46 protein-coding genes, 4 pseudogenes and 1 other annotated feature (1 of these 51 cut by a window edge) are annotated in these 46,835 nt (G+C 63.7%); of the genes and pseudogenes, 34 read left to right on the plus strand and 16 right to left on the minus strand.

What is annotated here, in order from left to right; translation table 11 throughout:
* Both RSP_RS21185 and RSP_RS21190 read left to right on the plus strand, forming a co-directional pair.
* Nucleotides 1-386 carry the 3' portion of a hypothetical protein gene (locus RSP_RS21185; protein ID WP_227590686.1) on the plus strand. It extends 181 nt beyond the left edge of the window, so only the last 386 of its 567 coding nucleotides appear in the window; its start codon lies off the left edge, out of view; it ends in the stop codon at nt 384-386.
* A 420-nt stretch (nt 387-806) separates the two neighbouring features.
* Nucleotides 807-863, plus strand: a sequence feature (sul1 is cis-regulatory element that is thought to sense ions involved in sulfur or methionine metabolism; They are found in Alphaproteobacteria).
* Between the two features lie 155 nt (nt 864-1,018).
* Entirely contained in the window at nt 1,019-2,146 is a 1,128-nt protein-coding gene (locus RSP_RS21190) for a glycosyltransferase family 4 protein (protein WP_011331462.1), read from the plus strand.
* A gap of 71 nt (nt 2,147-2,217) precedes the next feature.
* Here RSP_RS21190 and RSP_RS22315 read toward each other — a convergent pair whose 3' ends face one another.
* Nucleotides 2,218-2,373, minus strand: coding sequence for a hypothetical protein (locus tag RSP_RS22315; protein WP_011331463.1), 156 nt, complete (start codon nt 2,371-2,373; stop codon nt 2,218-2,220).
* A 237-nt stretch (nt 2,374-2,610) separates the two neighbouring features.
* Nucleotides 2,611-3,780 carry an acyltransferase family protein gene (locus tag RSP_RS21195; RefSeq protein ID WP_050988691.1) on the minus strand — a complete coding sequence of 390 codons (1,170 nt, stop codon included), beginning with the start codon at nt 3,778-3,780 and terminating at the stop codon, nt 2,611-2,613.
* A 418-nt stretch (nt 3,781-4,198) separates the two neighbouring features.
* Here RSP_RS21195 and RSP_RS21200 point away from each other — a divergent pair, with 418 nt between their 5' ends.
* From RSP_RS21200 to arsJ, 3 genes are read left to right on the plus strand one after another with little or no spacing between them, the layout of a single operon-like run.
* Nucleotides 4,199-5,011, plus strand: coding sequence for a metalloregulator ArsR/SmtB family transcription factor (locus RSP_RS21200; RefSeq protein WP_011331465.1), 813 nt, complete (start codon nt 4,199-4,201; stop codon nt 5,009-5,011).
* Entirely contained in the window at nt 5,011-6,018 is a 1,008-nt protein-coding gene (locus RSP_RS21205; RefSeq protein WP_011331466.1) for an ArsJ-associated glyceraldehyde-3-phosphate dehydrogenase, read from the plus strand. The genes RSP_RS21200 and RSP_RS21205 overlap by 1 nt, the downstream gene beginning before the upstream one ends.
* A 43-nt stretch (nt 6,019-6,061) precedes the next feature.
* Nucleotides 6,062-7,300 carry an organoarsenical effux MFS transporter ArsJ gene (gene arsJ, locus RSP_RS21210; protein ID WP_011331467.1) on the plus strand — a complete coding sequence of 413 codons (1,239 nt, stop codon included), beginning with the start codon at nt 6,062-6,064 and terminating at the stop codon, nt 7,298-7,300.
* 406 nt (nt 7,301-7,706) lie between these two features.
* Here the strand turns inward: arsJ and RSP_RS21215 are convergent.
* Nucleotides 7,707-7,958 (minus strand): annotated as a pseudogene (locus RSP_RS21215) (transposase domain-containing protein); the annotation flags it as partial.
* A 258-nt stretch (nt 7,959-8,216) separates the two neighbouring features.
* Between RSP_RS21215 and RSP_RS21220 the strand changes: the two are divergent.
* Nucleotides 8,217-8,561 (plus strand): annotated as a pseudogene (locus RSP_RS21220) (IS110 family transposase); the annotation flags it as partial.
* 1 nt (nt 8,562) lies between these two features.
* Here the strand turns inward: RSP_RS21220 and RSP_RS21225 are convergent.
* From RSP_RS21225 to RSP_RS21240, 4 genes and pseudogenes are all read right to left on the minus strand, one after another.
* Nucleotides 8,563-9,006 (minus strand): annotated as a pseudogene (locus RSP_RS21225) (IS66 family transposase); the annotation flags it as partial.
* Nucleotides 9,007-9,063: 57 nt separating this feature from the next.
* Nucleotides 9,064-9,717 (minus strand): annotated as a pseudogene (locus RSP_RS21230) (transposase); the annotation flags it as partial.
* Between the two features lie 288 nt (nt 9,718-10,005).
* The gene (gene repC, locus RSP_RS21235; protein WP_011331470.1) at nt 10,006-11,223 is read right to left on the minus strand and encodes a replication initiation protein RepC; all 1,218 of its coding nucleotides are present in this window, start codon (nt 11,221-11,223) and stop codon (nt 10,006-10,008) included.
* A 165-nt stretch (nt 11,224-11,388) separates the two neighbouring features.
* Nucleotides 11,389-11,916, minus strand: coding sequence for a hypothetical protein (locus RSP_RS21240; RefSeq protein WP_160384182.1), 528 nt, complete (start codon nt 11,914-11,916; stop codon nt 11,389-11,391).
* 853 nt (nt 11,917-12,769) lie between these two features.
* Between RSP_RS21240 and RSP_RS21245 the strand changes: the two genes are divergently transcribed.
* The 20 genes from RSP_RS21245 to RSP_RS21340 all read left to right on the plus strand — a co-directional run bounded on the left by RSP_RS21245 (nt 12,770) and on the right by RSP_RS21340 (nt 31,254).
* Nucleotides 12,770-13,096 (plus strand): hypothetical protein, encoded by a 327-nt coding sequence (locus RSP_RS21245; RefSeq protein WP_017140546.1) that lies wholly within the window; start codon nt 12,770-12,772, stop codon nt 13,094-13,096.
* 128 nt (nt 13,097-13,224) lie between these two features.
* A complete protein-coding gene (locus tag RSP_RS21250; protein WP_011331471.1) occupies nt 13,225-13,575 on the plus strand; it encodes a hypothetical protein in 351 nt (116 codons plus the stop codon).
* A 66-nt stretch (nt 13,576-13,641) separates the two neighbouring features.
* Nucleotides 13,642-13,932, plus strand: a complete 291-nt coding sequence (gene traL / locus RSP_RS21255; protein ID WP_011331472.1) for a type IV conjugative transfer system protein TraL — start codon at nt 13,642-13,644, stop codon at nt 13,930-13,932.
* Nucleotides 13,896-14,486, plus strand: a complete 591-nt coding sequence (locus RSP_RS21260; protein ID WP_227590687.1) for a type IV conjugative transfer system protein TraE — start codon at nt 13,896-13,898, stop codon at nt 14,484-14,486. The genes traL and RSP_RS21260 overlap by 37 nt, the downstream gene beginning before the upstream one ends.
* Nucleotides 14,483-15,202 carry a type-F conjugative transfer system secretin TraK gene (locus RSP_RS21265; protein WP_011331474.1) on the plus strand — a complete coding sequence of 240 codons (720 nt, stop codon included), beginning with the start codon at nt 14,483-14,485 and terminating at the stop codon, nt 15,200-15,202. The genes RSP_RS21260 and RSP_RS21265 overlap by 4 nt, the downstream gene beginning before the upstream one ends.
* On the plus strand, nt 15,202-16,455 hold the full coding sequence (locus RSP_RS21270) for a TraB/VirB10 family protein (RefSeq protein ID WP_011331475.1): 1,254 nt from the start codon (nt 15,202-15,204) through the stop codon (nt 16,453-16,455). The genes RSP_RS21265 and RSP_RS21270 overlap by 1 nt, the downstream gene beginning before the upstream one ends.
* The gene (locus RSP_RS21275; RefSeq protein WP_011331476.1) at nt 16,452-16,880 is read left to right on the plus strand and encodes a TraV family lipoprotein; all 429 of its coding nucleotides are present in this window, start codon (nt 16,452-16,454) and stop codon (nt 16,878-16,880) included. The genes RSP_RS21270 and RSP_RS21275 overlap by 4 nt, the downstream gene beginning before the upstream one ends.
* Nucleotides 16,877-19,360 (plus strand): TraC family protein, encoded by a 2,484-nt coding sequence (locus RSP_RS21280; protein ID WP_011331477.1) that lies wholly within the window; start codon nt 16,877-16,879, stop codon nt 19,358-19,360. Before RSP_RS21275 ends, RSP_RS21280 begins: the two co-directional genes overlap by 4 nt.
* The gene (locus RSP_RS21285) at nt 19,357-19,674 is read left to right on the plus strand and encodes a hypothetical protein (protein ID WP_011331478.1); all 318 of its coding nucleotides are present in this window, start codon (nt 19,357-19,359) and stop codon (nt 19,672-19,674) included. The genes RSP_RS21280 and RSP_RS21285 overlap by 4 nt, the downstream gene beginning before the upstream one ends.
* Nucleotides 19,652-20,011, plus strand: a complete 360-nt coding sequence (locus RSP_RS21290) for a TrbI F-type domain-containing protein (protein ID WP_011331479.1) — start codon at nt 19,652-19,654, stop codon at nt 20,009-20,011. The genes RSP_RS21285 and RSP_RS21290 overlap by 23 nt, the downstream gene beginning before the upstream one ends.
* Complete coding sequence (locus RSP_RS21295; protein WP_011331480.1) at nt 20,008-20,538, plus strand: S26 family signal peptidase; 531 nt, start codon at nt 20,008-20,010, stop codon at nt 20,536-20,538. Before RSP_RS21290 ends, RSP_RS21295 begins: the two co-directional genes overlap by 4 nt.
* Nucleotides 20,514-21,152: a hypothetical protein gene (locus tag RSP_RS21300; RefSeq protein ID WP_011331481.1), complete on the plus strand. Its 639-nt coding sequence runs from the start codon at nt 20,514-20,516 to the stop codon at nt 21,150-21,152. Before RSP_RS21295 ends, RSP_RS21300 begins: the two co-directional genes overlap by 25 nt.
* Nucleotides 21,149-22,135: a conjugal transfer pilus assembly protein TraU gene (gene traU, locus RSP_RS21305; RefSeq protein ID WP_011331482.1), complete on the plus strand. Its 987-nt coding sequence runs from the start codon at nt 21,149-21,151 to the stop codon at nt 22,133-22,135. The genes RSP_RS21300 and traU overlap by 4 nt, the downstream gene beginning before the upstream one ends.
* Nucleotides 22,096-22,848 carry a type-F conjugative transfer system pilin assembly protein TrbC gene (gene trbC, locus RSP_RS21310; protein ID WP_011331483.1) on the plus strand — a complete coding sequence of 251 codons (753 nt, stop codon included), beginning with the start codon at nt 22,096-22,098 and terminating at the stop codon, nt 22,846-22,848. The genes traU and trbC overlap by 40 nt, the downstream gene beginning before the upstream one ends.
* On the plus strand, nt 22,845-24,953 hold the full coding sequence (locus RSP_RS21315; protein WP_011331484.1) for a conjugal transfer protein TraN: 2,109 nt from the start codon (nt 22,845-22,847) through the stop codon (nt 24,951-24,953). Before trbC ends, RSP_RS21315 begins: the two co-directional genes overlap by 4 nt.
* Nucleotide 24,954: 1 nt before the next feature.
* Nucleotides 24,955-25,353, plus strand: coding sequence for a conjugal transfer protein TraF (traF, locus tag RSP_RS21320; protein WP_011331485.1), 399 nt, complete (start codon nt 24,955-24,957; stop codon nt 25,351-25,353).
* Nucleotides 25,346-26,179 carry a conjugal transfer protein TraF gene (locus RSP_RS21325; protein WP_011331486.1) on the plus strand — a complete coding sequence of 278 codons (834 nt, stop codon included), beginning with the start codon at nt 25,346-25,348 and terminating at the stop codon, nt 26,177-26,179. The genes traF and RSP_RS21325 overlap by 8 nt, the downstream gene beginning before the upstream one ends.
* Before the next feature lie 7 nt (nt 26,180-26,186).
* The gene (locus RSP_RS21330; RefSeq protein ID WP_011331487.1) at nt 26,187-26,432 is read left to right on the plus strand and encodes a hypothetical protein; all 246 of its coding nucleotides are present in this window, start codon (nt 26,187-26,189) and stop codon (nt 26,430-26,432) included.
* Between the two features lie 10 nt (nt 26,433-26,442).
* Nucleotides 26,443-27,840 carry a conjugal transfer protein TraH gene (locus RSP_RS21335; protein ID WP_011331488.1) on the plus strand — a complete coding sequence of 466 codons (1,398 nt, stop codon included), beginning with the start codon at nt 26,443-26,445 and terminating at the stop codon, nt 27,838-27,840.
* A gap of 3 nt (nt 27,841-27,843) precedes the next feature.
* Nucleotides 27,844-31,254, plus strand: coding sequence for a conjugal transfer protein TraG N-terminal domain-containing protein (locus tag RSP_RS21340; RefSeq protein ID WP_011331489.1), 3,411 nt, complete (start codon nt 27,844-27,846; stop codon nt 31,252-31,254).
* Nucleotides 31,255-31,261: 7 nt separating this feature from the next.
* On the opposite strand, the gene RSP_RS21345 is transcribed toward RSP_RS21340, so the two are convergent.
* Nucleotides 31,262-31,594 (minus strand): hypothetical protein, encoded by a 333-nt coding sequence (locus RSP_RS21345; RefSeq protein WP_147176093.1) that lies wholly within the window; start codon nt 31,592-31,594, stop codon nt 31,262-31,264.
* A gap of 500 nt (nt 31,595-32,094) precedes the next feature.
* Here RSP_RS21345 and RSP_RS21350 point away from each other — a divergent pair, with 500 nt between their 5' ends.
* Genes RSP_RS21350 through RSP_RS21360 form a run of 3 tightly spaced genes read left to right on the plus strand, consistent with a single transcriptional unit; the run spans nt 32,095 to nt 37,710 of the window.
* Nucleotides 32,095-32,517 (plus strand): GNAT family N-acetyltransferase, encoded by a 423-nt coding sequence (locus tag RSP_RS21350; RefSeq protein WP_160384180.1) that lies wholly within the window; start codon nt 32,095-32,097, stop codon nt 32,515-32,517.
* On the plus strand, nt 32,514-33,050 hold the full coding sequence (locus tag RSP_RS21355; RefSeq protein ID WP_227590688.1) for a hypothetical protein: 537 nt from the start codon (nt 32,514-32,516) through the stop codon (nt 33,048-33,050). Before RSP_RS21350 ends, RSP_RS21355 begins: the two co-directional genes overlap by 4 nt.
* A 25-nt stretch (nt 33,051-33,075) precedes the next feature.
* Nucleotides 33,076-37,710 (plus strand): calcium-binding protein, encoded by a 4,635-nt coding sequence (locus RSP_RS21360; protein ID WP_011331491.1) that lies wholly within the window; start codon nt 33,076-33,078, stop codon nt 37,708-37,710.
* A 184-nt stretch (nt 37,711-37,894) separates the two neighbouring features.
* Here RSP_RS21360 and RSP_RS21365 read toward each other — a convergent pair whose 3' ends face one another.
* Together RSP_RS21365 and RSP_RS21370 are read right to left on the minus strand one after the other, a co-directional pair.
* Nucleotides 37,895-38,176 carry a helix-turn-helix domain-containing protein gene (locus RSP_RS21365; RefSeq protein WP_030002951.1) on the minus strand — a complete coding sequence of 94 codons (282 nt, stop codon included), beginning with the start codon at nt 38,174-38,176 and terminating at the stop codon, nt 37,895-37,897.
* The gene (locus RSP_RS21370) at nt 38,145-38,417 is read right to left on the minus strand and encodes a BrnT family toxin (RefSeq protein WP_002724939.1); all 273 of its coding nucleotides are present in this window, start codon (nt 38,415-38,417) and stop codon (nt 38,145-38,147) included. Before RSP_RS21370 ends, RSP_RS21365 begins: the two co-directional genes overlap by 32 nt.
* A 178-nt stretch (nt 38,418-38,595) precedes the next feature.
* Here RSP_RS21370 and RSP_RS21375 point away from each other — a divergent pair, with 178 nt between their 5' ends.
* Nucleotides 38,596-39,027 (plus strand): hypothetical protein, encoded by a 432-nt coding sequence (locus tag RSP_RS21375; RefSeq protein ID WP_147176042.1) that lies wholly within the window; start codon nt 38,596-38,598, stop codon nt 39,025-39,027.
* A 256-nt stretch (nt 39,028-39,283) separates the two neighbouring features.
* Here RSP_RS21375 and RSP_RS21380 read toward each other — a convergent pair whose 3' ends face one another.
* The 3 genes from RSP_RS21380 to RSP_RS21390 all read right to left on the minus strand — a co-directional run bounded on the left by RSP_RS21380 (nt 39,284) and on the right by RSP_RS21390 (nt 41,069).
* A complete protein-coding gene (locus RSP_RS21380; RefSeq protein ID WP_011331492.1) occupies nt 39,284-40,069 on the minus strand; it encodes an ImmA/IrrE family metallo-endopeptidase in 786 nt (261 codons plus the stop codon).
* Nucleotides 40,069-40,428 carry a hypothetical protein gene (locus RSP_RS21385; RefSeq protein WP_017208431.1) on the minus strand — a complete coding sequence of 120 codons (360 nt, stop codon included), beginning with the start codon at nt 40,426-40,428 and terminating at the stop codon, nt 40,069-40,071. The genes RSP_RS21380 and RSP_RS21385 overlap by 1 nt, the downstream gene beginning before the upstream one ends.
* A 65-nt stretch (nt 40,429-40,493) precedes the next feature.
* Nucleotides 40,494-41,069 carry an RNA polymerase sigma factor gene (locus tag RSP_RS21390; RefSeq protein ID WP_227590689.1) on the minus strand — a complete coding sequence of 192 codons (576 nt, stop codon included), beginning with the start codon at nt 41,067-41,069 and terminating at the stop codon, nt 40,494-40,496.
* Nucleotides 41,070-41,215: 146 nt separating this feature from the next.
* Between RSP_RS21390 and RSP_RS21395 the strand changes: the two genes are divergently transcribed.
* The 4 genes from RSP_RS21395 to RSP_RS21410 all read left to right on the plus strand — a co-directional run bounded on the left by RSP_RS21395 (nt 41,216) and on the right by RSP_RS21410 (nt 44,490).
* Entirely contained in the window at nt 41,216-41,494 is a 279-nt protein-coding gene (locus tag RSP_RS21395) for a hypothetical protein (RefSeq protein ID WP_011331494.1), read from the plus strand.
* Between the two features lie 104 nt (nt 41,495-41,598).
* A complete protein-coding gene (locus RSP_RS21400; protein ID WP_011331495.1) occupies nt 41,599-42,840 on the plus strand; it encodes a nucleotidyltransferase domain-containing protein in 1,242 nt (413 codons plus the stop codon).
* The gene (locus RSP_RS21405; RefSeq protein WP_011331496.1) at nt 42,837-43,319 is read left to right on the plus strand and encodes a hypothetical protein; all 483 of its coding nucleotides are present in this window, start codon (nt 42,837-42,839) and stop codon (nt 43,317-43,319) included. Before RSP_RS21400 ends, RSP_RS21405 begins: the two co-directional genes overlap by 4 nt.
* The gene (locus RSP_RS21410) at nt 43,300-44,490 is read left to right on the plus strand and encodes an SAVED domain-containing protein (RefSeq protein ID WP_011331497.1); all 1,191 of its coding nucleotides are present in this window, start codon (nt 43,300-43,302) and stop codon (nt 44,488-44,490) included. The genes RSP_RS21405 and RSP_RS21410 overlap by 20 nt, the downstream gene beginning before the upstream one ends.
* Before the next feature lie 222 nt (nt 44,491-44,712).
* Here RSP_RS21410 and RSP_RS21415 read toward each other — a convergent pair whose 3' ends face one another.
* From RSP_RS21415 to RSP_RS21425, 3 genes are all read right to left on the minus strand, one after another.
* Nucleotides 44,713-44,886 carry a hypothetical protein gene (locus tag RSP_RS21415; RefSeq protein ID WP_017140549.1) on the minus strand — a complete coding sequence of 58 codons (174 nt, stop codon included), beginning with the start codon at nt 44,884-44,886 and terminating at the stop codon, nt 44,713-44,715.
* Nucleotides 44,887-45,226: 340 nt separating this feature from the next.
* Nucleotides 45,227-45,784 carry a DUF2726 domain-containing protein gene (locus RSP_RS21420; RefSeq protein ID WP_011331499.1) on the minus strand — a complete coding sequence of 186 codons (558 nt, stop codon included), beginning with the start codon at nt 45,782-45,784 and terminating at the stop codon, nt 45,227-45,229.
* A gap of 1 nt (nt 45,785) precedes the next feature.
* Entirely contained in the window at nt 45,786-46,277 is a 492-nt protein-coding gene (locus RSP_RS21425) for a hypothetical protein (protein ID WP_011331500.1), read from the minus strand.
* Nucleotides 46,278-46,835: the final 558 nt, after the last annotated feature.

Below are 46,835 nucleotides of genomic sequence, written 5' to 3' on the forward strand. Positions count from 1 at the left end.
CTACGGTGCCTCCCGATAGCACGATCCTGCCGCGCTGGCGGGAGGCGGACCACCATCGTCAGGCGGGCACTACGAACGTGCTCGTTTTGGGCGAACGCTATGGCATGGGCTCGTCGCGCGACTGGGCGACCGAGGGGCCGGCGCTTCTTGGCGTGCACGCGGTCCTAGCGGTCGGCTTCGACCGGATCCACCGTGCGAACTTGATCGTCATTGGCATCCCGCCGGTGAAGCTGCCGCCGGGGATCACGCCGGAAGGCCTGGGCCTACGGGGCACGGACGAGATCGAGGTGGTGATGACCTGCCCGATGGTGACGATCCACCGGTGCGATGGACGTGTGGACGCCCTGTGCGTCAGGCTGGCTGCCGAGACATCACTCGTGGCGTAGACGCTGAGCGACGGCGGCCTTCGGCCTCTGGGTCTCCGGCGCAGCATCGCGCGTGGCGGGGCTACCTGACGCCCCGGCTCCGGGCGAATTCCGCGCGAGGCGTGGCATGATGCGGGCGTGCGCGGGGCGGGCCGCGGCCCTGACCGCCCGCGATCCGCTGCTGTTTCCGTCGCGACCGCAGGGGAAGGGATGCCGGGCACCAACGCCGGACGACGCGCGGACCGAAACGAAGCGCCAGTCACGATCCCTGTTGCGTGATATCCGTAGCAGGTTCTGTCTTCCCTTGAGAGGCCGGGCGTACTTTGCAGCGGTAGCCGACCGCCAACCCGGCAGCAACATTCTGATCAGGAACATTTATCAACTTAAGGATTAGTTTTATCCTAGTAAGATCGCCTCGATTGCAGCATGGTCGAGGTCTACCTTGGATCCCGGTTTCATCCCGGGTGGCTATTCCGGCCGCCAATCCGCCGGAGCGACGTTCCCCGATTCCGACCTCCCGATCCGGGCGGCTGCTGGCAAGGAGTGGAAAGAAAGCGATGCCACGCCATACCCGTCAGACGGACGTTCTGCGTCCGCCACAAGTGCTGCCGAGTCAGGCCCCCGCTCAGGACCCCTCACCTCGGGTCGAGCGCATGCGCGTTCTCTTCACGTTGGGCGACCCTTACCTGCCGCAGCGCTCGGGCGGCGCCCAGTCCAGCACAGACCAGCTGGTGCGCGCGCTGCTCGCCGAGGGGCATTCGGCCGCCGTGCTCTCTGGCCTCGAGGGCGGCGGCTGGGTCGAACTTTACAGCCGGCTCCAGCGCCGCGTCCTGCGGCGGCATTATGCGGTCGACCGCGCGCGGGGCTACCCCGTCTTTCGCACCTGGGATCCGCGCGACGCGGGCGAGGTGATCCGCCGCTTCCGCCCGCATGTGGCGGTGGTCCAGAACGACAATACCGGGCGCGCTCTCGCCCTCGCCCGCTCCTTTGAGGCCGAGGGCATCGCGGTCGTCTTCTACTTCCGCAACGTAGACTTCGAAGACATCGGCGGCGATCCGGCCTCGGTGCGATCTGCCGCCTATATCGCCAATTCGCGCTTCACCGCCACTAGTTGCCGGACGGCCTTCGGCATCCGCCCGCGGGTCATCCCGCCCTTGGTCGAATCGGCTCTTTACCGCACGGAAAGCAGCCGCGAGAACGTCACCTTCATCAATCCGGTGCCGGTGAAGGGGCTTGAGATCGCCCTTGGCGTGGCAGGCCACTGCCCCGACATCCCCTTCGTCTTTCAGGAGAGTTGGCCGCTCAGCCCCGAGCGGCGTGCGGCGCTGGAGGCGCGCCTGGCGGATCTGCCTAACGTGCGGCCGCAGGGCCGCACCGCCGACATGAAGGCAGTCTACGGCAAGGCGCGATTTGTCCTCGCCCCGAGCCTCTGGCAGGAGGCGTGGGGACGGGTGGCAACCGAGGCGCAATTCTGCGGCCTGCCCGTTATCGGCTCCAGTCGCGGCGGCCTGCCCGAGGCGATTGGCCCCGGCGGGCTGATCGTGGATGCCGAGGCGCCCCTCGCGGCCTGGGTTGCGGCGGTGCGCAGGCTCTGGGACGATCCGGCGGAGTACGAGCGGCTTGCAATTCAGGCGAGAGCCCATGCAGGGCGCCCCGAGATCCAGGGGCGCCAGCAGCTCGCCGCGTTTCTCGACGTGCTGCGCGCGACGGTCTCGCGCGGCGTGAGCCGGGCAAGCGCGCGGACCGCTCACCTGCTCGCCATGGCGCTTCTGCTCGTGTGACGACGGCGGTCGGCGGCCCTAACAGACGAGAAGATCGAGGAAGACGAGCCGCGGCTGTGTTTCAGTCACGATCACGTTCTGCAAAGCAGGCTGTTGTCGGCCGAGAGTACGACGAGCGTATGCGCCCCCTGCGCCTGCAGGCCGGTCCGGCAGCCGCCGCCTTCGGTATCGCCGGGATTGATCACGCCATGGGTGATCGAGTTGGCCAGCGGCAGGATGTTGAGCACCTTTTAGGCAGTAACCGTCCGCGAGAGCGGCGACCACGGGACGGCGCGGTCCTTCGTAGTAAAACGTGTCGCCCTCGCCCGCCCCAATGAAATGCCCAATTGCGGACTGTAGCGGAAATGCGTGGCAAGCGTGAAATGCTTCCTTGGAATGCGGCGGCCGGGGCGGTCCACTGGCTCATCGGCTCAAGTAACACCAAGGCACTCGTCTCATCCGGCCGGGCGCTCGGCCGGCACTGGTCAGGAACGAGGTCCGCGCCGGAATACCGCCGCAGGCGGCACCGTCGCGGCGGCGAGCCATCGTCGCAGTCCGGTCAGGCGCCGCAGCAGCGGCTCATCCACCGCACTGGTGAACAGCAAGGCGAGAAGTAGCGTCCCGGCGAAATAGCCGAAGGCGAGCGGCAGCTCGGGCGTACCGTGCAGATGCGCCGAGGCCACCACCGTGTAAAGCGGCGGCACATGCACGAGATAAAGGCCGAACGATATCCGTCCGAGAAAGAGCGGCACGGGGGTCGCGAAGATCCGTGCCATTGCGGGCAGTGTCAGCACCGCGTAAAGCAGAAGACCCGCCGCCAGCACCGGGACAAGGCCCCTCGGGCGGCCGACGTGCCATTGTTCGGGGACGTCCGGCAGATCGAGGCGCAGGTGCGCCCCTTCGCCCGGTGAGCCGAGCAGGACCGCCCCCACCAGCGCGGCCAGCGGAACGGCCGACGGCACGGGCAGCAGCACCTCGCGCCGTTGCGCCTCGTAGAGCGCGGCCCCGAGGACGAAGGCGAGGTAGGAGTCGGGCAACCATGCGACAATCGCCAGCCCGGAGGCGGCCAGCATGTAGAGGCGGATCCTGCCCTGCGCTAGGAAATAGAGCAGGAAGATCCCGAGCGAGCCGACAAGCTCGATCTGCATCGTCCAGAGCACGTTGTTGAACCGCGAATAGCCGCGGAGGAAAGTGGCGGCGAGACCATCGGCCACAGCATACCACGCGGGCTTGATCGGCTCCTGATAGGTGAAGTTCAGCCAGCGCGACGGCTCGGCGAGCGTCTGCTGCAGGGCGCGCGCGCTGTCCGGAAAGGCGGTTAGCCAGATCCAAGCCAGCAGGCAGCTTGCCGTCACCGGCAGGGCGAGGCGCAGGTAGCGGGTGACACTGTTCGCGATCAGCGCCTCCCTGCGCCGGTCCGCCGCGGCGGCCATGACGAAGCCCGAGAGGACGAAGAACACGGCCACCGCAAAGCGTCCGTTCCAGAGCATGTGGAGCGGCGTGTCGGCCAGTGCGGTGAGGCTCGTGCCCATCGAGGGCGCAAAGTTCGGATGCATCAGGCAGAGGTAGTGATATAGGACCACGATGACTGCGGCCACGCCCCGGAGACCGTCAAATGCCGCAATCCGGGTCGCCGGCAAAGCCGATACGGCCATGGAAGCCATGAAAATGCTCCGTTGAAAACACTGGTGGGTCGAGGGAGATGATCGGGCGCCAGGAGCGCCCAGACCTCGAAACAGGGTTTAGGTAGAGCCTTTCGGAGCGATGTCCACCGAGTTTGGAGCCGTCACCTGATCAAGGATGAACCGATCCGGTTTGACGCCTCCTTTTGCAGGTGTACTTCTAGGGCCATGAACGGCAGATGCAGTCACAGCAGTGCGGAAACCTGCCGGCGCCGGACATGCCGCCAGGGACCACTGCGCCGACGGGTTTCGATACATCCTCGCCCCGACGCTGCCGTTCACGCCGAGCTGGCGGCAGGGCGTGGGTCCCTTGGCCTGGTTCCCTGCCCGCAGGTCTCGTCACAAAAGCTTCGCTTGACGCGTGCCTGCATTATTCCATAAGTCCCGAATTATGGAATATGAAGCTGCCACCCGTCACTTTGCCGCTCTCGGCCATCCCGGCCGCCTCTCCGTCGTCCGGCTGCTTTTGCGGCATGCGCCGCGGGGTGTACGGCCGACCGAGATCGCGGGGACGCTCGGGATGAAGTCGAACACTCTCTCGCACCATCTGGCCGAACTGGAGGGGGCGGGCCTGATCGGCTCGGCGCGCGAGGGACGCTCGCTGTTCTACACCGTGCGGCTGCCCGAACTGGCGGCGCTGATTGCCTACCTCGGCCAGGACTGCGGCCGGGGGCGCCCCGACCTGATGCCCACGCATCCAACGGAGATCGACATGGACCGCCCCTTCAACGTGCTTTTCATCTGCTCGGGCAATTCCGCCCGCTCGATCTTTGCCGAGGCAATCCTGCGCAGCCTCGGCGGCACCCGCTTCCGCGCCTTCTCGGCGGGGACGCGGCCGAACAGCGTGCTCAACCCCTTCGCGATCGAGGTACTGGAGCGCAACGGGCTCGATACCTCGGGCCTGCGTTCGAAGCATGTCGCGGAGTTCGAGGGGCCGGAGGCTCCGCGGATGGATTTCGTCTTCACCGTCTGCGATCAGGCGGCGTCTGACGAATGCGCGCCCTGGCCGGGGCAGCCGCTGACCGCCCATTGGGGGATGCCCGACCCGGCGAAGGCCGAGGGCACGGATGCCGAGAAGGGCCTTGCCTTCGCCAAGGCCTTCGGCGAGCTGCATCGCCGGATCTCGGCTTTCACCCAGCTGCCCTTCGACCAGCTGGAGCGGCTGGCCCTGCAGCAGCACCTCGACCGGCTGGGAGAGGCCTGATGGCGCGGATCGCGATCAACGGCCTCGGGCGGATGGGGAAACTCTTGCTGCGCGAACTGATCGACCGCGGCATGGGCGACGGGATCATGCTTCTGAACGATGCTGAGGGCGATCCGGCGCAGCACGCGCTGCTGATGGAGTTCGACAGCGTTCACGGCCGCTGGACGACGCCGGTGACGCATGACGCCGAGAGCCTGACGCTCGCCGGCCACCGCATCCCGCTGCGGCGCGAACGGCGGATCGAGGATCTGCCGCTGGGCGAGCTGGGTGTCGATCTGGTGGTTGACTGCACCGGCGTCTTCAAGACCGCCGCGAAAATCGCGCCCTATTTCGAGGCGGTGAAGAAGGTCGTGGTCTCGGCGCCGGTGAAGGATGGCGGGGCGCTGAACCTGGTCTATGGGATCAATCACCAGCTCTACGACGGCAGCCAGCGGCTGGTGACGGCGGCCTCCTGCACGACGAACTGCCTCGCGCCGGTGGTGAAGGTGATCCACGAGAGGTTGGGCATCCGGCATGGCTCGATCACCACGATCCATGACGTGACCAATACCCAAACCATCGTGGACCGGCCGGCGAAGAACATGCGCCGCGCCCGCTCGGCGCTGGCGAACCTGATCCCGACCTCGACCGGCTCGGCCACCGCGATCGGGCTGATCTACCCCGAGCTGAAGGGCCGGCTGAACGGCCATGCGGTGCGGGTGCCGCTGCTGAATGCCTCGCTGACCGACTGCGTCTTCGAGGTCGAGCGCCCGACCACGGCCGAGGAGGTCAACGCCCTCTTCGCCGAAGCCGCTGCCGGGCCGCTGAAAGGCATCCTCGGCTATGAGGAGCGGCCGCTGGTCTCGTCGGATTTCCTGAATGATCCCCGGTCGGCGGTGGTCGATGCGGCCTCGACCATGGTGGTGGGCGGCACGCAGGTGAAGATCTACGCCTGGTATGACAACGAATGGGGCTATGCCTGCCGGATGGCCGACATCACCCGGCTGGTGGCGGAGAGCCTGACATGAGCCGCCCATTCCCCGGCGTCCGGCCTGCCGAGCGGTCCGGATCATGAGCCTCGCCACCTCGTCGGGCCTTCGGGCCTATGCCGCCGTCACCGCCGCCTACTGGGCCTTCATGCTCAGCGACGGCGCGCTGCGGATGCTGGTACTGCTGCATTTCAACGGCCTGGGCTTCTCGCCGGTGCAGCTGGCCTGGCTTTTCCTGCTTTATGAACTTGCCGGGATCGTGACCAACCTGTCGGCTGGCTGGCTGGCCGCGCGGTTCGGGCTGACCTCGACGCTTTACGCAGGCCTCGGGCTGCAGATCGGGGCGCTTGGCGCGCTGGCGATGCTGGACCCGGCGTGGAGCATTCCCGCCTCGGTCGCCTTCGTCATGGCGGTGCAGGGGGTGTCGGGCGTGGCCAAGGATCTGGCCAAGATGTCCTCGAAAAGTGCGGTCAAGGTGCTGGCGCCGGCGGGTGACGGGCTGTTCCGGTGGGTGGCGCTGCTGACGGGATCGAAGAACGCGGTGAAGGGGGCGGGCTTCTTCCTCGGCGCCGCCTTGCTGGCGCTGGCGGGCTTTCAGGCGGCGGTCTGGGGGATGGCGGCGGTGCTGGCGGCGATCCTGCTGGCGGTGGTGCTCTGGATGCCCGAGGGCCTGCCCTGCGGCGTGAAGGGCACGAAATTCGCCTCGGTCTGGTCGCGCGATCCCGCCGTCATCCGGCTGTCGCTGGCGCGGATGTTCCTGTTCGGCGCGCGCGACGTGTGGTTCGTGGTGGGCATCCCGGTCTATTTCCAGTCCGTCCTGTCGGACGGCACCGCCGAGGGCCGGCGCGAGGCCTTCTTCCTGATCGGCGGCTTCATGGCGCTCTGGATCATCGGCTACGGCGCGGTGCAGGGGATGGCGCCCCGGCTGATCCGCGGAGACGCCGCAGCCCAGGCCCGCCGCTGGGCCGGGTGGCTGGTGCCGATCCCCTTCGCGCTCGCGGCGCTGGCACTGGCGGCGGGCGGACCGGCCCTGTGGCTGACGCTGACGCTGGTGGCGGGGCTTCTGCTCTTCGGCTTCGTCTTCGCGGTGAACTCGTCGCTGCACTCCTACCTGATCCTCGCCGTCTCGAAGGCCGAGCGGGTGACGATGGACGTGGGCTTCTACTACATGGCGAACGCCGCGGGTCGCCTGATCGGCACGCTGCTCTCGGGCCTCAGCTACCAGTGGGGCGGCCTGCCGCTCTGCCTTGCCACCGCGGGCGCCATGGCCGCCGGAAGCTGGCTCGCGGCGCGACGGTTCGGGGGAGCGGAACAGGCCTGACGGTTCAACTCCGCCCTGGCGGCAGCAGAGTCGGTGCTGTCGCAGAGGTCGCTCGAGCGTCGCAGACGGTGCACTAGTACGGCCGATATGCAGAAAGCGCGATGTCACACACCGGCCAGTCGAATGCCGTCATCTGCCGGACCTCCATTGCCAAGCGGCTTTGACTTGTGTCGATCGCTCTCCTTGCGATTGGGTTCTTTCGATTTGCGGTTATTGAGGGTTTCTGAGGATGCATGCCACAGCTGCGACGGTCGGCAAGACCGCTCTTCGTGCCGGCGTCTGGCATCATGCTGCGCAGGGCACGACGGGCAGGAAAGACACTGGTCGCTTAGCGTGAAGGCCGCTTCGGGTCAGGCATGCCTGCTGCGACCCAGCGCGCAACGTAAGCATCCAGCATAGGCCGCGGTCATGTAGCGAGTTGGCGCTCCGATGGCTGCCACTTCCACGGCAGAAGGTCCGGCACCCGTGAGACCGTTGTGTTGGGATATCTCGCCAGGACGTCGGCGAGCCAAGCCTGTGGGTCGATGTCGTTCATCTTGGCGGTGACGATCAGGGAATACATCAAGGCAGCCCAATCGCCGCCGTGCCCGGAGCCGGTGAAGAGCCAGGATTTTCGTCCCAATGCGATACCGCGCAGTGCGCGCTCGGCCGCGTTGTTATCGGGCATGTTGCCATCGGCGCCCCGCGAACGCTCGGCAGATTTTACCCTGTCATGTTAGAACTGTCGTGTCGGGACAGGGGCGTCGGAGTGCGAAGATGCGGGCAGGCCGAATTGACTTTGAGCTGCGAGCTCGCGTTGTTATCTGGCCGCCCCTGCAACTATCCCGTCTGCGCTACGAGCGCGTATCCGTAGATGTCGCACAGCCCGCGCACTCCCTCATCGACAACAGGGAGGATTTGCATGCGGTCGATCGGAATGGATGTGCATCGGAGTTTTGCGCAGGTCGCGGTCTTTGATCGGGGCAAGGTCACGGTAGAATTCCGGGTGGAACTCGAGCACGACGCTGTGGTGGCCTTCGGGCAGAAGCTCCGAAAAGATGACGAGGTCATTCTGGAGGCGACCGGGAACACCTCGGCCATCGTAAGGTTGCTGACGCCGTTCGTGGCCAGGGTCGTGATCGCGAACCCACTTCAGGTGAAGGCCATCGCCCACGCGCGCGTGAAGACCGACAAGGTCGACGCGAAGATCCTGGCGCAGCTTCATGCCGCCGGCTTCTTGCCAGAGGTCTGGGCCGCGGATGACGATACCCTGAACCTGCGTCCTCGGGCGTCCCGGTAATGTCCTCGCACATCTTCACGATGCCGTCCGAGGCACAGCAGGAGCACGCTGCCGGTGCCTCGATCCCCACGCGCTCGCGCGGCAGGTGGTCCGGGAACGGCTTGCGCGCCGGGCGGCGGCGCCCGAACCCGACGACCGCCGTGGTCTTTGCCTTCCCGGCGGCGATCTCGTCTTCGGTGGCGGCGGCCTCGGGTTCCGCGAGCTGCAGCTCCATCTGGTCGATCAGGCGGGCGCGGCGTTCGGCGCTATGGCCATAGTCGTCACGTCGGAGCTTGGCGATCTCCAGCTTGAGGTGCTTGATCATAGCCTCCGAGGTGGAGACCACCGCCCTAGCCTGCGCCAGCTCGCTCTCCGCAACCTCGGCACGGGCCTGAGATGCCGCGAGAGCGGCGCGCAGTCGAGCAATCTCTGAAGCGGTATCGGACATGCCCAAAGCATACCCTGAACGGGTGGAACGCCCAACAAAATATGGGTTTTGGGGGCTGCCGTCGGCAAGGCGGTCCGCCATTAAGTCATGGACCAGACCAGGTTCGGGGCCGCCGGCACGGTCAGTTCCTCGGGCTTCTCCCGCTTCAGCCTGCGCCGCGGTTTGATCCGCAGATTCAGCTCACAGTAGATCCGGTTGACCCGCTTGTGGTTCCAAGCATACTCCTTCACGTTCCGCAGGTGCAGAAAGCACAGGCCGAAACCCCAGCTCTTGTGGACATTGGTCAGCCCGACCAGAAGGTCGGCGATCATCTCGTTCTCGTCATCGCGCTTCGGGCTGTAGCGGAAACAGGTCTCGCTGACCCCGAACGCCCGGCAAGCCAGCGCAATGCTGATCCCCTTCGTCGCCACCGCCCTCTCGGCCCAGTCCCGGCGCTGAGCTGGCCGCGTCACTTTTCTCCAAGAGCCTCGCGAAGCAGGTCTGCCACATACTCAGGTCGGTGAACATGCGCTTCAGCCGCCGGTTCTCGTGTTCCAGCGCCTTCATCTTACTCATCATGGACGCGTCCATGCCGCCACACCTGACGCGCCACTTGTAGAACGTCGCGCTTCTGATCCCATGCTCGCTTCACAGCTAGGGCACGGCCAAGCCGCCCTCCGCTTGAAGCAGCACACCCATGATCTGGGCTTCGGTGAAACGGCTCTTCATCATCGGAATCTCCTCCGCCATCTTGCCGAGAAAATGCTACGTTCGCAGCCCTCTAACCTTGGGGAGGATTACCCCGGGACCGGCCCCGGCGCGGAGGCCTTCGCTGCGCCAGGTTCTGCTCCTTCTTGTCATCCATGCTCAACCCCCCGTTCCTTGGGGAAGCGCATTCCGCGATGTCCCAAGAAACCGTGCCCCAGCCTGGACGGACGCTGGTGGCCAAGGATCTGGTAACAGCCACCGCAAGACGAACGTGCTCGCGGCGCCGCTCCAGACGAGAGCCACGCAATGGCCTCACCCGGCACGACGCTGAAGTGCTATCAGCGAACCGTGTAGGTTTAAGCCTCCACTCCGAGCCCTGGCTGTCATCGCCCGCAGCATCCCCCCGGGGCTCCAGACAGGGTTCACCGGGCGGTAACGGTTTGCATCGAGGACGAGCACACACAAGGCCGCCGGGAGATCGCCCATGGTATCTGCGGCCTCGTCCCAGGCGCTGGCGTTGACACCAAGAGCTGGCAAGATCGCGATGGCTGCCTGAATAAAATCGTGCGCCGTGAGGGTGCTATCGCTACGCCGGCCGGCATCCAGATACATCTGCATGTCGGGGGACGCTGCCTCGTAGAGCTGTGTCGGCGTAAACGTGTCCAAATATCTAGGCTTGAACCCTCGGTCGGCCAAGCCATGCTTTTTTTCGTAGCAGGATGCAGTGCCGTCCGGCGCGGCATCGGGCTTGATGCTATCCGCCCGCTTGCGGGCGGTCCGCTCAATGGCGGAGGAGCCGCTACAGACAGGATTTTCTTGCGTTGTATCTTGTATATGAGGCCGGAAGGAATTTTCCGGCACGCCGGAAGAAACCTGCTGCACTTCGAGGTGCCGGAGCGCCTCGCGAGCAGCTTTGTCCACACGCTGAAGGAGGGCGCCGAGTTCGCTGCCATCCAATGCGTCGTAGCGTCGGGGCATGGACGCGAGAACCTCCGTGAGGCCGGGAACCGCCTTATCCAGTGCCGCCAGACGGGTGAGGGTCTGGCTCAAGATCCGGCGCGCGGCCGACACACGGCGTCGCAAGACCTGACGCTCGCGTTCGGCGGCCTCAAGCTGCTCCGCGATCCGCAGCAAGCTTGGGAACGCTTCGATCAAGGGGGCGAACGAGATGCCCTGGATAAGGTCGCCACCGCCAAAGCGACCGCGACTTCCGTCCGCGGCAACGTTGCGTCTCAAGAGGCCAAGCCGCTCGAGGCGCGCCTCCTGATAGCGGAGCGCCCGCGGTGTCACTCCAAGGCGTGCCGCCACCTGGACCTGCTGCATGAAGCATACCGCGTCCCTTTGCTCATCCCGCCAGTCGCTGGGCCTCGTCGCGTGAACCATTACCAACAACGCTCGCAGGCACGCGCTCGACAAGCCCAAAGCCGCGCTGCACGCTGTGACGACTCGTTCCACATCGCTCCGTTGAAAGCGCCCGGGCAGGGAGGGGTAGATTTTCTCGGGTTCAGCCTGAAGCTGGATGGATAACATACTTTATACTCGCTCTATGTCCGTGAGCGAGGCGGTCCCGGCAAAGCTCCATCGTTCGCAGAAACTGCGGTTTCGACTTGCCCGATTCTTGGGGAGACGCTACAGCTAGCCTTGATCCAGAGGCTGTTCAGGGTTCCCGCCCTGAGCTGTAGCTTCCCCCGCCGGTTACCGCCGCGCGGGGGTTACTTTTTGCTTGGCGTAATTCCCTCCGTAGATTTCAGCTTTGCGAGCATGGCGTGCTGCTCGGGCCTCCCACTGCGTATTGCCGCTGCCCATGAAGCGCTCGGCGCACATGAGGCGAGTTTTCAGGTCGCTGAGCTGTGCAATGCGTTGTCCGTCAAAGAGGGCGCTGCCCTCCGCGATGCCAATGGCCGGGCGCAGACGTCGGCGGGCCGGTATCCCCACCTTCCTCCGCCTGCGGCTCCGTGCAGGCGGGTGATCCCCCTCCGGCCCGCCGAGCCAGGCATCGCACCCCCCGCGTTCGCCACGCGGCAGACCGACATGGGCGCGTCCCGCGACCATGCCGATCAGCACGGATTTTGGAGAACCGTCATGAGTAAGAAGCGAGCCACCACGGCTGTTATCACCCACAAGCTTTATGCACAGTGGCCCGGGCAGCCTGAGACGCACATCGGCTTTCGCGCGATGACCAACATCGGGTCCAGCATCGAGATCCTGTTCGAGCCGCTGCATCTCGAGAACGCCTCCCTTAGAGCTGAGAGCTGGCGCGCCTCACCGAAGGCTGTTCCACAGTAGTCTGCGCAGCGAGAGCGGCTGGGAAGGCGATCAGGTTGCTCGCATCAAGGCGCGGAGCAACCCGCGTCTTCCCGACCCAACACCTGACGGACCCGGGCGTAAGCGGCACATGAGCAGCCTCAACGCCAAACTGCGCCAGCAGTCGACGCAACGCCGCGTGTGATCGAACGACTCGTGGCGCTGGGTGCGACCGCGAATAGAGAACAGCTCGCGCGTTAGAGCCCAAATCTACTGACAGACTGAACCCCGCCGCTTCCCGCTCGCTGCCAAAAGAGAGTTCAAGGTGCACATCAACGTGTCCTTGGGTCCGCACATGCTCGGCAAACGCCTCACTTCCTGCTGGGATCGCAACCACTGCAACTTCCTCACATACTCTTGCCGTTCCGCGCGATGAGAAATCTATACTGATTCTTGAATCCGGTATCGGAAACATATTCACAAGCAACCAGCGCGGTCAGCCTATCTCTAGGTTGATGGACTGATGTTGCCAAGATGATTATGTGCGAATGTTTGCGTGCGCCAGATTGCCGCACGGCAACTTATGGCGTTCCGAAGGCGGTTCTCCTGCCTCCGTAGTCAGTCGCAACGTCTCTCTGCAGCGTGGATTTGCCACGCCGCCACAGCGCCTGAACCGGGGTCTATGACCGCTCATCGCGGTCTGCTGCCCGAAAAATCAGGTTTAGGGGTGCATAATCATTTGCTAGGACGGAGCAAGGGCAAGTCAGAAGGGCGTAACGCCTTCGATAATCATTCTTGCTCAGGGACAGCGTTGAAAACGGAAAGGGGAAGTATGAGCATTCCGGGAGTGATCTGGGAAGCGGGTGTGCCGGATGAGATCGCGCAGGGGGCGAAGCTCCGGTTCGTGGCCGCTGGTGACGAGGGAAGCTCCGACGAGGTGATCGGATGGTATGTCGTTCTCGAGTATCCGGACGGCACAGCCAAGGTTCTCGTGAAGCAGGTGCGTTACGAGCCGCGACTGCTCAAGACATGGCCAGGCATTGCGTCGTTCGTTACGCAGTATACCCCCGAGAAAAGCTCCGTAACAGTCCCGATCCGGCCGGAGGTTCGTAACCAGCGAGAGCTATGGGACTTGGTGATATCTTACGGCAGCAAATGATATCTATGCGGCATACTGACTGACCGTCTGTCCGCAAATCAAAACTTGTTTTTGATGTTCCGATGAGTATGGTGGGGCCGTCAGGCCACCGCCGTGACACCGTGTTGACAGAAAAAACGAGGTTACAAGTGAAGATCCAACGCCCCCTGCTGGCTGCGGCCGGCATGATGCTGCTCGCGCCGGCCGCCTTCGCTGCCGGTTCCACCACCGGCGTAGAGGCCGGCTTCTCCGAAATCACCACGACGCTCACGACGCTGCTCACCGGCGCCGGCGGCTACCTGATCCTCATCATTTCCATCGTCGTGGCGGCCGTGACCCTGATGGCGACGGGTCGCTGGACCTACGTCATCACCGCCGTCGCCGTGTCGCTCTTCCTCGGCTATGGCCTGAGCATCGTGTCCTCGGTCGGCGGTGTCACCGCGTCGATCGATATGGTCGAGGCGCCCGCCCTCGACGTTCCTGCGCAACCCACCCTCTGAGCGGACAGAGCCGCGCGGCCTCCGGCTGCGCGGCCTTTGCCGTTTCTGTCTGCGCGGAGGGATCGGATGCAGGAGAAAGTCATCAAGATCGAACAGAGACTGCAGGAGCAAGGCCGCATCCTGCTGTTTCCCATCGACGAGGGCCTGGCCCTTCTCGCACCCGCCGGGGTTGGCCTTGCCATGCAGGCTGCCGTTGCCGGCATCATCCTCGGCCTCGTGAGCTATGTGCTCTGGAAGCGCATCAAGGGTGACGGTGGCCTCGAGCGGATCCTCGCTCTCACCTACTGGTATCTGCCCGCCGAGTTGAGCCCGATGAAATCGTGGCCGGACAGCGCCGTCACGATGTGGAGGGGCTGATGGACTTCGCCACGCTTTCGCGTCGGATGAAGGGCGCGCAGCGCGCCCGCAACGTCGTAACGCTCATGCTCGGCGTCTCGATTGCCGCAAACCTCCTCCTTACCTGGCGGATCAGTCAGGAGAACACGCAGGTCGTGCTCATTCCGTCCCGTGTGTCGGACGGCATGGTGGCACGGGGGGCGGCAGACGTCCGATATATCGAGGCACTGAGCCTCGATGCGGTCTACGCCATGTATACCGTGAGCCCCGCCACCATCCGCTACGGTCGCGACGTGATCGAACGGATCTCGGCGGCCGAGGATCGTGCCCGGCTCCTCGACGCCTATGACGACATTGCCGACGACATCAAGTTGCGCAGGATCTCGACGGTCTTCCGTCCGGAGAAGATCGAGCACAACCTTCCGCGGCTCCAGATCGTGGTGGAGGGGATGCTCTCCACCTACCTCGACACCACCGAAGTGAGCGCCCAGCGGCGGCGGATCATGCTGACCTTCATCGAAGAAGGCTCCTCGATCCGGCTGTCCCGCATGGAGCTGCAAGAGGTTCCCAAATGATCCGCCTGTTCATGTCCGCCGCTCTGGCGGCCGTCGTCGCGTCGGCCGTCCATGCCGACCAGCGGCTCACTACCCGCCCGAATGGCTCGGTGCGGATCTCGGCCTCGGCCGAGGAAGTCACGCGGATCAGCGTGGCCGGCGACCGTATCCGCCGGATCATCAAGGACCAGACGTCGTTTCAGGAAATGAACGATGAGACGACGGGCGACGTCTTCCTCCGCTATGCGGGGGACAAGGCGAAGCTCGTCCCGGAGACCGGCTACATCCTGACCGAGCGTGGCGTGACGATCAGCTATGAGCTGACGCCTTCGGCGCGGCTCGGAGCGGAGACGGTGCTGATCTCGGTAGCGGGAATGCCGCCCGAAGGGGCAACCGCAGGTGCGGCGCCCGCCGCGGAGGCCAGGTCCGAAGGCTTCGAACTTGCCGGCGGAGAGGGCGGGGGCGGCTATGCCTCCGGCCTCGTGGCCTTCACCCGCGCCACCATCGACAAGCACATTGCCGGGAAGGCCGCACCGAAACGCTCGCACGGATCGGTCGTGGGATCGGAAAGCGGCACGGGAATGCGCGCCAAGGTCATTGTCGCGGCTGGCGGCCGAGGTGGCCGCTATGTCCGCCCGCAGGATTTCTACACGTCGAAGGTGCTCGGGGTCTGGGTCCAGCGCAATGCGCTCGGCCCCTCCGACCATGCCTGGGTCGTGGTGGTGGAGAAGCGGTAATGTCGTCGGACGCACGCAAGAAGCAGCAATGGATTGTCCTCGGCCTGATCGGGGGCGGCCTTCTCCTCATCATCATCGTGCTCGGGCAGGTGATGAACCGGAAGCAGGCTGCCTTCCGCTCCTCCGGTGCCCCGGATCGGGTTGACGAAACCATCATCGCGGACCGCACCTCGAACGCATCGCCCGAGCTCAGCTGGGCGCGGCAGAGCCGTGAACAGATCGACCAGCTCAACAAGACCGTGACGGAGCTCACCAACACGGTGAAGGGCATGGCCGAGAAGCAGGCCAGCGACCTCGAGGAGCTGCGCACGCAGTATGACGAGGTGATCGTCCAGCAACAGGCCGAGATCAACTCCTTGAAGACCGGCGCGCCTGTGCCGGCCGTCGGCGGAGAAACCGGCGAGGCTCAGGCGCCCGGCTACGGGCAGGAGTTCGTCTCGGGCGGGACGCGGACGCCCGCGGCCGGGCGGGCAGGGCAGGGTGGCGCTGCCGGTCCCGGCGCTCCCGGTGCGGCGCCCATGGTGCAAAGGTTCGGCGCGGGCGCATCGGTCGACTTCACGCTGCAGCCGAAGCCGGAAAAGCCCACGACGCCGGAAGAAGAGAGCTCGCGCAACGTGCGCGACCTGCACTCCTACATCCCGGCCGGGAGCTATGCACCCGCCGTGGTGATCTCGGGGGTCGACGCCTCCACGGGCGTCGTCTCGCGGGACAACCCGGTGCCGGTCCTCGTGCGGATCACGGGGCCGGCCGTGACGGCCGCCGCCGGTGCGGGCGCAGGCCGGCGGATCAACCTGACCGGCTGCACGGTGCTTGGCTCGGCCATGGGCGATCTCTCGAGCGAGCGCGTCTATGTCCGGCTCACGACGCTGACCTGCATGGGCCGCGGCAACAAGGTGATCGAAACGCAGGTCGCAGGGCTCGTCGCAGGCTCGGGCAAGGCGGGCGTGCGCGGGCATGTCGTCAGCCGCGAGGGCAATCTGGCGACGAACGCGGCCATCGCGGGCGCTCTCGGCGGCTTTGCCAAGGCGCTGACGTCGGCCGCGAGCATCGCCTCCTCCAATGACGGGGCCGAGACGGTGGGCTCGGTGCTCGGCGGCGCGGGTGCGGGCGTGGTGGGCGGCGGTGCCGCCAGCGCCGCTGACCGGCTGGCCGAATATTACATCAAGCGCGCGGAGCAATATCAGCCGGTCGTCTCGCTCTACGCCGGGACGAATGTGGAAGTTGTGTTCATGGAAGGGGTTTCGCTCAAATGATCGCCCGCAGTCTCATCGCATCGAGCCTGGGGCTCGCGATCCTCGCCCTCGCAGGTTGCGGCGGCAACACGCAGAAGGACTTCCTCTGCCCGGCGCAGGAGGGCATCGCCTGCGCCACGATCAGCGAGGCTGACGTGGGCTCGGGCAGCGCGGTCACGCCGGTCCGCGAGACCTTCAGCGACACGCTCGGCAAGGAAATGTCGCAGTCGCCGCTCGGGGTCGGCTCGGGCAAGGGCGGCAAGCTGACCGTCGTGAGCCAGTCCTCCATGGGCGACGGCGGCGCACCCTACCGCGCGCAGCAATATCGGGTGCCCGAAGAGGTTGGCACGCTCTGGATCGCCCCGCATCGCGATGCAGACGGGCTGCTTTATGAGGCGAGCTTCGTCCATTTCGTCGTGCGCGAAGCGCGGTGGGCGTCGCAATGAGCGCGTTCAAGGCACTGTTTCAGGGGCTCTTTGACGATCCCGACTGGTCCGAGGACGAACCGCAGGCGCTGGCCACGGACATTGTGGCGGACCTGCTGCCCTACCGTCTCTTCGATCCCGAGAGCGAGCTCTTCTTCAACCAAAACTCCACGGGCTTCCTGATCGAGGTGAACCCGGTCGTGGGCGCCGACGATGTGGCCTCGAACCTGCAGGCCGTCATCAACTCGAACGCGCCGAACGGCGCTACGATCCAGTTCCTCAACTGGACCTCGCCCGACATTGACGGGCAACTTGTCCGGTGGGCCCGGCATCGTCTTCGCGGCGATGAGCTGGTGATGGAAATGGCGCAGCGCCGCATGGCGCATCTGCGGGGCGCCCGCTTCGGCACCGATCACGTCATCAAGGCCCTGCCTCACCATCGGCGGGTCTTCGTGGCCTGCTGGCTCGACGGCGACGCCGATCTCAGCCAGCAAAAGGAGCTGAAAAACTTCCGCCGCTCGCTCTATTCGGTGTTCGGCGGCGAAGCCTATGTCCGTCACCTGGGGCCGGACGACTTCCTGAAGTTCCTCGGCGAGGTTCTGCACTGCCGCGGCCTCGTCGGGATCTCCGATCTGACCTACACGGCGGAGGAGGCGCTGAACCACCAGCTGCCGGGCGCGGGCCTCACGGTCCAGCGGACGGCCATCGGCCTCATGGGCGAGCCGCCCATGGCGGTCTCGAGCGCCACCGTCCGCCGCTTCCCGCGCGAGTGGCAATTCGTGCTGGGCATTCTGCTGAACGGCGTGCCCGAACGGATCGCGGAGCGGCCGGCCGGGCCGGTGCTGACGTCCTTCACCATGCGGGTGCGGTCGAAGAGCGATGCCACCTCGTTCCTGATGAAGAAGCGGGCGGGCCTTCAGCACACGGCCTCGACGCAGTTCGCCCGCTTCGCGACCGGCCTCTCGGAGAAGATGGCAGAGTTCGAGGGGCTGAACCAGCAAGTCGAGCTCGGCGAGCGGCTGCTCGACACGACCTATGTCGTCTGCGCCTATGCCAAGGGCACGGCCGAGGATGCGCGCCATTCCCTGGCCGAGGTGGCGAAGATCTACCGCTACGCCGGACTGGTGCTCGAGAACGACACGTTCGTGCAGCTCCCGGTCTTTCTCGCGGCGCTGCCGTTCGCGGTTCACGGCAAGCGCATGGAGGATCTGAAGAAGCTCCAGCGCATGAAGATCCTCAAGTCCGAGGCTGCATCGGCGCTGGCGCCGATCCACGGCGAATGGACCGGCAGCGGCAACGGCCGGGGCGTCCTCCTGCTCGGCCGGCAGGGCCAGATCATGGATTGGGACAACTTCGCCTCGGACGGCAACTACAACGTGGCCGTGGTGGGCAAGTCGGGGGCCGGGAAATCCGTCTTCATGCAGGAGCTTGTCACCTCGATCTATGCGGCCGGCGGCCGTGTCGTCGTGATTGACGACGGCTACAGCTTCAAGAACACGGTCGAGATCCTGGGCGGCACCTTCGTGGGCTTCGACGGCTCGGTGCAGATCCGCCTCAACCCCTTCTCCATGCTCTCGGCCGAGGACATGGAAAAGGACGAGTATCGCGCGGATGCGATCGAGCTCGTGACCGGGATCATCGCCTCGATGGCCGCGCTCGGCGAGGGCAAGCAGTCGCGCGTCGAAGAGTTCGAGGAGGGCCGGATCTCCCGGATCGTGGCCGACGTCTGGGCCGAGAAGGGCGCGGCCGGCGAAGTGACGGACGTCTGGGAGCGGCTTCGCGCATTCGCGGAGGAGGATCAGCGGCTCGCCGATGTGGTGGTGAAGCTCGAGGCGTTCACGCGGAGCGGTCCTTACGGGCACTACTTCGCGGGGCCTGCGACGCTCCGGCTCGAGACGGCCTTCACGGTCTTCGAGCTCTCCGACATCAAGGGGCAGAAGGTGCTCCAGGACGTCGTGCTGCAGATCGTCATGTTTCTGGGCACCGAACTCATGTTCAAGACGCCGCGGGCGGTGCCGGTCGCCATCCTCATCGATGAGGCCTGGGATCTCCTGAAGTCTCACGCCACGGCGCGCTTCATCGAAGGCGTGGTGCGGCGTGCCCGGAAATACACCGGGGCGCTCATCACCGGCACGCAGTCGATTGACGACTATTACAACAACGTGGCCGCCACGGTCTGCCTGCAGAACTCCGACTGGACGGTGCTCCTCGCGCAGAAGGCGGAGACCATCGACCGTCTGGTGCAGGACAGACGGCTCTCCGTCTCTCCGCACATCGCCGGCCAGCTCAAATCGCTCCAGTCGGTGAAGGGTCTCTTCTCGGAAATGGGCGTGAAGGGTCCCAACGGCTGGTTCTTCGGCCGCCTGCTCCTCGATCCGTTCAGCCTCGCGATCTATTCCTCGAAAGGGTCGACCGTCGAGAAGATCAACCGGCTGAAGGATCAGGGTTACACGACGGTCGAGGCGATCCGCATCCTCGTGGAGGAGGGGGCGGTCGAATGAAAGCCCGGCGGCAGGATCTCAAGCGTCCTCGCCCCACGCGCGAGGCGGCCAAAGGCAGCTGGTCGGAATGCGCCCGCAGGACCATCGAGTGCGTTCATGACCGCCTGCCGCCCGAGGCGACGCTTGCGGAGCGGATCGCGGCCGTGGATGCCGCCTATCCGTTCGGGGAGCGCGCCCACTATCCCTACAAGGTCTGGTGCAAGGTGAGGCGCAATTACCTCATGCGCTACGGCTATGTGCCGCAGAACGCCAAGCCCGGACCGCTTCTCAAGCTCATGGAAGGACAAAACGGTGGATCTCGGACGGGCGGTTGAACTCACTCTCACGGGCATGGGCAGCGTCGCCCTGACCCTGGCCATTGTGCTGGCTTCTCAACCGCGGGGCCTGCCCACGGGCATCGTCACGCTCGATGCAACGGAGGCTGTCCTCAGCTTCATCCGGGCGGGCGGCAAGGAAATGCCCGACACGGACTATGAGGCGGCCGCGAAGATCTATCAGGCGGATCTCGAGGCGGCCATCGCGGACTTCGCGGCCGAACATTCCGTCATCGTGGTCAATTCGGCCACGGTGCTCGCGGGCGCCCCCGATATTACGCAGGAAGTCTCGCAAAAGGCGCTGGCGCGGTGGCGGGAAGCGAAGGGCACGCCATGACCCTGCGCGATCTCGCCCGGCGCAGCTTCATGATCGGAGGCTCGCTCTTCGTCGTGGCGGGCTTCTGGCTCCTGCACAATGGCCGCCTCACCCTCAATGCCTCGCACTCTCTGCCCGAGCCCGCCTATCTCATGTGGGCTTGGCCGAAGGTGATCTGGAAGGGCGCCGTGATCTCGGCCGATCCGCCCGCAGCCTATGCGGCACGGTTCGACGGTCTGCTCTTCACCAAGCGCGTCGTCGGTCTGCCGGGCGACCGGATCGAGCATCGAGACGGTGCGGTGTGCGTCGCAGGCGAGTGCTATCCGCTCGCGCTGAAGGATGGCGCACCCTTCGCGCCGGCGCTGGCCGAGGGCGTGATCCCGGACGGGCATTACGCCGCCTTCGGCAGCTCGGCCGACAGTCTCGACAGCCGCTACGCCACGGTCGGCCTCTTCGCGCGGGAGACAATCCGCGCCGTGGGCGTCGGCACCACCCTTGTCCCTCATTGGAAGGAGCTGAAGGCATGGGCGGACGCGCACGGATACTGACCGCGCTCGCCGTGGTTGCCTGCACGGCAGGGGCTGCGGCGGGCAAGGACTTCGGCGTCTATGGGAAGCTCTTTCCCATTGCCGAGCCGGATCTTCTTGAGCAGATTCTCGGCCGCCTCCGCACCATGGAGGCGAGCGGAGAGCTCGCCGAAATGGAGCGGGCGATGCAGGAGCGGACGCGCGCCTATGTGGAGCGGCCGGACACGGGCAGCGAGCTGCCTCCGGCCGAGGAATATCGCGCCTTCGAATTCGATCCCTCGATCACCCTGAATCAGGATCTCGCCGATCATCAGGGCCGCGTCTTTGCCCGGGCCGGGACGGTCGTCAATCCGCTCGCCTATTCCGCCTTCGCCAAACGCATCGTCGTGATCGACGGCGACGCGGAGGATCAGGTGCGCTTCGCCCTCGCAGAGGGGGATGAGCTCGACACCCTCATCGTGATCGCGAAGGGCTCGCCGCTGGCGCTCGGCCGCGCGCACGGCCGCCGCTTCTGGTTCGATCAGGACGCCGTGATGGTCAGCCGGTTCGGTCTCGAGCGACTGCCGAGCGTCATCAAACGGGCCGATCCCATCCTTCTGATCGAGGAAATTCCGACCGGGGAGGCGCAGCCATGAAGGGCCTGTTCTTCGCCATGGCGCTTGCCCTTGGCATCGGCGCGTCGGGCGCGAGCTTCGCGAAATGCAATGCGAAGTTCCTGAATCCGATCACTGAGGTCTGCTGGGACTGCATCTTCCCGATCTCGATCGGGTCGATCAAGGTCTTGAACAAGAGGCCCGACACCAAGAACCCGTCGCTGCCGGTCTGTCTCTGCCCGGGCACGCCGCCGCGTGTCGGCCTGGCCATCGGGCTCTGGGAGCCTGCCCGGCTGACCGACGTCGCGAACGAGGCCGGCTGCTTCGTGAACATGGGCTTCAAGGCCGATCTCGGTCTCTTCTCCATCGGCAAGAGCTCCGTCACCTCGAGCGACGGCGATCAGACCGGCAGCAAGTGGCAGGCGCACTACTATTACTATCCGCTGATCTCCTGGCTCGGGACGGTCGTGGATGGCCTCTGCCTCGAGACCACGGCCTTCGACATTGCCTATATCAGCGAGTTCGATCCGCTCTGGCAGGACTCCGAGCTCAACACGATCCTGAACCCGGAAGCGGTCCTCTTCGCCAATCCCATCGCGCAGGCCGCCTGTGCGGCCGATTGCGTGCGCTCCTCGGCCGGCGGCCTGCCCATGGACAGCCTCTTCTGGTGCAACGGGTGTCAGGGCGGCATGTATCCCATGCAGGGCGACAGCAACGCGCACTACGGCGGGATCCAGGCCAGCGAGACGGTCACGGCGAAAATGCTCGCGCGCCAGCACCGGCTCGGGCTGGCGCGCCGGACGTCCGGCAGTTCGGCGCTCTGCACGACCGCCACCGCGCCGATCATCAAGAAGTCGCAATATCGCTTCCAGGTCACGCGGCCGCGGGCGGCCGTAAGCGGCCGCTATGCCTGCGGCCCGCTCGGCTCGAGCACGCAGCTGGTCGATTCCATGCGGCAGTTTCCATACAAAGGGGAGAGCTTCGGATGGCTCATCTGGCGCAAACGCAACTGCTGCGCGCTCTGATCGCGGCCGCCGTCCTGTCGGCAGGCACCGCCAGCGCCGGGGACGAGCTGCCCGATCCTGCCTTCGCGCCGGGAGCCACCGGTCGGATTGCGGCGCCGGTCGACCGGATCGTTCGCGATGCGGAACGCCGCGGCGAGGCGCTGGCCCGCGAGCTCACGATCCAGCCGCCGCGCGAGGGTGTAGAGATCGAGGATCTGGCCGGGATCCGCACCCGGGCGCTGAACGATCCGCGCGTGCGCGCCCTCCTCGGAGCCCCCGATGCGGAGGAGGTCGCGGCCGAAACCCGCGCCCGCTACGGCGAGGCGCGCGCGATCCTCTTTGCCTCCTTCTCGATGCCCGACACTTCGCTCCGGCAGATGATGCGGGAGGCAACCGCTCACGATCTGACGGTGGTGTTTCGGGGCTTCGTCAACAACAGCGTCTTCGACACGCGGGCGAGGCTCGAGGAAGTCTTTGCGGAGGACGAGACAGGCGAGGCCTTCGGGATCGACCCGACGCTCTTCCGGCGCTTCGACATTCGCTCGGTGCCGGCCCTCGTGGTGCTGGCCGAGGATCTCGGCGACTGCGCAACGCCCGCCTGCGAGGGCGATCCGCCGCCCCGGCATGATCGGGTGAGCGGCAACGTGCCCCTTGAGACCGCGCTGCGCGTGATCGCGGCCGGCAATGGCGAGGCCGCTTCGGTGGCCCGCTCGCTTCTGGAGCAAAAGCCATGATCCGCGCTCTCCTGTCGATCCTTCTCCTTCTCGCGGCCGCGGCCGCGGGCGCAGCCTCGGCCGAGGACCTGAACCCGACGGCGCGGGCAAAGGCCGCGGGCAATGCCGCAAAGATCGGCAGCGGCTCGAGCGTCTTCACGACCGGCAAGATCGAGGAGACGGTGACGCCCTACGCCGGCACCGACCTGCCGGAGGCGTCGATCCCGGGCTCGAGCCTCGAAAGCCGCGGGCGCGAGGAGGCGATCTCGGGAGGCGAAAGCTCCAAGGTCTATCAGAAGATGCAAAGCAGCTCGCAGCTCCGGCCGACCTATGAGCTCGACGGCAGCTATGGCGGCCTCCAGGCTGCGGACGCTGCCATCAAGAACGCGGATTCCATCGCCGGGCAGTATTTCTCGGGGTCCGAGACGGAGAACCCGGCCTGCAACTTCACCGACTTCAGCGTCATGGAGAGCTTCGTCCGCTACTGCGACTCCCACACGGCCATGACCAGCAAGGATTGCACGATCACCCGCACGGTGGAGGTGGATCGGCGAGATTACTGGCAGTGCGACATCGCCAGAAGCGATCTGACCGTCACCTGCGTGCCGGACGCCACGGGAGAATGCCCGAAGGCTGACCTGCCTGAAGGTAACCCCAACAACCAGTGCACGTTCCTTCAGGAGCGCTGCGTGGAATGGAGCAGGAACGAGTGGACGGAGGGGCCATACAACGGCCGGGTCGACGGAAGGTATTACGGCTGGGAGAAGTCATCGGACGGAAGCCTCCGCCTTTTCTGGGACACATCCGGGCCACAGGAAAGGACGGCGAAGACAAACAGCACTCCGATCTCCATTGGAAACTGCGTCTACCACGCGGATTGGGGCAACAAGCAGAAGGTGGGCTCCATCTACCGCTATGCTGTCTATCGCATCTGCACGGGCGAAGGAGCTCAGTGCCTCAAGAAGGAGCGGGATTATCGCTGCATCAGCGGCAACCAGTGCAAGAGCCTCAAGGCCACGCCGGCCTGCAAGGTGGATCGCCAGAAGTGCATTACATCGGGGCCGAACGGATGCGAACTCCAACGCTTCGACTATTCCTGCTTCAATGACCTGAAGAACCACAAGCCTGCACGGCTGGTAGAAACCAAGATCGAGCGGATCGAGGACAAGCTCACAAACTCCTGCAACCCGAGTCCGGCCGATCAGGGCTGCGCGGCACAGGACACGGTTTGCACCTCGGGACCGGAGATCCGCACCGTCATGGGCTTTCCGGTCTCGCGGGACTGCTGGACCTACAAGCAGAGCTTCCAGTGCCTCGACGGCAAATCTCCGAATGCCACCGACTGCGGACCGTTCCTGAAGGATCCGAGCTGCAAGAAGGTGAGCCAGACCTGCCTCACCTTCGCTGAAGCGGACGAGGAAGTGGGGCCCACGCCGAAGACCTGCCAGCATTGGGAATATGGCTACAAGTGCGGGGGCGGGATGAGCCTGCCCGACTCCTGCTCTGCCACCAACGTGTGCGTGGGCGATCTCTGCGAGGGCATTCCAGATGAGGTGAACAAGGACTTCCCGATGGCGGCCTCCTGGCTGAGCGTGCTCGATGAGGCCGCCAAGGACAGCGAAAAGTCGCTCGACATGCAGGACGTGAAGCTCTTCGGCGGCGTCAATCGCAAGTGCAAGGTCGGCGCCCTCGGCTACATGAACTGCTGCAAGGACTCCGGCTGGGCCAACGGGATCCTCGACTCCTGCTCGGAAAGCGAGCTGGCGCTGATCGACCGCATCCAGGCGAAGGCCGCCGTCTATATCGGCACCTATTGCTCGCGGAAGGTGCTCGGCGTCTGCGTCTCGAAGCGCCGGAGCTACTGCACCTTCAACAGCCAGCTCGCCATGGTCTTCCAGAAGGAGATCCACCACCTCACCGCCACGAGCTGGGGGTCGGCCAAGAAGCCGAACTGCAACGGGATCAAGCTCGACGAGATCGAGACGATCGATTGGGACAAGATCGATCTCTCGGAAGCCTTCGGCGACATGATGAACGGGGCCACCGTCCCGGCCTCGAAGGACGTCACGAAATACATGCGCGACCGGTTCGATGCCATGGCAGGCGCGGCGGCGGGAGGCCAGTGACATGAACCGACGCACCCTGATCCTCGGGGCCGCGGCCGCGCTGGCACCCCTGCCTGCCGTCGCCGATCCCTCCGCACCCGTGGGACTCATCCTCGTCGGCGCGAGCTGGTGCCCGTTCTGCAAGGGCGCTGCCCAAGCGCTCCATGCCGCGGCCGGCCCGGCCGGGCTGCCGGTTCTGGTCGCGTCCCATGACGGCCGGCCGATCCCACCGTTCGAGGAGTTCGTGGACGCCCGCGGCCATCCGCTCGCGGCGGGCGTCCGGCAATGGCCGACGCTCCTCTTCGTCCATCTGCCCTCGCAGCGGGTCTTCGCCACCATCGAAGGCTTCCGCAACGCGCGGGCCTATCTCGGGCAGGTCCGGGCCACCCTCACTGCAGCACGGGAGGCGGGCTATGCGTAAGAGCGTGTTCGCGGCCCTCATCGGCGCGTCTCTCGGCGGCTCGGCCGCGCTGGCGAACGGCGGCGCGGGCTCGGCCTACGGCTACTGCCGCGACGAAATCACGACCGGCTGGAATTTCTACTGCGACCCCACGCGCGCGAAGAAGGAAGAGAAGCCGAAGCTGCCAGCCGCGGCCGCACCTGCGGCGCAGGCTCCCGCCGCACCGGCCGAGAAGAGCTACACCCAGAAGATCGAGGAATATCGCAAGGAGCTGGATGAGCTGAAGTATCGCGCCGTGCTCGAGCCGTCGCCGGAGAATGTGCAGGCCTACATGGAGGCTCAGCAAAAGATGAGCCGGATGGCCGCGAGCTTCACCGACCAGTGGCAGAGGATCCTCTTCCGCACGCCCTCGCTCGACATCAACACCCGCTTCCCGATGACCCAGATGGGCGGCTCGGTCTATCAGGACCAGATGCGCGTGGCGCGCGAGGCCTCGTTGAAGGACGCGGCGGCAAATCTCGGCTTCATGGTGATCGTGGAGGATGCTGCGATCTGCGGCCTCTGCACGCCGCAGCTCGAAGTCATCCGCAGGATGCAGGAGCAATATGGGATCGAGCCCATCGTCGTGACGGTGGACGGCTCGTTCCATCCCCTCTTCCCGAACGCCGTGGTGGATACGGGCCAGCTCAAGGCGCTGAAGCTCGCGGACAGCCCGCGCCCGACCATCGCTCTGGTCGAACCTCGCACCGGCACGGTCGAGCCGATCGGCTCGGGGCTTCTCACCGAGGACACGATCCTCGAGCGCGTCCATGTCGTGACGCAGATCCCCGCCGGCCAAAGATACTGAGGCAGTCATGTCCCATGCTTTTCATCCGCAAACCTCGGGCGGCCTCTCGGCCCGGCGCAGGCGTCAACGGTGTCTGGACCTCTTCCGTCTCTCGTTGGCGGCCCTAGCGCTCCACCTCGTCATCATCGGCGCCGTCTATGCGGGGATCCTCGGCCCGGAGCCCAACTGGACGCCCTTTCTCGTCACCATGACTGTCTTCGGCGCCTCGGCCCTCTGGGGCCTGATCGGCCTCGCCCTCTCTTCCAGATCGTAAGGAGTAGCCCGTGCAACTGTTGAAATGGATCTCGAGCGGGATCCTCGCCGGCGCGCTCAGCTGCGCCACCGCGGGATCAGCCATTCCGGCCGGCCTTGGCGACGACCTGAAGGATTTCTGGGAGCGGACCGGCGGCGGCGTGAACGTGACGCGGCCGCAAGCCTATCAGGGGCAGATGGGGGGCTATGTCACCCTCGGCTCGCTCTACATGCGCACCAAGCCGCGCAACAGCTCCATGCTGCAGTTCCAGCTCCCCTCGGTGCGGGCCGGCTGCGGCGGCATCGACATTTTCGGGGGCTCCTTCTCGTTCATCAGCAAGGAGGAAATGATCTACCTCATGGAGGGGATCATGCAGAACGCCTCCAGCTTCGCCTTCGAGCTGGCCCTCGAGAGCCTGTCGCCGGCCGTGGCCGAACAGGTCGCCAAGCTGCGCGACCTGCTGCAGGAGGTGAACGCCATGAACATCAACTCCTGCGAGGCGGGGCAGATGCTCGTGGGCTCCCTCTGGCCGAAAATGGACGGCGCGTCTCAGCACATCTGCCAGACGGTCGGCGGCATGAACGGCACGTTCGCCGACGCCGTGTCCCGCCGGCACGGCTGCGGGACCGAGGGCAAGCAGAACCAGACGCTCCGCGGTGCTAAGGGCGCGCTCGCCGATCAGGTCCCGGTCGACATCAACTACGCCTGGCGCGCGGTAAAGAAGAACGGCTTCCTCGCCTCGAACCCGACCATCGGCGAGCTCTTCATGTCGATGACCGGCACGATCATCACGACCGGGGCCGCGAACGACAATGAGGGGCCGAAGCACCGGACCATCGCTCCCCGCGCCTTCACTCCGGAAATGCTGGTGGCTCTGGTCGATGGCGGCACGATCCCGATCCTGAAATGCAACGATACCAACAAGTGCCTGAACCCGACGTGGAAGGACGTGACCCTCGCGCGCGATGACGCCTATTTCGCGCGGGTCCGGAAGGTGGTGAAGGCCCTCTCTGACGCGATCCGCGACGATACCGAGCTGACCGAGGAAATGATCGGCATCATCGGCCTCACCTCGGCGCCGGTCTACGAGACGCTGAAGACGGCCCGGGCCTACAAGTATCAGTTCGTGGACGACGAGATCGCGCTCCTGTCCGAGCTCGTCGCGGTCGAGCTCGCCATGCTCTACATGAACGAGACCCTGACCGAAATGGGCCGCTCGGCCTCGAACGTCGACACGTTCGGCGACATTGTCCGCGAGTTCCAGGAGACCATCCGCAACACCCAGAACGGCTTCGGCACGCTGCGCCGCGAGGCCGCCGAAAAGTATGCAGACGCGCTTTCGGCCATCGAGAAGCTGCAGCTTCACAAGGCCATGCTCACGGCCGGCAGCTCCACGAAGTTCGCTTCGATGATGGGACAGGGGCGCTAATCCATGCAGTGGGAAATCTACACGACCGGCGGCGCCTTCTATCTCTATGACGTGTTCCAGATGCTCGGGGCCTACACCTCCTCGGGCAACTTCAAGAACCTCCTCGCCATCGGGACGATCATCGGCATCGGCTGGGCGTCGCTGCAGCTGGCCTTCGGCGGCAGCCTCGGCTCCGCCATGAAATATGTGCTGACCATGATGCTCGTCATGATGTTCACCCTCGGCCCGAAATCCTCGGTGGTCATCATCGACAAGACCAGCGGAACGGTGCCCATCTACGGGGTCGTGGACAATGTGCCGACGCCGGTGGCGATGCTCGGGCACTACACCTCGGCCGTGAGCTACTACCTGACCGGGCAGATGGAAACGCTCATGTCCACGCCCACGAACCTCACCTACCAGAAGAACGGGATCCTCTTCGGCGCCACCCTCCTGTCGCAGGCCGCGAACTGGCGGGCGGTCACGCCAAAGATCCACGAGAACCTGGTCAACTATATGCAGAACTGCGTTCTCGACGCGGCAGCGCTCGGACACATGGAGCTCGAAATGGTGGCCACGACCGGCAACCTCGAGAGCTACATCGCCTCGAACATGCCGGCCTCGATGGCCTATTACGACGTGGTGAAGGGCGCGACGCGCAAATGCTCCGAGGGCTGGGCGAACGTCCGGGCCGCCGTGACCACCGACGTGAACAAGGTGTTCGCGCGCAAGGCGGCCGGGATCTTCCAGGGCGTCAATTCCTCGGGCGCAGCCAACGTGAACCGGCTGAAGGGCACGCTGAGCGACTTCCAGCAGCTCATGGCCATGTCCTCGGCCTCGTCCGTGCAAACCGTGAAGCAGGCCATGTATGTCACGGCCATGGACGACGGGATGAAGCGCTTCATCGCCAACTCGGGCAACTCGGCTGCGATGGAGATCTATCAGGCGACCCGCGCCGAGATCCAGACGCGCTCGAGCTATGCCGCCATCGGCGCCAGCGCCGCCAAATGGGTGCCGCTCCTGAAGATCGTCTTCGAGACGCTCTATTACGCCGCCTTCCCGATGGCCGTCCTCATGATGATGACCCCGCTCGCCATGACCGTGCTCAAGGGCTATGCCGGCGGCTTCGTCTGGATCGCGGCTTGGGAGCCCTTGAGCGCGATCCTGCATTCGGTCGTCATCAAGGCCTCCACCGGCTTCTACCGCGAGGCGGGGGCGGTCACCTCGGACGGATCGGTGAGCGACGTGGTGCTTTCATGGGCGAACCACTTCGGGATCCGGGCAGTCGAGCAGGATGTGGGCAGCGTCGCGGGCTACCTCATGATGTCGGTGCCGTTCCTCGCGACGGCCATCCTGTTCGGCGCCAACCGCATGGTGGGCATGGCGACCTCGATGCTGAACGTGGGGCAGGGGGCCGCAATCGAGTCCGGGCGCGAGGCCGCAACCGGCGCGATCAGCCTCGGCAACATGTCCATGAACAACTACGCGGCCAACAAGATGAACCTCTCGAGCATGTGGGACGTCGGCCGGGACAGCATGGTGGGAGACAACGGCGCGGTCATCACGCAGAACGCGGACGGGCGCTACAACTGGGCCGCCGGCACCGCCGTCTCCTCCGGCGCCATGACCTCGCAGTTCGGAGAAGCCGTCCGGTCCGAAGTCAGCCGCCGCGCCGAAAGCTCGCGCACCGCCGCCTCAAGCGCGGCTTCCGAGCTCTCGGACTACATCAGCCAGGGGGCATCCGAGATCAACAGCTTCGGGCAGAGCTTCACCAGCGGGAAGATGGCAAACAAGGGATATGCCACTGATTCACAAGCGACAGAGACAACAAGGGTCGCGGAGTCGTTCAAGCGAGTTGAGGACTTTGCGCGCGATCATGGCATCTCGACCGACGTCGCAATAGGCGCCGGCATCGCCGCTCACCTTCAAGCGAAGGCGGGAGGAGCACTAGGATCAGCTATCTCTAGCTTGACCGGTCTGGAGGCCGGTGCAAGCGCCTCTCTGTCGGGCAATCTGGGAGCCAAATCCGACGAACGGTTCAGTGAAATCGTTAAGGCTGCCACAAGTGCTGGCATTGACAAAGACGTGAGCACAATCAACTCGGCGCGCTACTCGGCCAGCTCCTCTGACACGCATGGCCGCCAGACCACGGCGGGAGAGGACCGGCGCTTCAGCTTGGACGAAGGTGAACGCCTGGCGGAAAGTTACATTTCGAGACTGGAGGAGGCCAAATCTTATTCGGAAGCGGAGAGCCGGTTGAAGTCTGGTGGCACCTCTCTCGACATGAACCTCAATCAGATGATCGGCAACGAACTGGTCCGCGGTGGCCACAACCCGCTCGAAGTAAGCGACTTCTTCAATCCGAAAACAGGCGCGGCCATGGGAGAAGGCAAGCAGATCGTCGGCCGCGTGGTGGACGACCTCGTAAACGGTCTGGTCGGGCCCGGGCCCCAAGATCGCACACAAGACTACGAGGTGCAGGTCGATCAGAGCGCCTTCCGCAAGGATCTGCCCCGCGAAGCTACTCTTGATGCAGGCACGCCAAATGCGCGATCAATTTCGCTCGATGCTCAGCGCAGCTCTGTCGATGGAGCGATTGGCCAAGCTGAAAGCGATGCGCAAGGCGACCATCTCAACCTTACCCGCTACCATGGTGACAAGGTGAGGGAGGAAAATCCGCTGCTCGAATCCAACCGGTCTGCTCTGGCCAGTGGCGCTGAGCAGACGATTGGGGAGGCCGGCTACAAGCGCGTGTTTGGTTGGCTGAACGTTGGCGCCGCCGAGGCGGCAGAGCTGCAGCAGGCACATCCTGCCGCTTGGACGTCGCCAGGCGCGGCTTTGGATTACTACAGTCAGAACCCGGAAAAATTCATGGAGGTGCTCGGCCGCCCTTTCGTTGATGGCGACGACTTGCCCTCGTCGCCGGATAACCAGAATGCGGCCCTGTATCCCTCGCCGATGCTGCCGAGAGCATACTCAGCGCAGGAGCGGGACGTCATGGTGCGCACCATCCTCGGCGAGGCCGCCGATCAGGGCAATGTCGGCATGGCGGCAGTTGCGCTAGTAATCCGCAACCGTGCGGAAGACGTCAGGTTTCCCGACAACGTGGCAGACGTCAGCCTGCAGCCACGCCAGTTCTCTGCCTGGAACGCGGACGGATCAGGGAACGCTCTCGTCGCCAAATACAACCCCGGCGAGGCGGCTTATGAGCGCGCCGCCTACGTTGCCGATCTCGTGATGGCCGGGCTGGTTCCCGACTTTACTGAAGGCGCCACGCACTACTACTCACCGGCCGGAATGAACCATCTGGTGGAAAGCGGCTACCAGAAAAACCTCATCCCGTCCTGGCTCGCCCGTGAGACGGAAGCTCGTGATGCTCCGCCGATACGCATCGGCGGGCACATTTTCACAGGCTCGGTTCGGATTGACAGATGATGGGCAATCAATGCCAACCCAACAAGGCTCGGTGAGCATGATACTCCGGCGTGCCCAGTACGAACTCGCGCGCGGCGAAGCTATGCGGCTCCACATCCACCGGAGCCAACGGCGAAGGACTATCCACCAACAACAGATTGAGCTGAGCCGGTCCCGCACCGCTTCTAGTGCCGTATCGTGGCACCAGTGCAACTACCCCCAGAAAGGCACCAAAAAATGTCGTCGCAGCGCTCATGAACCAGACGCCGGCTGATAGATAGTAGAGGCCCGCTGCGCCGAGAATCCACTCGAACACAACCCTCAAGATGCGAGACATCGACCATGCCTTGTGCTTCGGCATCTGAGCGCCGCAAGAGACGCCGGGTAGCTTGGGCAAACTTGCCTGTCTCGGGGGTAGGGTCATAACGACATCCTAGATACAACAAACGCCCGCCGAAGAGGTTCGAGCAGCTCATTCACCTTGAGGATAGCGCAAGATTTGAACAACGCAAGGCTGAAGAACAAAGTACGACCAAGGCGAACTAACGCAGTAAGCCACTAAAAAGAGCTAAGAGATGGTAAACCTTCTCTTGTGTCGAGTCCCACTGCACATGCCCAGCCTCATCCATATAAAGCTCTATTTTTCTTGACATGCGCAAGGTCCGAGCCCTCCACTGATACGGCGAAAGGCCGAGAGTTCCAGGCTTTTGACAGCGGCTATGTGGAGAGGTGTCAATTGTGACAACAACGGCTGTCGACAGCGGACGCTTGATGAGGTCCGCTTTTGCGCGATCCCGCAGCGGTGAGCACACTGTCGTTCGGGAGCTTGGGCGTGCTGACGATCTCGGTCCGATCCTGCACTTGGTCAGGGATGCGCATGCCGAAAGCCGCTTCTCGTATATTGCCTTCTGTGAGGGCAAGGCACGTGCGGCCATACAAGCGATAGCTGATGATCGCAGGCTGCAGTGTGGATTTATCGCTTGGCAAGGTGGCACGCCGATCGGATTCTCATCATGCCGTCTGGGTGAGTACTTCCTTGGTACCGGCGTGCTGGTGGCCACCATCAATAACGTCTTTGTCGCCAGGACAGCACGTCGTTCGCTGAATGGCGGATCGGCAGCTCTTGGCCTCATGGAGCACATGCTGACATGGGCGGCCAGAAGAGGTGCCCACGAGATCATGCTCCATACTACCTCGGGTATTGATCCCGGCCGCACCCATAAGCTTGTCAAGCGCCTTGGCTTCGGCGTGGTCGGCGGCAGTTACGTGCGACGATTCCAATGAATTTCAAGCCCCGACGGCCGGCCAGCTGGTTGAGCCAAACTCTCAAGACGGAGGATGATGTGATGGTATGTGGGAAGCGATCTCGATTGCGTTGTTTGATAAGGTGGTGCTGCGCAGCCGTTGTAGCGGGCGGGATATTCCCGCTGGCTGCGCACGCGCAGGTCACCGCGCCCGAATTGACTTCGGCCGCGGCTCTCCTCGACTGGCTGGCGACGGAGGCGGAGGCGGGGGCAACCAGAGTTCGTCTGTCCGAAACCGGCACGATCTGCGTCGTGGGCCAGTACACCCGCGTTGATCGTTCGCTCAAGAAGCACGGCGTCGACGTAAATGACAAAACGCACGTGCCGGAGAATAATGTCGCGATCGTATTGATCAATGGATCGGAAGTTTCGACGTCGCTGCACCGTCAGAACAAGCTTTTATTCCATTATCTTGGTTGCTGGGAGGCTTCGCGCATTGAAATTGAATTCGAACCATTCATTGCGCTGGATACGGGGTTCATCAACGTATGGTTTCGACCGATCCTGAAATGAAGTCACTCTGTGTTTGGGGTTAAATATGAGCGAAGGCTTGCCGTTAAAAGACGTACTTAATAACGTTAACGATGCTTTTGGAGAAATGCTTGAGCGCGTAGAGGATCAAGCCCTTGAATCAAAGAGGAATTTTAAGGATTGGCTTGCAAAGGCTGGCGAGAATTTCGCGGCCGATATCGGAATTACAGACCAGTTTGAAATCAACGGCGTCGTTCATGTCTATACGTCAGCGATGCACGCATACAAAATCCACAAGTCTTTTAGCTTCACCTTCGGCTGGATCAATGAGGTGCATAATATATGGGCAACCGAGGCGGACGTCATCTTGGACACCCGGAAGGACATCTACAACAACGTAGTCGGCCGCCAGATTGCTGAGTTCGCCGTAGATAACGGGTTTGGTCGCGACGTCGTCGAAAGCCTTCTAAGAGAGGCTATCAAACAAGATCTGGTGATCCTTAACGAATTTCTTGATCCACGCACGAAGTATTACCAGTCGCCACCAGAAATCGACATGGTGGATTTGTTTAACAAAGCCTATGAGGGACGCGCCGTCGCATCCCTGAACGGCAGCGGAGGCGTCGATGTACACTCTCTGGTCGATGGGGCGCCTGGGGACAACGTCATCGGGGATGGTTACGCTTACGACTACAGCCTTGAAATGGAGAACCCCTACAGCGCGACTTACGACTCTGATGGGAACATCATTTCGTCCCCGAGGCCCGAGCCGAGGCCCGACGATTTCGATCCGACGGGCTCAGGCAACCAGTCCTCGAAGCCACTGATCATAGACATGGACGGTGACGGCATCGAAGTGTCGGCGGACAACACAGCAGACTTTGATTGGGATGCAGACGGCTACCTGGAGAACGGTAGCTGGGTTCATCCGGACGATGCCTTCCTTGTGATCGACCTGAACGCAAATGGAAGCAGGGGTGCCGGAGACGGTAAAATTAATCAGGCGAAGGAGATTGCTTTCTCGCTCTGGACAGGTGGCAACCCCGACGACACCGATCTTCAGGCACTTGGCATTTTTGACCGTATCGCCAACGGCGGCAACGGGAACGGACGGATCGACGCGGGCGATGCCATCTGGACTGAACTGAGAATATGGCAGGATAAGAACAGCGACGGCGTTGTGGATGGCGCGCTCGACACGCCTGGCGGAGAACTCCACACACTGTCCTCTCTGGGCTTCAGTCGCATCAACCTGAGCTATGGCTCTGGGAGCTTCGGTGACGATTCTGACGATCAGGTGACGACCGGGGCCGCCTTGTTGGGTCAAGCCTCATATGTGCGTAACGGTGTCACCACGCAAGGCGGCGTTGGTGACGTCGCTATCACCTTCAATCCGATTGGCTGGAAGAGGCTCCAGACCACTGAGGGCTATGATATCCGATTTGAGAACGGAGACAAACTCCGGTATGCCGTAGTCGCTTCAGGAGCGCCTGCGTCGGTTAACCTTGCATCTCTGGTTCTTGATGGCGCGGTCGGGGATGCGAGGGCCAATGCACTGGACGCATCCGGGCAGACCCGGCAGGTGCAGATCGCTGGTGGCGAGGGAGGAGACACGCTGCGGGGTGGTGCAAACCATGACATGTTGTCTGGAGACGGAGGTGCCGATGTCATCTACGGCAATGACGGGAATGACACACTGTTCATTGATGCTGCGGATCTCGCAAGTGGCATCGTAAACGGCGGACGCGGCCACGATACAGCCATCGTCTTAGGGTCGGAGGATGTCGTCCTTGACCTTCAGGCGCATTCGCTGGAGGCGGCAGCCGGCGGAGATGGCAACGACTCCATCTCGGGCGCGCAGCTTGATCTTAATCTCTACCTTCAAGGTGGGGCCGGAGATGACAGCGTATCCGGTGGGTCAGGTGATGACACGCTGAGTGGTGATGCCGGCAACGACACGGTGCGAGGAGGGTATGGCGATGACACCGTTTTCGGGGCAAAGGGCAACGACAGCCTCCAAGGTCAGGCCGGCGATGATCTGCTTCTCGGTGGCGAGGGGGCCGATAGCCTGGAAGGAGGAGATGGCGATGACATAGGTTCCGGCGGTGCCGGAAACGACGTGATGACCGGGAGCAGTGGAGACGATCACCTTTCAGGTGATGACGGCGCTGACACGCTTGATGGCGGGATGGGGGACGATTCCCTTGAAGGGAATGAGGGGAATGACCGCCTCCTTTACTGGCGTGGCGACGATACGCTGATCGGAGGTCTAGGAAACGATACGTTCGTTCTATCAACCAGTGCAGAGTATGGCTCCGCCAGCCATTGGGGCTGGGTCATCATGCAGGGTGGCAAGGGGCAAGACACCCTGGAGCTGATTGGTTCGAGCGATAGCTACTCGATCCGGAAGGTCGATGACAACCAGTGGCAGATCTACCGCGCCACGTCGGCATCAGCCAAAGTCGTCATCGACGCTATGGACATTGAAGTGCTCCGCTTTGGAGATGGTTCAACAAGGATCCTGTCCATCGACACATCCCTCGACACGTCTGCCGACTACGTTCGAAGCAACACCGATATGTGGGTTGGCGACAGCGCCGCCTCCATCCTCTTCGGCAGCTTTGTAGAGAATGGAACGTTGTTTGGCTGGATGGGAGAAGACACTCTGACGGGAATGATGTCGTCGGACTCGATCATTGGGGGAGAAGGTCGCGATACGGTCGATGGTGGCAACGGCAACGACAATATAAGCGGGTCAAGCGGCGGGGACTTACTCTACGGGAACGCCGATAAAGACACGATATCGGGTGGGTCCGGCTCTGACAGCCTGGTCGGGGGAACCGGAGCCGACTCCTTGGTCGGCGGCACCGGAGCAGACCTGCTGCTTGGAGAAGCCGGTATGGACACTCTGGTGGGTGGCGATGGGAGTGATAGTCTGGATGGCGGCGCCGACAGTGACGTCATTTACGGCAGCGGCGGATCTGATCTTGCATCCGGCGGCGACGGCGATGACTCCATCTATGGAGGAATCGGTTCGGACCGCATTTTCGGAGGCGGCGGAGACGACCTTCTGGAAGGCGACGAAGGATCGGACACGCTCTATGGGAATGACGGCAACGACACGTTATTCGGCGCTGCAGGCTTCAACATGCTCTCGGGGGGAGACGGCAATGATAGCCTCATAGGGGGCGATGATGATGATCAACTCGTTGGCGGCAACGGAGCAGACACACTCATCGGCGGGCAAGGCAGCGACATCATCATAGGCGGCGATGGCGGGGATCGTCTCGACGGTGGAGCGGGTGTTCTCGACGTGGTCAGCTACTACGAGTCCGACAGCGCGGTTTTCATTGATCTGTTGAGCGGTAACACATCCGGCGGCGATGCATCCGGCGATATCTTGGCAGGCTTCGAGCACGCATCGGGTAGCAGCTACAACGACAGCCTGTGGGGCGACGACCAGAACAACGTTCTGATTGGCTTGCGAGGCGCTGATATCCTTCGGGGTCGTTCGGGCCACGATGATCTCTCGGGCGGCGACGGCGATGATAGCTTGGACGGGGGCGCCGGACTGGATCGACTTTGGGGAGACGCGGGAAACGACACGCTCTCTGGAGGCTCGGGAGCTGACACGCTGTCGGGTGGAACTGGAATCGACACCGCCTCCTATGCGACATCTGCGAGTGGACTGTGCGCGGACCTCTCCAACAGCGCAAAGAACACTGGCGACGCCGCGGATGACGTCTACGCAGGCATTGAAAATCTGATTGGATCAGATTTTTCGGACGAATTGGTGGGCAGTGGCATCGGCAACCGCCTGACAGGCGGCTCCGGACACGACTGGCTGGAAGGCCGCGCCGGCGCTGATACGCTGGACGGTGGAAGCGGCTGGGACAGAGCGGATTACTCTTTGTCGACAGCAGGTGTCTCAGCCGACCTACTTACGCCTACCTCCAACACCGGCGACGCGGCGGGTGATACCTACATTTCGATCGAAAGCCTCGGTGGATCGAATTTCGGCGACACTCTAGCGGGTGACAACAACGCGAACACCCTCCTCGGTCGGTCCGGCAACGACGTTCTTCGGGGGCGCGAAGGCGACGATCATCTGCTCGGGCATGAGGACAACGACATACTCGATGGCGGCGCTGGGAGCGACACCCTCGACGGAGGGGAAGGCATTGATCGTGTTTCGTACGGTTCGGCCACGACGGCGGTCAAAGTGGATCTCAGCGACCCAAGCATCAATACCGGCGATGCATTTGGCGACGTCTACATCTCGATCGAGAACCTCATGGGCTCAAACAACAACGACAACCTGCGCGGCAATGAAGGTGCAAACGCGATCTATGGAGCATCCGGAAACGATGTCATCTACGGTCGCGCCGGCGATGATACGGTGACCGGAGATGATGGAAATGACACTCTTTATGGGCAGGCAGGCAACGATCAACTCTACGGCGGATCCGGATCGGACGTCTTCGTCTTTGGTGCTGGCTACGCGCGTGACCGGATTGCTGATTTTGAGGACGATGTTGACATCATCCTGCTGACCGGAACAGGCATTTCGACGGTTGGTGCGGCAATGGCCCACGCTCGTCAGTCCGGCTCGGATGTCATCTTCGACTTTGGTGGTGACGATGTTCTAACGGTGACGAACACGCTGCTGGGTCAGTTGTCTAACGACCTGCAGTTGGCCTGATAAGAAGCACAGGCCGCCGATTAAGCGAGGGGTCCCGACGCGCACCTTATCAGGCATCGGAGCGGGACCCCGAGAGACCATATCAGCTTGGCGAATTATACGCAGGTTAAGCCACTTGAGCGAATGCCGCAGTGGAGGTTTCATGCCCAGCACGACAGCCTTGTGGGAGGTTCGGTCAGACCTGTCAGGCAGCGAGGGTCTTCATGACCAACTCCGGAGCGGCCTGGATGACCCGAACATAGGCGACGGCAAAATCAGGTGCCGTGGCTCTCGCCTGCTCCCAATCCCTCAGAGTCCCGACAGGGACACGGAAACGCTCCGCGAAATCGGCCTGCGAGAGCCCGAGGCCCGACCTCACCTTACGGATCAGCCGCGCCCGCTGACCGCGATCCATTGCCTCCGCCGTCACATCGAAATCTTCCGCGTCGGACGTGTCAGCAGGAAGAACGATAGGCTCTTTCTTCACCATTGTTGCTCCTTCTCACGGAAATATAGCGGGGCAGATCGCCCCGCCATGTGAACACGGCCGTGAAGAGCTTCCCCTCGACCTCACCTACAACCTTGAAGCGCTCTTCCTGATCTTCGGCACGGATCGAGGGGATAATGAGGTGACTATCGTCCTCGAAGATCCGATCGCCAAAGATCAGTGGCAACTTGTGCTTCTGCAGGTTCGCGGCGTCTTTCGCGGGATCGAATCTGCTCTCCATAACTACCAACATACGGAATTTCCGTACTCGTTGCAACGCCGGTCATGGCATTGCCGCGCCCCATGATTGGACCCAGCTATCCGGGTTGGCGCTCGGGTAGGGATGACCCGACCCATAATGCTAACTGCTTCCTCGAGGAAGCCAATGTGTCCGGCAGACAGGCGCGGTGTGCAGCTCCGTGCCCGCCGTCCAGCGGCGCAGCCAGCGGACCTCTGCACAGGTTGCGGACATCCCGGATGAGGAGGTGCGCCGTGCGCGACTCGATGTACCCGGCCCATTGCGGCCGGTCGATCATCATGGGTGCTGCTCCGCAGCGATCATCGAAGCGGTCGCTCAGAGGCGGCGCAGCGAGATCTTAGAAGATAACAAAGAGTTGCGGGAAATCCTGCTGTTCGCCGCAGATGCTCGATGCTTGCCGTGCCTGCGGATATTTCCGCACGTCGGGCGGGAAGTGGACATCGGACAGGCCTCGACATCAAGGAGCAATGATCGAGAAATCACCGATGACCAGGTCGCCACCCGAGCACTCAACCGCATGACAACCTCCGTCGCGCGGGGATCGTTCGTGGCTGAAGATCCGCAGGAAGTCCAACCTTCGTCGCTTGCTTGACCCATGCAGTCGCGTAACAGCAGGTTGATTCAGATGGCGAGGCTCAGAAGGCGTAGCGCAGGCCGGCGAGCAGGTCGAAGGTCTCGAGCCTGCCGTTGAAGTTGTCCCCGCCTGGGCCGTCAAACCTACCGACTCGGTCTGGAACCAGCGTCCCTCGGCGAATAGGGTGGCATTGGGGCTCAGTTTGTAGTCAAGGCCGCCGATCAACTGGTGAGGCGCAGATGGCGCGGCTGCAGCCCTTCTCCCCAACCCGTCGTCATCGCCAGGCGCGCCGGGTGTCGGTTTCCTCAAGCATTCGTCCGTCATGGAAGAGCAGGAGCGTCAGTGTCTCGTTGCGACCGATACGGACGGTCTGCTCCTTGACCTCGAAATGGTCCGCTCCCGTCCGGTCGAACCAGGCATCTGCACCCATCTTCTTGGGGGAAAGCGTTTCCTGAGCGAAACCGAACTGGATGTCGAACGCGAAGCTCTCGTGATCCAGTTCCCGCTGTGGATACCACCGCTCTGGAATGCTTTTCGACCGCGTGAACCAGCGGCGTCCGTTCCGCCCGTGGCAGACGAGCATCGAAGGTTCGAGGTCCGCCTCGACGAGCCGGATGGCCGCAGCGGTGAAGCTGACGTCGAAGGCCTCAGCGAAGGACCGGATGGTCGAGACGTCAAGCTTCTTCGTCTGTCGGACGAGGGGGCGGAACAGGTAGTTCGGCATCAGGAGGTCGGCCGCGTATCCATCGGCCGTCCGCTCTCGGGATGTTCCAGTTCGCGGATGGTAGTCCTCGACGCGGCACATCAGGCACTGCCCGCGATGATGGTGCCAGTGGCCGAGCTCGTGGGCGATCGAGAACCGCTGGCGAGCGGCAGGGCTGCGGCTGTTGACGGTGATGATCGCCTTGTCGTTCGCGCCGACGATGCGTGCCTCGCAGCCGTCAAGGGCGAGGTAACGCACCTTCGCCCCTGCATCGAACGCGATGGCCTCAAGGTCGATCTCACTGGGGTCTGTCACGCCCAGGTCCTGGAGCACGGCTTCGGCCGGGGTGAGACGCATCAGGACAGGCCGTCCTGGGGATCGATTACCCCGAGCTCCATCAGATCCTGGAGCTGGCTCAGCACGTCGGCATCGGAAAGCTCGCTTTCGTTGCGGGCCGCCATCGTCAAGCCGGCCGGGTTCCTGTCGATCGCCTGCCGCAGCCGCGCGCGTGCAGATGCCATGTCGATGACTGCAGGCGGGTGCGGGGTTTCCTGACGACGTGCAGCGGAAACACCTGCCTTGGCGGCCGCCATCCGGGTCTTTCTGGACGCAATACGGACCTGTTCGAACCGGGCCCGCATGCGGGAAGCGAATGCCTCCGGATCGCGACCATCTTCACGTGCTTCCGCCAGGATTTCCTCGTCCGACAGGCTCATGAGATCTTCCACGAATGCGTCTGCCAAGCGGTCGAGAGGGCGCTTTCGAAATGATTTTTCACTTGTCATGATTTCCACCCCGCGGGGAACTTCTTGTCGATGCGTCGGCGCATCAGGCGTCTCTTCGTGTTGTAGGCGGTGACATCGAGTCCCGTGAGCTCGCGGAGTTCCTCGGCCGTCAGGCCCTCCATGATTCCGACGAGGATGTCCTGGGCGACGGGATCATCGTCGAAGAGGGTGAAGAAAGCCGCCCGGATGCGCGCATCCTCCTCGTCCCGGATCAGTATCGCTTCCGCGTCCGGGCCCAGATCCTGGATCTCAAGGACATCTCCGTCTTCGCCGACAGCTTCCGATGCGTCTGCCGGATGCCGAAGGGCATCCTTTTCGCGCTCGCCGCTCGCCAGGGAGCGGATCACGCCGATCAGAAACCTCATGATCGGCACGTCAGCCGGACAGGACCGCCGATCGTCAAGGGCGCGTACCAGTGCCTCTTGTACCAAGTCACCAGTATCCACGGAGGAACCGCGCCCGAAGTAACGAGCCGCGCTCTCCAGCCTGGCGTAGTCCGCCACTGTGAAGCCGCAGATCGCAGCCTCGATCTCTTCCCTCGTCCTGATCGTGGTCTTCTGCCCCAAACTCACACCCCACCTGCTCACTCATCTATGCGGCCGAACCTGCTCCTCTCGGACATCGCGCCCGCATGTCCGAGGCAGCCCCTCTCGCCCGCATATGGAGATGAGGCGGCAAGGCCGGAAGGTCTGCCCCCGACAACTATAGGAGATCAAAAGTGATCTACGCGATCAACTACGACCTGCACCGGCCCGGGCAGAACTACGACGGGCTCCACGACGCCATCAAGAACCTCGGTGCCTGGTGGTACTACCTCGGTTCGACCTGGCTCGTTGACACCAACTTGAACGCCGGCGGCATCTGGGACCGCCTCGCACCCCACGTCGACAAGAACGACAGCGTCCTCATCATCGGCGTGACCCGGAACCATGCCGGCTGGCTGCCCCAGGCGGCGTGGGACTGGATCAACGCCCGCAGCAACAGGATGGCGGCGTGAGTAAACACAATATATGGTTTGAATAATCATTAGCTACACCATATATGGTAAAGCGCGGTCGCCTGAGGGGAGGCGGGACGACCGAAAGACAGAGAGGAAGACATATGCCGCTCGATAACACATCTCCCGCACTTGACGCCCTCCTCCTCGGCACGGTCCTGGAGCTTGAGCTCAGCGACCGGGATCGGCGGGTTCTGAGGAAGCGCTACGACCTGATCAAGCCGCACCTGGAGCGGCAGGGGAGCGCGCTGGCGCCCTATCTGAATAACGCTCTGGTCTACGCTCAGGGATCCCGGGCCATCGGCGCCACGATCGTTCATGGTGCCGACGATGACCGGTTCGATCTTGACGGCATCCTGGAGTTTCCCACGCCCATGGGCTGGGGTCCTGCCAAGGTTCTCGACGAGCTCTACACCAGCCTGGAGGGGTTTCCGGACTCGACAGGCATCCAGCGCTGCACGCGGTGCATCCAGCTCAAGTTCGCCTTCATGCATCTCGATCTGACGCCGATGGATCCGGCCAGCGCCCCGCGCGTCGACCGGGTCGGAGACATCTACCACAGTCCGGACAAGGGCGAGGACCTGCGGGTCGCAGCCAATCCCTACGGTTTCGCATCCTGGTTCAGGGGCAGGGTCGCGCAGCCGACGGTCATCTTCCGCGACCAGGTCGCGAAGGCCCGGACGGCGCTCGGCATCCGTGACCGGATCGCGCTCGGCTCCATGATCATCAAGGCTGACACACAGGTTGACGACTTGCCGGACGAGGTCGATCCCATCCGCGACGCGCCGCAGGTCATCGCGCTCAAGCTGATGAAGCGGTACCTGAACTTGCGATACGCCAATCGCAAGGAACGTCGGCCGCCCTCGGTCTATCTTTCGAAGCTGGCTGCCATGGTTCCCGTCAATTCCACGGGCCTCTGCTCGCAGCTCGAGGATTATGCCAACCTCGTCGAGCAGCGGATGGCGTACTGCCTCGCCACCGGCTCGCGGCCAGAAGAGCGAAACCCGGCCCTCTGGGAGGAGAACTTCAACGATCGCTGGCCGAAGCAGGTGTGCGAGATGCAGCTCCTCCAGAACGACATGCGGCATCTTCGGCACGAGTTGGCAAAGGCCCGTATTTCGGAGGCGCCGGAGATCCGGCGGATCTTCTCGAGACTGTTCGGAGAGAGGGCGACGGTCGCGTCGTTCAAGGCCTACACCGACCAGCTTTCCTCTACAGCCGGGAAGACCCGGGTGGAGCAGGGCAGGGGCTACATTGCTGCCCCGGCGATTTTGCCCGCAGCGGCGGCTTTGAAGGTCTCCGCAGCACCTGCTCACCACTTCCATTGCGGGGTGCAGGACAAATGAAACCGCGGCGGCTGTCGCTGGAAGCGCAGATCCGCAGGATGCGGGCAAAATGGCCGGAGTTCAGGCCGGGCGTCATCGGATCTACGAGCATCAGCTGGATGGGACCACTGCGCGGCTTCCAGATGGATTACACAGTTCTTGTGCGCTGGTCAGTTGGTCAGACGCCCAAGGCCATCGTCGTGAGCCCGCAGTTGCGACCGCGTGTCGGCACGGCCTTCATCGACATTCCCCATCTGATCCTCGACGTGGAGAACCCCGAGGACTCCCCGCTCTGCCTCTTCGATCCGGAGGCCGGCGAATGGAACGACACGCTTTCCGTGGCGGACACCATTCTGCCCTGGGCATCGGAATGGCTCCACAACTACGAGCTCTGGCACCTGGATGGCGTGTGGCGAGGACCGAACGCACCGGGGCCGATCTCGATCGGTGACGCCCTGAGACTGAGAAAGGAGTGCCTGCATGGCGAAAAGACGGACTGACGCAAGACAGGTAACGAAAACGCTCCTGTGGGCGCGGGCGGCGGGCCGCTGCCAGTTCCGCAATTGCGGCAAGCGGCTGGATGTCGATCGGGTTACGGCCAACATGCAACGGAACAGCGCCTACGTAGCGCATATCGTGGCGGCCGACCCCGGCGGCGCCAGGGGTGACGACGCTCTCTCGCCGCTGCTGGCAGACAACATCAACAACCTGATGCTGGTCTGCGACACCCATCATCGGGAGGTAGACGACAAGGCCGAGGAGCACATCTACACCGTCGAGATCCTGACCGCGATGAAGCGGGAGCAGGAGGCGCGAGTCGACCGGCTGTTGTCTCCGAGAACGACAAAGGCGGCCCACGTCCTGCAGGTCAGCTCCCCCATCGGGCCAAACGAGACGGCGATCGTCTTCGATGACGCGTTCGAGGCGGTGGCTGACACCAATACCCTCGGCGACACCAGGCCGACCGAGATCAAGATCCGCGGCATGCGCCACAAGGACAGCGATCCGAACTACTACGACGTTGAACTCAGGCGCCTGCGGGAGGGGTACGACCAGGACATCCGGTGGCGCTTCGAGAAAGGGGACATGGAGCATCTGGCGGTCTTCGCCTTGGCGCCGATCCCGATCCTCATCGAACTGGGCCGGCTGATCTCCGACATCTCGAGCGCCACCGTCTACCAGGCGCATCGGGAGCCGCGGCAACATTGGAGCTGGTGGGACGATGGTGCCGAGATCGATTTTTCAGTCGTGCGTTCGACCAAGAACTCGGAGGCCAAGAGGGTTGCCTTGAAACTGGAAGTGACCTCGGAGATCGTCGACGAACGCATCATGGCGGCCGTGGGCGAGGGGGTTCCGATCTGGTCGATCCGCTCCTCGAGCTTCGGAACGAGCGTCATGCGCAACAAGACCGATCTCGGAAAATTCCGGCAGCTTGCAGGGCAGGTTCTCGACGATATCAAGAACGCCTACGGGTCGGATGTCGAGGTCCTGGTGTTTCCTGCCATTCCGAACTCCGGCGCTGTCGAGTTCGGTCGGGTCTGGCAACCGAAGGCACATCCCTCTCTGTCTGTCTTTGACGAGGCCGGGGCGCAGGGCTTTAAGCGCCGTCTCTCCATCCTGAGGGAAGGCGCCAGCCCGCACGCCGTAGCCGTGCAGGTAGATGCGGAGTAGGAGATCGCGCTTCACTGGACGCGCCTGCGAAGCCGCCACAGACGCCGAGCAAGGGTAGCGGCGCTTACGAGCGCAAGGGCATCGAGCGCGAAGCTCCGGGCAACGGCAGCGCTGGAGAGATCACCCGAGATCGGCAGCCATGGGCGCGGAAGCAGAGTGCAGAGGAGGGGAAGGGCGATGCCGGCGACGGGCAGCGCCCAGAATGCAATGCTGCGAGGCACGTCAGTAGCCGAGCCAGCGAAGGACGTCACCCGCATCGTAGACCTCCCGATCGCCGCACTCCTGCAGAAACGCGGCGACGCCTTCTGGCACTGGCACGCCGTGCGCCTTGAGCTCGCGAAGGGCTCTTTCCTTCGTGATGGTCTCGCCCTCGGCGCTCTCGAGGTAGGTCATCATCTTCTTTACCGCTCCAGTCGATCCGCAGCCCATTCGGCCGCTGCGGCCCATCCGGGCGCACCCCGCGAGAGCTCGGATTCCATCAGCCGCCGAGCGGCCGCAGCGTCGTTCATCACCATGCGTCGCAGCCTTCGCTCTTGCGGGTGAAGGCGCGCAGGCCCGGGCTGAAGCCGCCGAAGGAGGAAGTGGTCTCGGAAACGGCCCGCCAGCACGTCGGCCGAAGGAAGCAGGCACGAGTAATAGAGAAGCACCGCGCTCCAGATCAGCGCGGTCTGTGCCCCGAGTGGCAGGGCGCGGAACAGAAGCCGCAGGCCCTCTTCCGTGTCCTGCAGTCAACACGTCAGCCATGAGCTGGCTCCTTCAACTCGGGAATGGGGGCGAGGGCTGCATGAAGCGTCTCGCGGAGGGATTGGGCGCTGTAGTCGGTCGGCAGCTCCATCCACGGGATTCCGGCAGAGGCGCAGGCCCGGCGTTTGATGGCGTCACGGCCGAGCGCGTCGCGACGGTCGCGGCGGGTGCGGCCGTAGTGACCGCGGCCCTGATACTCGATCACGAGAAGCGGCCTGAAATCGGCATCGACAAGAAGGAAGTCGGCGCGCTTCGCATTGATCCGCCAGAATGCCTTCTGGCTGCGGACTGCCAGAAACTCCCCGTAGGAGACCTGGCAGAGGAGCCGCGGCCGGGGCTCCGGCAGTGAGGAGATCGCCCGGCTCAGGGAGCGGAAGAGGCGTTGCTCCGTCCGGTTCAGGACCGGCCGCGCCGTGTAGGAGGTCTCGAACCTGATCCGGAGAACTGCCAGAACCAGGACAAGCGCCACGAGGAGGGCGAGGGCGAGCCAGATCCCCGTGGGGATCTGGCCGTCCGAAAGGAGAACCGAAGCGGGCTCGAACCCGTCCACCTCAGCATCCTTTCTCGAACTTCACCTTCTCGAGCTGACCGATGCGCTGCGCGATCAGCATGGCGTCGTTCACGTCCTTGAGCTGCTGAGTGCTCGACTCCCGGCCGGCCACCGCGCTAAGGGCCGAGCGCCCGGCATCGGTGGCAAGGCCCACGTTGCGCAGGCCGGTGGCCGATCCTGCGTTCATCATGGCCGATCCGCCGATGACCGTGGCACCCACATCCACGAGCCCGCCGATCATGGCCGACTGGCGCTGCCGCGCCCGCTGCTCGCGCTCAACCTCGGCATAACGCGCATAGAGGTTGCCGAGCCGCTGGTTGACGACCGGACAGCTCAGCGCATAGTCGTCCTTGGAGGGCGGCTGCGTGGCGGTCATGAGACCCTGCATTCCGGTGCCCGCCGTCACCATGTCGGTCGCGGTGCCGCCGGTCACGCAACCGGAGAGCGTCAGCGCCGCCGCCAGAGCGATCACGGTCTTAGCAATCTTCGTCATTCCTTCACCTTACTCGTTGATTATATTACATAATTCTCATTATCGGCTCGACGGTTGTAAGCGCAAAGTAGAATTGTCGCATCCAAGCAAAGTAGAACTGTCGCCTCTTCCTGTCGGGACATATGGTAGGATCGGCGGCATGGGATGGGTGCTGATGATGTCGAGCGCGAACTGAACCGCATCGTAGATCCTGTCGAAGGTGCTCGATCGGAGGATGACGACGACGGAAGCCTCGGTTCTGTCTGGCGATCGGCCCGCGTCAGGTGCAGTCTTCTGTTGTCGTCGGTTGCGCGAGGTTCGGCTCGGCGGCATCGCGGCACGTGGTTGCGCGGGCGACCGTCGAACCATCCGCCTCTCGCCGGGATTTCGGGATCCTTGTCGTCTGGCCCTCGTGCGGGAGACCTACGTCGATTTCGGCCCCACGTTCTCGTCCGAGAAGTCTGGCTCGAGCGCGTTCGGCCTGTCATGTGTCTCTGGGATGATCTTCTGCGTGAATGTGTACTGTTGCGATGGACTGGGCTCTGTCTGTCGCGTAATACAGTCGCCGATGGGTATCGA

The sequence above is a fragment of the Cereibacter sphaeroides 2.4.1 genome (genome assembly GCF_000012905.2).
Lineage (GTDB): Bacteria > Pseudomonadota > Alphaproteobacteria > Rhodobacterales > Rhodobacteraceae > Cereibacter_A > Cereibacter_A sphaeroides.

Bases quoted from the DNA above. Each gene is read 5' to 3' on its own strand.
- RSP_RS21405 (WP_011331496.1), top strand. From the start codon at position 42,837: ATGAAACCGCGGCGGCTGTCGCTGGAAGCGCAGATCCGCAGGATGCGG.
- RSP_RS21410 (WP_011331497.1), top strand. From the start codon at position 43,300: ATGGCGAAAAGACGGACTGACGCAAGACAGGTAACGAAAACGCTCCTG.
- RSP_RS21340 (WP_011331489.1), top strand. From the start codon at position 27,844: ATGCAGTGGGAAATCTACACGACCGGCGGCGCCTTCTATCTCTATGAC.
- arsJ (WP_011331467.1), top strand. From the start codon at position 6,062: ATGAGCCTCGCCACCTCGTCGGGCCTTCGGGCCTATGCCGCCGTCACC.
- RSP_RS21190 (WP_011331462.1), top strand. From the start codon at position 1,019: ATGCGCGTTCTCTTCACGTTGGGCGACCCTTACCTGCCGCAGCGCTCG.
- RSP_RS21240 (WP_160384182.1), bottom strand. From the start codon at position 11,916: ATGCAGCGGCTCGAACAGGATCTCGATGCTGGACCCGATGTTGGTCAT.
- RSP_RS21315 (WP_011331484.1), top strand. From the start codon at position 22,845: ATGATCCGCGCTCTCCTGTCGATCCTTCTCCTTCTCGCGGCCGCGGCC.
- RSP_RS21385 (WP_017208431.1), bottom strand. From the start codon at position 40,428: ATGAGCCTGTCGGACGAGGAAATCCTGGCGGAAGCACGTGAAGATGGT.
- RSP_RS21265 (WP_011331474.1), top strand. From the start codon at position 14,483: ATGATCCGCCTGTTCATGTCCGCCGCTCTGGCGGCCGTCGTCGCGTCG.
- RSP_RS21380 (WP_011331492.1), bottom strand. From the start codon at position 40,069: ATGCGTCTCACCCCGGCCGAAGCCGTGCTCCAGGACCTGGGCGTGACA.
- trbC (WP_011331483.1), top strand. From the start codon at position 22,096: ATGGCTCATCTGGCGCAAACGCAACTGCTGCGCGCTCTGATCGCGGCC.
- RSP_RS21345 (WP_147176093.1), bottom strand. From the start codon at position 31,594: ATGCCGAAGCACAAGGCATGGTCGATGTCTCGCATCTTGAGGGTTGTG.
- RSP_RS21245 (WP_017140546.1), top strand. From the start codon at position 12,770: ATGAGCATTCCGGGAGTGATCTGGGAAGCGGGTGTGCCGGATGAGATC.
- RSP_RS21195 (WP_050988691.1), bottom strand. From the start codon at position 3,780: ATGGCCGTATCGGCTTTGCCGGCGACCCGGATTGCGGCATTTGACGGT.
- repC (WP_011331470.1), bottom strand. From the start codon at position 11,223: ATGTTATCCATCCAGCTTCAGGCTGAACCCGAGAAAATCTACCCCTCC.
- RSP_RS21285 (WP_011331478.1), top strand. From the start codon at position 19,357: ATGAAAGCCCGGCGGCAGGATCTCAAGCGTCCTCGCCCCACGCGCGAG.
- RSP_RS21355 (WP_227590688.1), top strand. From the start codon at position 32,514: ATGAATTTCAAGCCCCGACGGCCGGCCAGCTGGTTGAGCCAAACTCTC.
- RSP_RS21270 (WP_011331475.1), top strand. From the start codon at position 15,202: ATGTCGTCGGACGCACGCAAGAAGCAGCAATGGATTGTCCTCGGCCTG.
- RSP_RS21200 (WP_011331465.1), top strand. From the start codon at position 4,199: ATGGAATATGAAGCTGCCACCCGTCACTTTGCCGCTCTCGGCCATCCC.
- RSP_RS21275 (WP_011331476.1), top strand. From the start codon at position 16,452: ATGATCGCCCGCAGTCTCATCGCATCGAGCCTGGGGCTCGCGATCCTC.
- RSP_RS21300 (WP_011331481.1), top strand. From the start codon at position 20,514: ATGGGCGGACGCGCACGGATACTGACCGCGCTCGCCGTGGTTGCCTGC.
- RSP_RS21330 (WP_011331487.1), top strand. From the start codon at position 26,187: ATGTCCCATGCTTTTCATCCGCAAACCTCGGGCGGCCTCTCGGCCCGG.
- RSP_RS21280 (WP_011331477.1), top strand. From the start codon at position 16,877: ATGAGCGCGTTCAAGGCACTGTTTCAGGGGCTCTTTGACGATCCCGAC.
- traU (WP_011331482.1), top strand. From the start codon at position 21,149: ATGAAGGGCCTGTTCTTCGCCATGGCGCTTGCCCTTGGCATCGGCGCG.
- RSP_RS21400 (WP_011331495.1), top strand. From the start codon at position 41,599: ATGCCGCTCGATAACACATCTCCCGCACTTGACGCCCTCCTCCTCGGC.
- RSP_RS21325 (WP_011331486.1), top strand. From the start codon at position 25,346: ATGCGTAAGAGCGTGTTCGCGGCCCTCATCGGCGCGTCTCTCGGCGGC.
- RSP_RS21370 (WP_002724939.1), bottom strand. From the start codon at position 38,417: ATGGAGAGCAGATTCGATCCCGCGAAAGACGCCGCGAACCTGCAGAAG.
- RSP_RS21295 (WP_011331480.1), top strand. From the start codon at position 20,008: ATGACCCTGCGCGATCTCGCCCGGCGCAGCTTCATGATCGGAGGCTCG.
- RSP_RS21205 (WP_011331466.1), top strand. From the start codon at position 5,011: ATGGCGCGGATCGCGATCAACGGCCTCGGGCGGATGGGGAAACTCTTG.
- RSP_RS21360 (WP_011331491.1), top strand. From the start codon at position 33,076: ATGAGCGAAGGCTTGCCGTTAAAAGACGTACTTAATAACGTTAACGAT.
- RSP_RS21425 (WP_011331500.1), bottom strand. From the start codon at position 46,277: ATGACGAAGATTGCTAAGACCGTGATCGCTCTGGCGGCGGCGCTGACG.
- traF (WP_011331485.1), top strand. From the start codon at position 24,955: ATGAACCGACGCACCCTGATCCTCGGGGCCGCGGCCGCGCTGGCACCC.
- RSP_RS21415 (WP_017140549.1), bottom strand. From the start codon at position 44,886: ATGATGACCTACCTCGAGAGCGCCGAGGGCGAGACCATCACGAAGGAA.
- traL (WP_011331472.1), top strand. From the start codon at position 13,642: ATGCAGGAGAAAGTCATCAAGATCGAACAGAGACTGCAGGAGCAAGGC.